This is a genomic window from Acidimicrobiia bacterium, from assembly GCA_035948415.1.
Lineage (GTDB): Bacteria > Actinomycetota > Acidimicrobiia > IMCC26256 > PALSA-555 > PALSA-555.
Genome location: DASZJD010000023.1, coordinates 1 through 56702, shown reverse-complemented (window position 1 = coordinate 56702; position 56702 = coordinate 1). Strand labels below are relative to the sequence as shown.

The 56702-nt window shown below is 69.3% G+C and carries 60 protein-coding genes and 1 pseudogene; 25 read left to right on the top strand and 36 right to left on the bottom strand.

Annotated elements, in window-relative coordinates; translation table 11 throughout:
* Positions 1-915, bottom strand: a 915-nt coding sequence (locus VG869_03410) for a helix-turn-helix transcriptional regulator (protein ID HEV3450230.1), incomplete at its 3' end; no start/stop codon positions are given.
* Between the two features lie 154 nt (positions 916-1069).
* On the opposite strand from VG869_03410, the gene VG869_03405 reads away from it, so the two are divergent.
* Positions 1070-1786, top strand: coding sequence for an SDR family oxidoreductase (locus tag VG869_03405; GenBank protein HEV3450229.1), 717 nt, complete (start codon positions 1070-1072; stop codon positions 1784-1786).
* A 17-nt stretch (positions 1787-1803) separates the two neighbouring features.
* On the opposite strand, the gene VG869_03400 is transcribed toward VG869_03405, so the two are convergent.
* Complete coding sequence (locus tag VG869_03400; protein HEV3450228.1) at positions 1804-2658, bottom strand: SDR family NAD(P)-dependent oxidoreductase; 855 nt, start codon at positions 2656-2658, stop codon at positions 1804-1806.
* A 160-nt stretch (positions 2659-2818) separates the two neighbouring features.
* On the opposite strand from VG869_03400, the gene VG869_03395 reads away from it, so the two are divergent.
* A complete protein-coding gene (locus tag VG869_03395; protein HEV3450227.1) occupies positions 2819-3277 on the top strand; it encodes a hypothetical protein in 459 nt (152 codons plus the stop codon).
* Between the two features lie 316 nt (positions 3278-3593).
* Positions 3594-4880 (top strand): hypothetical protein, encoded by a 1287-nt coding sequence (locus VG869_03390; protein ID HEV3450226.1) that lies wholly within the window; start codon positions 3594-3596, stop codon positions 4878-4880.
* 1078 nt (positions 4881-5958) lie between these two features.
* Here the strand turns inward: VG869_03390 and VG869_03385 are convergent.
* The 5 genes from VG869_03385 to nthB all read right to left on the bottom strand — a co-directional run bounded on the left by VG869_03385 (position 5959) and on the right by nthB (position 8689).
* The gene (locus VG869_03385) at positions 5959-6246 is read right to left on the bottom strand and encodes a hypothetical protein (GenBank protein HEV3450225.1); all 288 of its coding nucleotides are present in this window, start codon (positions 6244-6246) and stop codon (positions 5959-5961) included.
* A gap of 142 nt (positions 6247-6388) precedes the next feature.
* Positions 6389-6847: an Hsp20/alpha crystallin family protein gene (locus tag VG869_03380; protein ID HEV3450224.1), complete on the bottom strand. Its 459-nt coding sequence runs from the start codon at positions 6845-6847 to the stop codon at positions 6389-6391.
* A gap of 302 nt (positions 6848-7149) precedes the next feature.
* The gene (locus tag VG869_03375) at positions 7150-7461 is read right to left on the bottom strand and encodes a nitrile hydratase accessory protein (GenBank protein HEV3450223.1); all 312 of its coding nucleotides are present in this window, start codon (positions 7459-7461) and stop codon (positions 7150-7152) included.
* Positions 7458-8063: a nitrile hydratase subunit alpha gene (gene nthA / locus VG869_03370; GenBank protein HEV3450222.1), complete on the bottom strand. Its 606-nt coding sequence runs from the start codon at positions 8061-8063 to the stop codon at positions 7458-7460. Before nthA ends, VG869_03375 begins: the two co-directional genes overlap by 4 nt.
* Positions 8060-8689 carry a nitrile hydratase subunit beta gene (nthB, locus tag VG869_03365; GenBank protein ID HEV3450221.1) on the bottom strand — a complete coding sequence of 210 codons (630 nt, stop codon included), beginning with the start codon at positions 8687-8689 and terminating at the stop codon, positions 8060-8062. The genes nthA and nthB overlap by 4 nt, the downstream gene beginning before the upstream one ends.
* Before the next feature lie 216 nt (positions 8690-8905).
* On the opposite strand from nthB, the gene VG869_03360 reads away from it, so the two are divergent.
* Complete coding sequence (locus VG869_03360) at positions 8906-9712, top strand: nickel-binding protein (protein HEV3450220.1); 807 nt, start codon at positions 8906-8908, stop codon at positions 9710-9712.
* Between the two features lie 36 nt (positions 9713-9748).
* Here the strand turns inward: VG869_03360 and VG869_03355 are convergent, their stop codons facing one another.
* Complete coding sequence (locus VG869_03355) at positions 9749-10390, bottom strand: hypothetical protein (GenBank protein ID HEV3450219.1); 642 nt, start codon at positions 10388-10390, stop codon at positions 9749-9751.
* Positions 10391-10654: 264 nt separating this feature from the next.
* On the opposite strand from VG869_03355, the gene VG869_03350 reads away from it, so the two are divergent.
* The 5 genes from VG869_03350 to VG869_03330 all read left to right on the top strand — a co-directional run bounded on the left by VG869_03350 (position 10655) and on the right by VG869_03330 (position 14426).
* Complete coding sequence (locus tag VG869_03350) at positions 10655-10960, top strand: hypothetical protein (protein ID HEV3450218.1); 306 nt, start codon at positions 10655-10657, stop codon at positions 10958-10960.
* 152 nt (positions 10961-11112) lie between these two features.
* Positions 11113-11451, top strand: a complete 339-nt coding sequence (locus VG869_03345; GenBank protein HEV3450217.1) for a hypothetical protein — start codon at positions 11113-11115, stop codon at positions 11449-11451.
* A gap of 111 nt (positions 11452-11562) precedes the next feature.
* Positions 11563-12522 (top strand): hypothetical protein, encoded by a 960-nt coding sequence (locus tag VG869_03340; protein ID HEV3450216.1) that lies wholly within the window; start codon positions 11563-11565, stop codon positions 12520-12522.
* A 129-nt stretch (positions 12523-12651) separates the two neighbouring features.
* Positions 12652-13086 carry a VOC family protein gene (locus tag VG869_03335; GenBank protein ID HEV3450215.1) on the top strand — a complete coding sequence of 145 codons (435 nt, stop codon included), beginning with the start codon at positions 12652-12654 and terminating at the stop codon, positions 13084-13086.
* Positions 13087-13370: 284 nt separating this feature from the next.
* The gene (locus VG869_03330; protein HEV3450214.1) at positions 13371-14426 is read left to right on the top strand and encodes a zinc-binding dehydrogenase; all 1056 of its coding nucleotides are present in this window, start codon (positions 13371-13373) and stop codon (positions 14424-14426) included.
* 61 nt (positions 14427-14487) lie between these two features.
* Here the strand turns inward: VG869_03330 and VG869_03325 are convergent, their stop codons facing one another.
* From VG869_03325 to VG869_03315, 3 genes and pseudogenes are all read right to left on the bottom strand, one after another.
* Positions 14488-15663, bottom strand: a complete 1176-nt coding sequence (locus VG869_03325; protein HEV3450213.1) for a lipid-transfer protein — start codon at positions 15661-15663, stop codon at positions 14488-14490.
* The gene (locus VG869_03320; GenBank protein ID HEV3450212.1) at positions 15660-15920 is read right to left on the bottom strand and encodes an OB-fold domain-containing protein; all 261 of its coding nucleotides are present in this window, start codon (positions 15918-15920) and stop codon (positions 15660-15662) included. The genes VG869_03325 and VG869_03320 overlap by 4 nt, the downstream gene beginning before the upstream one ends.
* Positions 15921-15926: 6 nt before the next feature.
* A pseudogene (locus tag VG869_03315) lies at positions 15927-16100 on the bottom strand (zinc ribbon domain-containing protein).
* A 140-nt stretch (positions 16101-16240) separates the two neighbouring features.
* Here VG869_03315 and VG869_03310 point away from each other — a divergent pair.
* From VG869_03310 to VG869_03300, 3 genes are read left to right on the top strand one after another with little or no spacing between them, the layout of a single operon-like run.
* Entirely contained in the window at positions 16241-17215 is a 975-nt protein-coding gene (locus VG869_03310; GenBank protein HEV3450211.1) for an amidohydrolase family protein, read from the top strand.
* A 3-nt stretch (positions 17216-17218) separates the two neighbouring features.
* On the top strand, positions 17219-19648 hold the full coding sequence (locus VG869_03305) for a CoA transferase (protein HEV3450210.1): 2430 nt from the start codon (positions 17219-17221) through the stop codon (positions 19646-19648).
* Positions 19645-20301 (top strand): TetR/AcrR family transcriptional regulator, encoded by a 657-nt coding sequence (locus VG869_03300; GenBank protein HEV3450209.1) that lies wholly within the window; start codon positions 19645-19647, stop codon positions 20299-20301. Before VG869_03305 ends, VG869_03300 begins: the two co-directional genes overlap by 4 nt.
* 46 nt (positions 20302-20347) lie before the next feature.
* On the opposite strand, the gene VG869_03295 is transcribed toward VG869_03300, so the two are convergent.
* The 4 genes from VG869_03295 to VG869_03280 form a co-directional block, all read right to left on the bottom strand.
* Positions 20348-20923 carry a TIGR03086 family metal-binding protein gene (locus tag VG869_03295; GenBank protein HEV3450208.1) on the bottom strand — a complete coding sequence of 192 codons (576 nt, stop codon included), beginning with the start codon at positions 20921-20923 and terminating at the stop codon, positions 20348-20350.
* Positions 20924-21187: 264 nt separating this feature from the next.
* Positions 21188-23350 carry a carbohydrate-binding protein gene (locus VG869_03290; protein HEV3450207.1) on the bottom strand — a complete coding sequence of 721 codons (2163 nt, stop codon included), beginning with the start codon at positions 23348-23350 and terminating at the stop codon, positions 21188-21190.
* A gap of 26 nt (positions 23351-23376) precedes the next feature.
* On the bottom strand, positions 23377-24270 hold the full coding sequence (locus VG869_03285) for a hypothetical protein (GenBank protein HEV3450206.1): 894 nt from the start codon (positions 24268-24270) through the stop codon (positions 23377-23379).
* Positions 24271-24769: 499 nt separating this feature from the next.
* On the bottom strand, positions 24770-25012 hold the full coding sequence (locus VG869_03280; protein HEV3450205.1) for a hypothetical protein: 243 nt from the start codon (positions 25010-25012) through the stop codon (positions 24770-24772).
* 528 nt (positions 25013-25540) lie between these two features.
* On the opposite strand from VG869_03280, the gene VG869_03275 reads away from it, so the two are divergent.
* Positions 25541-26398, top strand: coding sequence for a GNAT family N-acetyltransferase (locus VG869_03275; protein HEV3450204.1), 858 nt, complete (start codon positions 25541-25543; stop codon positions 26396-26398).
* Between the two features lie 461 nt (positions 26399-26859).
* On the opposite strand, the gene VG869_03270 is transcribed toward VG869_03275, so the two are convergent.
* Both VG869_03270 and VG869_03265 read right to left on the bottom strand, forming a co-directional pair.
* Positions 26860-28155, bottom strand: coding sequence for an ATP-binding protein (locus VG869_03270; GenBank protein ID HEV3450203.1), 1296 nt, complete (start codon positions 28153-28155; stop codon positions 26860-26862).
* 43 nt (positions 28156-28198) lie between these two features.
* The gene (locus tag VG869_03265) at positions 28199-28873 is read right to left on the bottom strand and encodes a response regulator transcription factor (GenBank protein HEV3450202.1); all 675 of its coding nucleotides are present in this window, start codon (positions 28871-28873) and stop codon (positions 28199-28201) included.
* Positions 28874-29092: 219 nt separating this feature from the next.
* Here VG869_03265 and VG869_03260 point away from each other — a divergent pair, with 219 nt between their 5' ends.
* Positions 29093-29434: a hypothetical protein gene (locus VG869_03260; GenBank protein ID HEV3450201.1), complete on the top strand. Its 342-nt coding sequence runs from the start codon at positions 29093-29095 to the stop codon at positions 29432-29434.
* Between the two features lie 333 nt (positions 29435-29767).
* Here the strand turns inward: VG869_03260 and VG869_03255 are convergent, their stop codons facing one another.
* Both VG869_03255 and VG869_03250 read right to left on the bottom strand, forming a co-directional pair.
* Positions 29768-30145, bottom strand: coding sequence for an ATP-binding protein (locus VG869_03255; GenBank protein ID HEV3450200.1), 378 nt, complete (start codon positions 30143-30145; stop codon positions 29768-29770).
* Between the two features lie 112 nt (positions 30146-30257).
* Positions 30258-30596, bottom strand: coding sequence for an STAS domain-containing protein (locus tag VG869_03250; protein HEV3450199.1), 339 nt, complete (start codon positions 30594-30596; stop codon positions 30258-30260).
* A gap of 451 nt (positions 30597-31047) precedes the next feature.
* On the opposite strand from VG869_03250, the gene VG869_03245 reads away from it, so the two are divergent.
* On the top strand, positions 31048-31233 hold the full coding sequence (locus VG869_03245) for a cold-shock protein (GenBank protein ID HEV3450198.1): 186 nt from the start codon (positions 31048-31050) through the stop codon (positions 31231-31233).
* Between the two features lie 59 nt (positions 31234-31292).
* On the opposite strand, the gene VG869_03240 is transcribed toward VG869_03245, so the two are convergent.
* A complete protein-coding gene (locus VG869_03240; GenBank protein ID HEV3450197.1) occupies positions 31293-31655 on the bottom strand; it encodes a hypothetical protein in 363 nt (120 codons plus the stop codon).
* On the opposite strand from VG869_03240, the gene VG869_03235 reads away from it, so the two are divergent.
* A complete protein-coding gene (locus VG869_03235; protein ID HEV3450196.1) occupies positions 31569-32255 on the top strand; it encodes a sigma-70 family RNA polymerase sigma factor in 687 nt (228 codons plus the stop codon). The genes VG869_03240 and VG869_03235 overlap by 87 nt on opposite strands.
* A gap of 85 nt (positions 32256-32340) precedes the next feature.
* Here VG869_03235 and VG869_03230 read toward each other — a convergent pair whose 3' ends face one another.
* The 5 genes from VG869_03230 to VG869_03210 form a co-directional block, all read right to left on the bottom strand.
* Positions 32341-33729 (bottom strand): DEAD/DEAH box helicase, encoded by a 1389-nt coding sequence (locus VG869_03230; protein ID HEV3450195.1) that lies wholly within the window; start codon positions 33727-33729, stop codon positions 32341-32343.
* A 268-nt stretch (positions 33730-33997) separates the two neighbouring features.
* Positions 33998-34921 carry a class I SAM-dependent methyltransferase gene (locus VG869_03225; protein ID HEV3450194.1) on the bottom strand — a complete coding sequence of 308 codons (924 nt, stop codon included), beginning with the start codon at positions 34919-34921 and terminating at the stop codon, positions 33998-34000.
* A gap of 221 nt (positions 34922-35142) precedes the next feature.
* On the bottom strand, positions 35143-35814 hold the full coding sequence (locus VG869_03220) for a VC0807 family protein (protein HEV3450193.1): 672 nt from the start codon (positions 35812-35814) through the stop codon (positions 35143-35145).
* 167 nt (positions 35815-35981) lie between these two features.
* Entirely contained in the window at positions 35982-36851 is an 870-nt protein-coding gene (locus VG869_03215) for a HAMP domain-containing sensor histidine kinase (protein ID HEV3450192.1), read from the bottom strand.
* Positions 36852-37288: 437 nt separating this feature from the next.
* Positions 37289-37981 (bottom strand): response regulator transcription factor, encoded by a 693-nt coding sequence (locus VG869_03210; GenBank protein ID HEV3450191.1) that lies wholly within the window; start codon positions 37979-37981, stop codon positions 37289-37291.
* Between the two features lie 140 nt (positions 37982-38121).
* Here VG869_03210 and VG869_03205 point away from each other — a divergent pair, with 140 nt between their 5' ends.
* From VG869_03205 to VG869_03190, 4 genes are read left to right on the top strand one after another with little or no spacing between them, the layout of a single operon-like run.
* Positions 38122-38697, top strand: a complete 576-nt coding sequence (locus tag VG869_03205) for a hypothetical protein (GenBank protein HEV3450190.1) — start codon at positions 38122-38124, stop codon at positions 38695-38697.
* Positions 38694-39356: an ABC transporter ATP-binding protein gene (locus VG869_03200; protein ID HEV3450189.1), complete on the top strand. Its 663-nt coding sequence runs from the start codon at positions 38694-38696 to the stop codon at positions 39354-39356. Before VG869_03205 ends, VG869_03200 begins: the two co-directional genes overlap by 4 nt.
* A gap of 14 nt (positions 39357-39370) precedes the next feature.
* Positions 39371-40060, top strand: coding sequence for an ATP-binding cassette domain-containing protein (locus VG869_03195; GenBank protein HEV3450188.1), 690 nt, complete (start codon positions 39371-39373; stop codon positions 40058-40060).
* Positions 40048-42711, top strand: coding sequence for an FtsX-like permease family protein (locus VG869_03190; GenBank protein ID HEV3450187.1), 2664 nt, complete (start codon positions 40048-40050; stop codon positions 42709-42711). The genes VG869_03195 and VG869_03190 overlap by 13 nt, the downstream gene beginning before the upstream one ends.
* Positions 42712-42774: 63 nt before the next feature.
* Here VG869_03190 and VG869_03185 read toward each other — a convergent pair whose 3' ends face one another.
* From VG869_03185 to VG869_03155, 7 genes are all read right to left on the bottom strand, one after another.
* The gene (locus VG869_03185) at positions 42775-44241 is read right to left on the bottom strand and encodes an amidohydrolase family protein (protein HEV3450186.1); all 1467 of its coding nucleotides are present in this window, start codon (positions 44239-44241) and stop codon (positions 42775-42777) included.
* A gap of 56 nt (positions 44242-44297) precedes the next feature.
* Entirely contained in the window at positions 44298-45107 is an 810-nt protein-coding gene (locus VG869_03180) for an ABC transporter permease (protein HEV3450185.1), read from the bottom strand.
* Complete coding sequence (locus VG869_03175; protein ID HEV3450184.1) at positions 45104-46072, bottom strand: ATP-binding cassette domain-containing protein; 969 nt, start codon at positions 46070-46072, stop codon at positions 45104-45106. Before VG869_03175 ends, VG869_03180 begins: the two co-directional genes overlap by 4 nt.
* A gap of 8 nt (positions 46073-46080) precedes the next feature.
* Positions 46081-46866, bottom strand: a complete 786-nt coding sequence (locus tag VG869_03170) for an alpha/beta fold hydrolase (GenBank protein HEV3450183.1) — start codon at positions 46864-46866, stop codon at positions 46081-46083.
* Between the two features lie 204 nt (positions 46867-47070).
* Positions 47071-47538: a hypothetical protein gene (locus tag VG869_03165; protein ID HEV3450182.1), complete on the bottom strand. Its 468-nt coding sequence runs from the start codon at positions 47536-47538 to the stop codon at positions 47071-47073.
* Positions 47539-47928: 390 nt separating this feature from the next.
* Entirely contained in the window at positions 47929-48372 is a 444-nt protein-coding gene (locus VG869_03160) for a nitroreductase/quinone reductase family protein (protein ID HEV3450181.1), read from the bottom strand.
* Between the two features lie 267 nt (positions 48373-48639).
* A complete protein-coding gene (locus VG869_03155) occupies positions 48640-49011 on the bottom strand; it encodes a DUF1003 domain-containing protein (GenBank protein ID HEV3450180.1) in 372 nt (123 codons plus the stop codon).
* Positions 49012-49610: 599 nt separating this feature from the next.
* On the opposite strand from VG869_03155, the gene VG869_03150 reads away from it, so the two are divergent.
* Positions 49611-49868, top strand: coding sequence for a hypothetical protein (locus VG869_03150; protein ID HEV3450179.1), 258 nt, complete (start codon positions 49611-49613; stop codon positions 49866-49868).
* Between the two features lie 114 nt (positions 49869-49982).
* Here the strand turns inward: VG869_03150 and VG869_03145 are convergent, their stop codons facing one another.
* Entirely contained in the window at positions 49983-50237 is a 255-nt protein-coding gene (locus VG869_03145; GenBank protein HEV3450178.1) for a DUF2061 domain-containing protein, read from the bottom strand.
* A 196-nt stretch (positions 50238-50433) separates the two neighbouring features.
* Here VG869_03145 and VG869_03140 point away from each other — a divergent pair, with 196 nt between their 5' ends.
* The 3 genes from VG869_03140 (at position 50434) to VG869_03130 (ending at position 53589) form a co-directional block, all read left to right on the top strand.
* Positions 50434-51102: an SDR family NAD(P)-dependent oxidoreductase gene (locus VG869_03140; protein HEV3450177.1), complete on the top strand. Its 669-nt coding sequence runs from the start codon at positions 50434-50436 to the stop codon at positions 51100-51102.
* A 224-nt stretch (positions 51103-51326) separates the two neighbouring features.
* Positions 51327-52031: a crotonase/enoyl-CoA hydratase family protein gene (locus tag VG869_03135; protein ID HEV3450176.1), complete on the top strand. Its 705-nt coding sequence runs from the start codon at positions 51327-51329 to the stop codon at positions 52029-52031.
* A 199-nt stretch (positions 52032-52230) separates the two neighbouring features.
* Positions 52231-53589 carry an FAD-dependent oxidoreductase gene (locus tag VG869_03130; protein HEV3450175.1) on the top strand — a complete coding sequence of 453 codons (1359 nt, stop codon included), beginning with the start codon at positions 52231-52233 and terminating at the stop codon, positions 53587-53589.
* A 166-nt stretch (positions 53590-53755) separates the two neighbouring features.
* On the opposite strand, the gene VG869_03125 is transcribed toward VG869_03130, so the two are convergent.
* Positions 53756-54202, bottom strand: coding sequence for a hypothetical protein (locus VG869_03125; GenBank protein ID HEV3450174.1), 447 nt, complete (start codon positions 54200-54202; stop codon positions 53756-53758).
* Positions 54203-54526: 324 nt separating this feature from the next.
* Positions 54527-54787 carry a hypothetical protein gene (locus VG869_03120; protein HEV3450173.1) on the bottom strand — a complete coding sequence of 87 codons (261 nt, stop codon included), beginning with the start codon at positions 54785-54787 and terminating at the stop codon, positions 54527-54529.
* A gap of 168 nt (positions 54788-54955) precedes the next feature.
* Here VG869_03120 and VG869_03115 point away from each other — a divergent pair, with 168 nt between their 5' ends.
* Positions 54956-55459, top strand: coding sequence for a histidine phosphatase family protein (locus VG869_03115; protein ID HEV3450172.1), 504 nt, complete (start codon positions 54956-54958; stop codon positions 55457-55459).
* A 185-nt stretch (positions 55460-55644) separates the two neighbouring features.
* Here VG869_03115 and VG869_03110 read toward each other — a convergent pair whose 3' ends face one another.
* Positions 55645-56619 carry a DUF3089 domain-containing protein gene (locus VG869_03110; protein ID HEV3450171.1) on the bottom strand — a complete coding sequence of 325 codons (975 nt, stop codon included), beginning with the start codon at positions 56617-56619 and terminating at the stop codon, positions 55645-55647.
* Between the last annotated feature and the right edge of the window lie 83 nt (positions 56620-56702).

Genomic DNA, 56702 nt, shown 5'->3' with positions numbered 1-56702 from the left:
GTCGTTGTCGTGCGGGCTGGCCTGGCTGTCGTGCGCGGGGCTGGTGGCCCAGCTGGCGAGCAGGCTCAGTGCGTCGTGCGAGGGGGAACCGGGCTCGGTGGTGTAGGTGAGCAGGCTCTGGCTCGGTTCGGCGGGGATCGGGAAGGACTCGAACGGGAGATCGAGGTCCCCGACGACCGGGTGGCGGATGAGCTTGACGCCGGTGGTGTGGATCCGGACGTTGTGGGCGGCCCACCGGACCCGGAACTGGTCGCTGCGGGTGGACAGCTCCCCGATCAGGTCCGACAGCCCGCGGTCGTAGGGATCGCGGCCGGCCTCGGCACGCAGCATGGCGACGGTGTCGCTGGCGACCTTGTCCCAGTCGCGGAAGAACTCGGTGGCGTGCGGGTCGAGGAAGAGGAACCGGGCGTTGTTGGCCGGCCGGACCGGGTCGGCGTAGACCGGTGAGTAGAGCGCGTACCCCAGGGCGTTGGCGGTCAGGATGTCCAGCCGGCCGTTAAGCACGAGCGCGGGCGTGCCGGTCATCGAGTCGATGACCCGCTGGACCGCGGGCCGGACGTGTTGCGGGGCAGGCCTTCGGCGCGGCCGGCTGGTACGGCCGGCGGTCCGGATCAGGTCGAGCAGGTGCGTCCGCTCAGCGTCATCGAGCTGCAGCGCGTGCGCGATGCCGTCGATGACGCTCTCAGAGACGCCGGTGGCGTTGCCGCGCTCGAACCGGGTGTAGTACTCGGTTGAGATCCCGGCGAGGACGGCGACCTCCTCGCGGCGCAGGCCCGATACCCGTCGGTGCTCGCCGCGATAGACGGGCAGCCCGGCCTGCCCGGGGCTGATCCTGGCCCGGCGCGTGCTCAGGAACGCCCGGATCTGGCCGCGGACGTCGCCGCGGATGTCGCCCGCGTCGCTCTTGCCTGCCATGTCTGCCACTGTACGAGAGGTCCCGCATCGCTGGGGGTCCCTGCTAGTGACCCTCTCATCAGGGTCTGCCACCTCACCGCGCCGGCTGGTTCCGTAGACAATGCCTGCGAAAGACGCGGCGTGCGGCACATCAACCAGAAGGACCTGCACTGACATGACTGACAAGAAGGTTTGGCTCATCACCGGCGCCGGCCGCGGCATGGGCGCCGACATCGCCAAGGCCGCACTCACGGCCGGTCACGCTGTGGTCGCCACCGGGCGCAACACCGGCACCGTCACAGCGGCCCTGGGCCAGGACGACGACCTCCTGGCCGTCAAGCTCGACGTCACCGACCCCGCCGACGCCGAGGCGGCCGTCCAGGCGGCGCTCCGACGGTTCGGCCGCATCGACGTGCTGGTCAACAACGCCGGCATCGCTCCGGTTCCACCCTCGTTGCGCGAGGTGACGGCCGAGCTCTTCGACAAGACCGTCGCCGTCAACCTGAAGGGCCCGCTCCGACTCACCGCCCTCGCCGCTGAGCACATGACCGAGGGTGGGACCGTCATCAACATCAGCTCGACCGCCTCGCTGCATGCCGTGCCGTCGACCGTCGTCTACGCGGCGGCGAAGGCGGGGCTGAACGCCCTCACGAAGGCGGCCGCCGCCGAGTACGGGCCGCGAGGAATCCGGGTGAACGCGATCGTCTGCGGCACCTTCCATACCGACAGCTTCCACCACGGGAAATCGCTCGAGGTGCAGGAAGACCTGGCCGCCAACGTCGGTCTCCGTCGGATCGCATCAGCCGACGAGATCGTCGGCACCGCGCTCTTTCTCGCCAGCGAAGCATCGGCCTACCTCTCGGGGGAGCTGGTCGTGCTCGACGGCGGCTGAGCCGCCACCCGGGGCGCTCAGGCGCGGTCGAGTCGGTCGAGCCGGTCGAAGGCGGCGTCGATGGCGTCGCGCCGCTTCTGGTACTCGGGCCGGTACGAGCCGTGGGTCAGCACGTAGGGCTGGTTGGCCAGGAGCTCGTCGAGCAGGTGGCGGACGGCGTGGTCCGCGGTGACGAGATCGCGGTCGCTCATCGGGAGGCTCGCCATCATCGCCTCGATGTCGTCGGGCAGCGTCACCGACTCGCCGAGGTCGGCGGGGCGGGCGCGCGCGCTGCTCTCGAGATGTCGGGTCGTCATCGCGGCGGGGAAGAGCAGGGTCACGCCGATCCCTTCGTCGGCCAGCTCCAGGCGGAGGGTCTCGCCGAAGCCCATGACCGCGAACTTCGTGGCCTGGTAGGCGCCCAGCCGCACGCTCGGCACGAGGGCACCGGCGGACGAGGTCAGGACGATGTGGCGCCAGCCGGCACGCTGGCGGAGGAGGGGGAGAAACGCTCGGACCGTGCGGACCGTCCCCATGACGTTGACGTTGAGGACCCAGGTCCAGTCGTCCTCGGTCAGGCGATCGATGGCACCGAACTGCTGGACGCCCACGTTGGCGCAGACCAGGTTGCACCCGCCGAGGGTCGACGCGACGTGCTCGGCGGCGACGGCCACGGACCTGGCGTCGCCGACGTCGGTGCGCACCGACGTGGTCGCCACTCCCAGCTCGTGGGCCAGCGCAGTGGCGGTGGCCTCGGCCCGGGCCTCGTCGATGTCGAGGGCGGCGACGGCCATCGCGGCCCCCGCGAACTTCCTGGCCATGGCGGCTCCGAGGCCCGAGCCCGCGCCGGTCACCACCGCCACACCGCCAGCCAGGTCTCCGACGTGCGGCACAGCCGGGAATGTAGAGGGCTCGCCCCCGTGACGCTCGCGGGGACTTCTCGCTGGGGGAGGCTGGCTGCCCCATCGATACGCCGCTCGCGGCCGTTCCACGGCTGTAGCTCTGGACGTCAGGTCGGCCAGACTGGCGAAGGATCACCCCGAGGAGGCAGTCGTGACCGATCGGTCGGCGTTTACGGACGACGAATGGGCGGCGCTCACCGAGGCGCCGCTCCGCATCACTCTGGCCTTGGTGGCGGTCGGTGAGCACGGTCCAATCTCGGTCCTGAAGGAGACGGCGGCGAGTGCCCGGGCCACCGCCCGCCCGACCGAGCGTGGGCCGGCCGACGACCTGATCGCCCAGATCGCCCGAGCGGCCGAGAGTCGAGAGGCGCGTCACGACGTCAAGGCGCACTTGGGGCGACAGCCGCAGGAGGTCGTCACGTCGGCCCTCGCCGACCTCGAGCCTGCCGCTTCCGCTCTCGGGAAGCTCTCGGCCGAGGAGTCGGCGGAGGTCCGAGCGTGGTTCCTGGACATCGCGCAGGCCGTCGCGGCGGCGGCGAAGTCCGTCACGCCGCAGGAGCAAGACGTGCTCACGAAGCTCCAGGCGCTGTTCGGCGCTCCCCCGGCCTGAGCTGACGACCGGCGCCCGTCGGCACGACTCGCGGTCGGCGGGATCGCGAGTCCGCGCCACGGTGCCGGTGGGCTCAGGTCGCGCCGCGGTCGATGACGGTTTGGGCCTGAGAGGATGTGGGAAGCACCGCACGATCGCCCGTCTCGTGGGCCGCCACCCGGTGTGGTGACAGCGGCCCGAACCCTCCGTTCGGATCGTGAGGTCTCAGCGATCGACTCCGAGAGGCACGTCCCCCCTTCGGCCGAGACCGGAGCCGATCGCGACGCTCGGGTCCGCGCCGACGGGGCGCGGGCCGAGCTGGCGGAGTGACCGGTCCGTGATCGGCGACCGCGACCGACGCCGCGTCCGATCCCGTGTCGCCCTGATCCTGATGGTCGCGCTGCTCGCGGCCGCCGCCCTCGGAGCGGCGCCGCCGAGCGCTCCGAAGGCAACCAGCTCATGCGCGTCCACGGTCCCGAGCTCCCCGGCGGCGTACGCCGCCGCCTTCGACCAGCTTCGACACACCACTTCGTGGCTCTCAGCCGACACCGCGGTCGCGGTGCCGCTGCCCGACGGGCGAACGGTCTGGCTGTTCGGGGACACGTATGTCGGGACGCTGCGAGGCGACGGGACCATCGACCCCAACAGCCGGCTCCTCGACAACAGCTTCGTCGTGCAGAGCGGCGCCTGCCTCACTCCCCTCGAGGGCGCTCAGCCCTCAGCGCCGGGGAGCCTGATCCCCGGGGCCCCGGGGGAGGCGTACTGGCCGGCGTCGGGCGTCGTCGAGGACGGTGTCCTTCGGGTGTTTTGCACCCACGTGCGGCGCACCGGTCGCGGGCCGCTGGACTACGTGCTCCTCGACGTGCAGGTGGCGACGTTCTCCCTGCCGGGCCTCGTCCTCGAAGGCGTGCAACCCCTCCCCTTCCCGACCGGGCCGTCGGCGCTGTACGGCTCGACTTCCTTCGTCGACACCGACGGCACCGTCTACCTCTACGAAGAGAACCGGGGCGACGTCTTCGTGGCCCGCGCCCCCGTGGGCCAGATCCTGGTTCCCGGCGCCTGGCAGTTCTGGGGCGACCCCGGCACCGGGGCGACCTGGGTCCCCAACCAGGCCGAGTCCGTACCGATGCGGTGGACGAACATGCCACACCTGATTCCCGCGCCCGGGGAAGGACCGCGGGCCCAGCCGTGGGTACGCCGGTCCGGGACCGGCTACCTCGCCACCGCGAAGCTCGCCAACGCCGTGACCGACGACGTCAGCGTGTTCACCGCGCCGGCCCCCGAAGGGCCCTGGACCTATTACAGCCAGGTCGCCACGACGACGGCGACGGGGCTCATCGCCTACAACGCCTACACCCAGACCGTCCCCGGCACCGCGACACCGACCGTCGTGTACAGCACCAACCTGTCGCCCTTCACGACGCCACCGCCGTTGAGCGGCCAGACCTACGGCCCTCACTTCGTGACGCCGTTCCCCAACTCGCTCCCACCGACTCCCTCAGTGATCGAGCGTTCGGCCCGACCTCACCCTGCAGCGCCGCGTCGCGCACACCTGTCTCGCCGCCGAGCGAAGAGCCAGCCACTCGAGCGCGTCCTTCTAGATCTGCATCCATCACTGTGGTGACGCACGATGGTCATAACCGCAAGCGGTCGTGAGAGGACGGTCGAGCCGCGACGGTTGCACGAGGTTGGTCATGGAGCGCGTGCTCTTCCGACCAGCAGCCTGCGCGAGTAGAAGGTCCATCTGATGCCGTGGGGGGCAGACGATCGGGACACGCGAGCTGAGCCGCCGGTCGCGGTTCGCCCTCAGGCATCCGGGAATGGGCAGTACCGGCGATCCCGCCGGCCGGCATTCCCAACGGCGGATCCTCGAACGGCTGATCACGGCGCGCCACTCCTGGCCGGGCAGCGCTGAAGGACTCGAGGGCCGGCGCCGCTCCCGGCTATCCGTGCTTCGCCCAGGGTGCGGCCTGACCAGCGCCCTCGACTCGCGGGTCTCCACGATCGCCCGTCGCCTCGCTGCGATGCCTGGACTTCGGTCCTTGTCCCCGGTCCTGAGCCGTTTGGGCCGCACCGGCCTCCTCCGATCGCCGGGGCTATGTTGCATTCTGTGGCCGGCTTGCTACTCTGAGTGGTGGGTGGCCCAGAGGGATCCGCGGTTTCGGGCGTAAACGGCGCGACTCTCCGGCGGGGTCTGATCTGGGGGAGGACCTTGAACGCAGGGCCACGCAGAGCCCGCCCGGGCATCCGGCGGGATGCGTCGGACGTCCATTCGCCCGAATTCGGTCCAGCCCGGCACGTGACCAGGTACCCCTGGTGGCTGCGTCGGCTGGTCAATCATCGGGGGTGGAACCGCGCGCTGGACGACTGGTGGATGCTCCACTGCCCCTGGTGTGACGGGTACGGCGGCCAGGCCTGCGACTGGCATTTCCGGAAGGACACCACACCGCCCGTCGAGGCCCCCAGTGCCGCCCCGAGCCGAGTCGGAGCCCAGCCGCCACGCCCTCAGCTGAAGCCCGGTCGGCGCGAACAGTCGGACCTCGGGCTGCCAAAGACGCGCGAGGTCTCCTAGGACGCGACTTCGTCGGGCCGACGCCTCGAGGCCACGCCCCAGCTGAGTGGCGGAACGGTTGTGGTCGTCAGCGTGTTTGTCGGTGATGTCACCGCGACGGGTTGGCATCGATGAGCGCGGCCGTGTCCCGTCAGTACTCCTTCACTTCGATGGTCTCGACAATCCGCGCTTGGGGACCTGCTACGAGGCCCGCCGGTTCAACCACGCGCCAGACGTCGCGCATGGCGGCCAGGAGACCCTCCGCCTCGCTCGCGCTGTCGAACTCGAGATCGATCATGACGTAGTTCGGCTCGTCGATTGCTCGCGAGATCCAGTAGCGACGGACGCCGGACTGCTCCCTGCCGGCGGGGTCACGATCGAACGCCTCCTTCCAGCCGTCGAAGTCAGCGACTCGGTGCTCGATCCGCAGGGTGGGCATCCCGCCTCCGTGTTCTCCTGTCAACCAGCCTTGAAACGGGCGGGGGCCGATCCGATCTTCGGCGCGTGGTGAACGCGGAACCCGCGGCGCCCGGTTGGGAACGCCGCGGGTCCCGGCTCGGAGCGGTCAGCCTCCGGTCAACTCATGTGCGCTGGACGGGGACCTTGCGAGACTCGGCCTTCCCTCGATCGATCGGGATGCGGATCTCGAGGATCCCGTCACGGTAGGTCGCCTTGATGTCTTGGTCAGTGGCTCCAGGCGGGAGCGGGACGGAGCGGGCGAAGCTCCCATAGCGGAACTCGCTGCGGTAGCGGCCCTTGTCCTCGACCCTCGACTCCTGGTGTCGCTCCGCGTGGATGCGCAGCGTCTGATCGGCGACGCTGATCTCCACATCCTTGTCCGGATCCAGGCCGGCCATCTCGGCTCGAACGACGAGCGTGTTGCCGTCCTGGAACTCCTCGACTCGTATCGGGTCGGCGCCTTCCATGAGCCGATTGCGCCAGAGCTCGGGGAACCAGCGCGGGGATTGCCATTCGTCGAACCAGCGGCTCAGCCAGTCTCGCGGCGCCGGAGCCATGTCACGCTTCTCGCTCTCGGCCATGAGACCTCCTCTCGTTGACGCCCGACGTCGTCGCCGTCGGACGTTCTCGCGTCCACCCATCGTCCTCCCCGGCCGACGGTCGAGTCGAAGGCAGCAGAGAACTTTCCCCGGAATAGTGCGAAGCGACGGCCGCGGTCGCGTGCCCCGTTTCCACCTCGAGGGACCGATTCGACCGGTTGGAGCGAAATCGACGCCGTTCGCCGACGCCCGGGACACCGGTGTCGCTCGTGGCCCTGAGTCGTTCTCCTTGCAACGATCTCGGGGTCAGCAACCGCCGCCCACGCCGAATCTGGCGAGCTGCCCTACCAGGGCGGGCGCTCGGTCGGCGTCGCCGCCACGAGCGTGGCCTCGTCGGCGAGGCCGCGTTCGAGGACGAACCGCTCCAGCGCCAGCGCCCAGCTCTCGTAGTACGGACGGTCCGGATCGTCGGCGATCGCTGCGATCAGGTGCTGGCGGAAGGCCTCCCAGTCGACGCCGAGCCGCTCCACCAGCGTGACGGAGAGCGCGACGGCCCGGCCCTGCCACAGCGCGTCGAAGAGCAGCTCACCATTCGATCGGGGCAGGGCCGCACTCCCTCGCATCGAGGCGACCCGATCCTTGAACAGGTCGCTCACAGCCGCTGCACGCCGATCATCGAATCCCTGGTCACGAGGGCGGCGAGCGCGGCCTCGTCGAGCGCCTCGCTCCCAGCCGGTCGTTCAGGAAGGACGAGGTATCGCACCTCCGCACTCGAGTCCCAGACCCGGATCTCCACGTCGTCCGGGACCTCGGTCCCCATCTCGGCCAGCAGGGCACGCGGCTCGCGCACCGCCCTCGACCGATAGGCGGGGGCCTTGTACCAGGTCGGCGGCAGTCCGAGCGTCGGCCACGGGTAGCAGGAGCAGAGCGTGCACACGACGAGGTTGTGAACCGCGGGCGTGTTCTCGACGACGACCATGTGATCGCCTTCCGGTCCGCCGAAGCCCAGCTCGGCGACGGCGGCGGTGCCGTTCTCGAGCAGGCGCTGCTTGTACTCGGGATCGACCCAGGCCCGCGCGACGACTGTCGCTCCGTTGAGCGGGCTGAGGTCCTCCTCGAAGTAGCGAATCACGGCGTCGAGCGCAGCGGCGTCGACGAGGCCGCGCTCCTCGAGCACGGCCTCGATCGCCGCGACGCGCGCCTCGATCGGCGCCAGCGGCTCCGGGTGATGGTCGTGGGCGTCGTGGCTGAGGCTCACTCGCCGGCGTCCAGGTAGCTCTCCCACAAGTCGACGTGGACAACGTCGCCCGTGCCTCCGCCCTCACCCCAGAGCTCTCGCGCCGTGAACCGGACCGAGTAGGTCGGCTCCGTCCGCGTCGCGTCGCTGTGGGCTTCGACGTCGGGCACCGAGAAGGCGCCGTCGTGTCGCACCACCACGCCGAGCTTTCCCTGGGCGTACCTGGGCGCGCGCGTGTGCCCGGACGGGTGCCACTCGCGCACCCGGACGTGTGCTCCCACCGGGTAGCGCGGCTCGGCGCGATCGAGCCCCGCCTCGGGCGCGACGCCCCGGTTCGGCCGCGAGCGAGGGAACCGGCCCCCGGCTCGTCGGTCGAGCTCCGCGGCGTCGACGACGCCACCCTCCACGAGCAGGGTGGCGAGGCCGGTCAGCCAGTGCTCGTAGTAGGGGGAAGCGAGATAGTGCGCCGGTTCCATGCGCTCGATGCTGTGGCGGAACGTCCCGCCGTTGGCGAGTCCAGCCATCACGACCGCGGCGTTGGCCCGGAACACGCGTCGCTCCCAGTCCTCGTGGAACACCGGCTCGTCGCGCTCCGGCTCGACGGGCCCGAAGCCGTCGAGTCCGCCCACGTCATGGACGCCGTCCACTCCGGCACCGTACCGCGCCCCCCGGCCGTGCACTGGAGCTGGTCGTCGTCCGCAGCGCGCGGGTCGCCCGCGACCGCGCGATCCGAGCTGATGCGCGGTCACCACGTCCGGTGGCGTCCGACGGCAGGACTCCGAGGCGTGCCGCGCCGCCGGGGCGTCGCGCCGTGGCGATCGGGTGCTGCCGGACTCGCCCACCTCTATGCTCTCGCTGTGCCGATGTTCATGGACCGCCACGCTCCCATCGACATCTCCCCCGAGGAGCTGGCGGCGGCGCACCAGCTCGACCTCGAGGCCCAGGACAAGTACGGCGTCCACTACCACACCTACTGGTTCGACCCCGATCGCCGGTCGGTGTTCTGCCTCGCCGAGGGACCCAGCAAGGACGCCGTCGAGGCCGTCCACCGGGAGTCGCACGGCGTCATGGCCGACTTCATCGTGGAGGTCGACCCCAACGTTCCGCTGAACGCGATGTTCGGATCGCTACCCGCCCACCCTCCCGGCGAGGCCTACACCGCACAAGCGATGCGGACGATCGTCTTCACCGACGTCTGTGGATCGGTGGCGCAGACGCACGACCTCGGCGACGAGGGCCACGTCGCCCTGTTGCACGAGCACGACGAGATCGTCCGTGCCGAGCTGGCGCGGCACAACGGCCGAGAGGTCAAGCACACCGGCGACGGACTCATGGCCTCGTTCGCTTCGGTGAGTGCCGCCGTCGCATGTGCCATCGCGGTCCAGGCCGCGCTGCGAGAGCGAAACGAGCACGCGCCGACGCCACTGCACGTGAGCATCGGCATCAGTGCCGGGGAGCCGGTCACCGACGACAACGACGACCTGTTCGGTGCCGCGGTTCAGCTGGCGGCGCGGCTGTGCGACGCCGCGCCGGCCGGGGACATCGTCGTGTCGATCGCCGTCCGCGAGCTCTGCATGGGCAAGCAGTTCCGATTCGAGGATCGGGGCACGATCCCGATCAAGGGCTTGCCAGAGTTGACCCAGGCCTACGCGGTGACGTGGCGCGACTGACCTGTCGCTCCAGCCTCGCGAATGCTTAGCGAATGCTTACGATCCGCCCTGCGGCTTCTCGTCCGCCACCGCCTGATCCCAGTCGATGACCACGGCGTTCGGGTCGCTCCCGATCTTGACCGGGACGTGCGAGCCGGGAAAGAGGAACGGCAAGGCCGCGGGTGGCGTGGGGTTGCCGACCTGGATCTGGTAGGGGTCCTTCCCCTCTGGCATGACGGTGAGGGCGTACGCGTAGAGGTCGACGCCGGCGGGGTTCTTCTTGCCCAGCGGCTGCCACTGGACGATGACCGCACGTGCCGGTGCGCCGGTGGCGAGCAGCTCCGCGGCCGAGTGGCTGCCCTGACCGGCCGGCGTCGTCACCGTCGGGGGCTCGGCGCTGAAGTCGATGGCGACCTGGGTGAGGTCGTCCGGGTTGGCCCGGACGGCGACGGTCGAGGCTCCGGGCTGGATCTGGGCGATCTCGATCTCGGGGATCCGTTGCTTGCAGGTCGCCGTGTACGGGTCCTTGCCGTCGAGCGACACCTCCATGGTGAAGATGCACGTCCGCTGGACCAGCCCGTTCCCGGTCTGGAGGGTGGTCCCCGTCAGCTTGACGTCGGTGATGATGCCCCGGCCGGGGAGTCCGGTCTGGAGCAGCTTCTTGTCGGCGCCGCCGGTGATCTTGCTCAAGAGTCCCATAACCGAACGGTAGAGAGAGCCCGGGCGAGGCGCCTGAGTAGTCGCTACTCAACTCGTCGCCGGACAACGGAGGCGACGCCCATCCGCCCCGGCCCACCACCGCTCGTCGCCGCCCGAACGTCCAGAGCGTCGGACCGGCCCTCGGGCCGCGGCCGCCCAAGCGGGGCGGGCCATCCCGCTCGATGACGCGCCCGCGGGCGGCGTCGCGGGACGATGGCGTCTCGCCCTCGATTGACCAGCAGCGCCGCGGCGTAGCCTGGGCGTGTGACGACCACGAGCGAGCGGCTGGGTGCGGTGCGGCTCAAGATCGACGGTGCGCTCGACGTGGTCCGAGGCGACGACGGTGCCTCCCCGGTGCTCGTCGCCGTGGTGAAGGAGTTCGCGGAGAAGGCCGAGAAGGCGACCGCGGACACGGACGAGCAGCGGGCCGTCGTCGAGCTGGAGCAGGCCGGCGACAGCGCCAAGGTGGCGGCCGAGGCCGACGCCGGCGCCTCAGCGGCCACCCGCCAGGCGGTCCTCGACGCCCATCTTGCGATCTGCATCGCCAAGGCCAAGCTCTCGCCGGCTTAGCCCGGCAACGTCACCGGCGACACCCGGACATCCGTACATCGAAGGGAAGGGTTGCGGTCCTGCGTGACGTCGACCCGCGGTCCATCAAACCGCGAGTCAGAAGACGAACACCGGCTTTGGCTCCCTCGGATGGCGTACTCGCGGAGGAAGCGATGGACGACGACGAGGCACGAGAGCTGCTCCGGACGGAACGAGCTCGGGTGCAACAGCTCCTGGACGCGACGGTCGCGGCAGGACAGGACGACCGAACGGCGGCCAACGAGGACGGAGATATCACGGACCCGGCGGAGCCGCTGATCACCGAGCAGACCGACGACGCGGTCGCGGCCTCTCTCTCGGAGCGCCTCGAAGCAATCCGCAGGGCAGAAGCGCGGCTCGTCGAGGGAACGTTTGGCCGGTCCGTCCGCAGCGGGCTGCCGATCCCCGACGACCGTCTCCGGGCCGATCCGGCCGCAGAGCTCACGATCGAGGAGGCTCGGCGAGGGCCCTAGTCGCGCCCTCGCTGGTCACTTCGGTTGGCGAGGAGTCCTCCTCGGTGCACCCCACGCGCCATCGCCGGAGGACCGCGCCATCTTTTGGACCGGGCGGTAGCGTCCGGCTCAATGCCTGATCCGACGTCTGGCCGACTGCGACGACTCGCGGAGGACCTCGACGAGAGCGGCCTGCGCCTGGATCGAGACGAGGGCCTCCGCGAGATACTGCTCGTAGAGGTCGATCATGCGATCCGCCCCGGAGTCCACGAGCGGCGCGTTGCAAGCACCGGCACGATCCTTGAGCCCAAGTCGGATCCCACCACATGGGCGTCCGGCGTGCAGCTCGACATCACTCGGGGGCCCGTGGGTCAGCAACCGTTGTCGGACGCTCGACGCTTCGCCGATGGGCTCTCGAGTTGGCTCCTGCGCCGCACGGACGGCACGAACGAGTGGATGGTGTTCGACCGGCCCGCCGGCTCGGAGCGTGATCTCGTCGTCCTGGCCGACGTGCTCGAGGCCATGATCGTGCAGCGCCACCCGACCGGGTCCGTCCGGGTCGTCGGGAGGTTCGGCGTCCTTCGCTGGCAGGGCCTCACCTGGCACCACGAACCACCGGTGTCCAGCTGGATCGACGCTGTCACCGCCAGCTCGGAACACGGCGATCCCGAGGTCCTCGAGGCGATGCTGGAGTTCGCCGTCCACGACCTCGGATCGAGAGGGATCGGGTCGCTACTCATCTATCGGCCCGATCCCGAGCCCGGTCCCCCGGTCGAGGAACGCCTCCCGACGCCGCCACCCTTGCGCATCCGCCGGGCTCCTCACCTCGCCCCGCTCCGACATGCCCTCGCCCAGATCGACGGCGCAGCCGTGTTCGACGCCGAGGGGGTGCTGCGGCAACTCGGCGTGCGGCTGGTGCCGAGCAACGCGGCCGAAGCGACCGTCGAGGCGCTCGGAGGTACCCGCCACACGTCCGGCCGCCGCTACAGCTACGACGATCCTCTCGCCACCGTGATCGCGGTGAGCGACGACGGTCCGGTCTCGGTCCTCCGCAACGGCGCCGTGCTCGGCCGCTCCCACGGCGGAGGGTGAGGCGAGGAGTAGACGCGAGACCTCGAAGCACCCGGGCGCGACGACACTGAGGTTGACCCCGGCTCGCCAACCTCACTTGCCGAACCCTGGTCGGCCCACGAGACTTCCAGCCCGGAGGGGAGGTAGCTGATGAAGATCAGGGCGCTCGGCCACGTGGTGCTGCAGGTCCGTGATCGTGAGCGATCGGAGGGCTTTTACAACGGTTTGCTCGGGCTACCCATCGCGGCCAGCTATGAGTCGCTCATGACCTTCTTCACACTGGGCAACCATCACGACTTTGCCGTGGTGGAGGTTGGCAAGGATGCTCCCAACGCACAGCCCACGAGCCCGGGCCTGGCGCACGTCGCGTTCAAAGTCGGAGATTCGATGGACGAACTCCGCGCTGTCAAGCAAGAGCTTGAAGCGGCAGGCGCGACCATCGACAGCGTCATGGATCACACCGTGTCGCAAAGCCTCTACCTTCGGGACCCCGATGGAAACACGGTCGAGCTCTATATCGACACGTCTGACGTGTGGAAGACGGATCCCCAAGCGGTCGCGGCGATCAAGCCCCTGACGCTCTGACCTCGACGCTCCTCGAACCACACGCGAGTCGCGGTTTCCACGCTCGCGAGTCGGGGACGTCCCAGCCGCGATAGCCCGAAGGATCAAGCTCGTCGGGCCGCACCACGGAGTCCCGGCGATGTTCAGCTGCAAGCGGCGACGCCCGCGGGAGCGGTCACGCCCAGCCTCGCGATCACGCCCAGGTTCACGGGCTGACATCGGGCGCTCCGCGGCCTGCAGCAGCAGCCGCGGCCTACGGGCCGCCGCCCACGCTGAGGAGCAGCAGCCACCGGTAGGTTCGCGGCGTGCGAGCGTGGCGCGTGCACCGGTTCGGTCGTCCGTCGGAAGCGCTCGCGCTGGACGACGTGGACGACCCCATCCCGAGGACTGGCGAGGTGCTGATCCGCAACACCGCCAGCGCACTGAACTACAACGAGGTCGACGGCTGCTACGGGCGCTACCGCACCGTCAACCCGCCGTTGCCGTACACGCTCGGTATGGAGCTGACCGGGGTCGTCGAGGCGGCCGGGCCGGGCCAGGAGTCGTGGCAGGGGCGACGCGTCGTGGCCACCGCCGCGGGTGCAGTCGGGGCCCACGCCGAGCTCGTCGCCTGCACCGCCGACATGACCTTCGACGCCCCGGCTGCGCTGCCGGGCACCGACGCCGCCGCCTTCTTCTTTCCCTTCCACCTGGCCTGGCTGGGGCTTCACGAACGGGGCCGGGTGCAGGCCGGCGAGACCGTGCTCGTCCAGGCGGCGGCTGGCGGGATCGGATCGGCAGCCGTCCAGCTGGCGACGGTGGCCGGCGCACGCGTGATCGCGGTGGCCGGCGGCGAACAGAAGACCGCCCTGTGCAAGGAACTCGGCGCCGACGTCACCGTGGACCACACCGCGGCCGACGTGCTCCAAGCCGTGAACGAGGCGACCCACGGGCGGGGCGTCGACGTCGTCTTCGATGGCGTGGGCGGCGACACCTTCCCGGTCTCGATCCGTTGCCTGGCCCGGAACGGGCGGCACCTGATGATCGGCTTCTCGGCCGGCATCGAGACGGAAGACCAGGGCGTGATCGTCCCCCGGCCGCTCATGTTCGGCAACGTGTCAGTGCTCGGCGTGCTCCTCGCCTACTCGAGCGACCCCGCGGCTGCACGAGCGGCTTCGGGCTACAACCTCGTCCCCCGCGCCGTGGGTGAGAAGGTCCAGGCGGCCCTCACCGACCTCCTCGAGCGCGGCGAGATCCGCCCCGTCATCGGTCACCGTGCGCCGTTCGAGGAGCTGCCCACCGCCCTCGACGCCATGGCCCGACGGGCCACGATCGGCCGCACCATCGTCGAGATCGGTCCCACGCCGTCCGCGGCCGCGTGACCTCGGCTTCGGCAGCGGAACGTCGGACTGGCTTCACGCGCCCGAGCGCCGAACCTGGGGCTCACCGGGTGAGGACCGCGCCCGTGCGGCTCGAAGTCACGAGCACGGTGCGCGCGCTGGTCACCTGGTTGACTGCCGTGCCCCGCAGCTGGCGGGTCGCCTCGAGCACCAGGTTCAGGCCGTGGATGTAACCCTCACCGATGAGGCCGCCGTTGGTGTTGCACGGCAGCGCACCGTCGAGGGCGAGGTTGCCGTCGGCCACGAAGTCCTTGGCGAGGCCGCGATCGCAGAAGCCGAGCGCCTCGATCTGCATCAGCAGGATCGGCGAGAAGGCGTCGTAGATCATGGCGGCGTCAATGTCCTCGCGGCGGAAGCCGGCCTCTCCGTCGAAGAGGCGACGGGCGAGCGCGACGGATCCGGCCATCACCGAGAGGTCCGAGAGGTAGTGATCGGATGCGATCTCCTGCTCGAAGAGCCCCGCGCCGGTCGCGGCGCCGATCACGACCGGGACCTTCGCGAGATCGGCGGCGTGCTCGCGGCGGGTGATCACGAGGGCCGCCGACCCGTCGGTCTCCTGGCAGCAGTCGAAGAGCCGGATGCACGGCTCGGCGATCCAACGCGAGCCCTGGTGGGCATCGAGCGTGATCGGTCGTCCGAAGCCCCAAGCCGCAGGATTCGTTGCCGCGTACTCACGGAGCTGGACCACGGCCCGTCCAAAGTCGACGCTCCGCACGCCGTACTCGTGCATGTATCGGGTGGCGTTCAGCGCCATCCAGGACGCCGGCGTGATCACGCCGAAGGGCATGCACCACTGCATCGCCGTCGTGCCCGAGTGGCCGGCGGTGGGGCCCGGGGCGATCTTGGGAGCGCCGAAGCGGCTGGCGCCGGAGCGGGCCCGGATGGCGCGATAGGCGACGACCACGTCGGCCGCGCCGCTGATCACCGCGGAGGCCGCGTGGAGCAGGACACCCATCGAACCGCCGCCGCCGTAGGGCACCCGGCTCGACCAGGCGATCTCCTGGAACCCGACTGAGCGCACGAGCTCCGTCTCCTCGACGGGATCGATGGTGTAGCTCACGAGTCCGTCGACGTCCGCCGGCTCGAGACCGGCGTCTCCGAGGGCGGCTCGGATGGCCTCACAGGCGAGCTGCAGCTCGCTCCGCCCGGCGTCGCGCGAGAACTCCGTGCTGCCGATTCCAGCAATCGCGGCCGCGCGCGGGAGCAGTGCGGCGCTCACTCGAGCCCGGCCCCCCTCGCCGGCCGAAAGACCGGCACCCGGCCTTCGTCGATCGTCGGCTCGAACTCGACCTCCAAGGACATCCCGATGTGGACGTCCTCCGGAGCCACCCGGGTGAGGTTCGACACGATCCGCACGCCCTCTTCGAGGTCGACGAGCGCGGCGATCACCGGGTAGTCGAAGGCCGGATGCTGCGGGTGGTGGAGGATGGCGTAGCTGTAGAGCGTCCCGCGTCCCGAGAGGGCGATGACCTCCACCGCGAGCGAGTGGCAAGACGGACACATCGGTCGCGGCGGGTGCCGCAGCCGCTGGCAGCCACCACACCGCTGAGCCACGAGACGACCGTCGGCCGCCCCCTCCCAGAAGAACTGACTGTCGGCCGTCGCGATTGGGGGCGGTCGTCGCGGCGGGGGCGCCTCCCGATCTGCTTGCGGCACGGCAACATAGTACTTAGTATGTAGGCCGTACGCCAAGGTGTTGACTCTCGGGAGGCGACATGGCCGGTACGCGACTCATCTCCGCTGATTCACACGTCGCGGTGAGCCTCGATTCCATTCGTCAGCGCCTCCCGAGGTCCATGCACGAGCCCTTCGACGAGGCCATCGCCGAGCAGGCACGTATCGACGAGGAGCATCGCGGGGGTCGCACGCTGTCGCTCGAAGACTGGGACATGGAGGCCATGCGCGACCCGGGGTACCGGGATCCGGTCGCGCGCCTCGCAGCGATGGACCGCGACGGCGTCGATGCTGAGGTCCTGTACTCGGAGGTGAGCGCGTTCCGGGCGTACGGGCTCGTTCGCGGAGACTGGCGCCCGATCAGCCGGGCGTTCACCGATCACCTCACCGAATTCGCGTCGCACGACCCGGACCGACTCGCGGTGTCGTACCAGGTACCGATCATCGACATCCCGTATGCGGTCTCGGAGGTTCAGCGTCTCGCCGGGCTTGGCGCCCGCTCGGTCCACCTGCCCAACTTCCCGAGCGAGCTGGGGCTGCCCGACTACCACGACGAGAGTTACGACCCGCTTTGGGGTGTGCTCCAGGACACGGGCATCTCCATCAGCCACCACCTCGGGACTCGGCCCTCGTTGTGGGAAGTGTTCCGACGTGACCCGACGCCGCAGGCAGCGATCTTCACGTCGTTGCCGGCGATGGGGCTCTCCGAGGTCGTGGCGTGGTGGATCCTGACCGGCACCCTCGAGCGCTTCCCTGGTCTCCAGATCGTGTTCGTCGAGCCCAGCCTGTTTTGGATTCCCGGCTACATCGCCCAGCTCGACCGCATGAGCGAACGCTACGACCTGCCTGGCCTCCGGTTGCGGCCGAGCGAGTACTTCCATCGCAACATTGCGTGCACGTTCATGGACGACGAGGTCGGCCTGACGTTGCGACACCTCGTCGGCATTGAGAACATCCTGTGGTCGACCGACTTCCCCCACCCGGCCACGACATGGCCGAATTCGCAGGAGGTCGTCGCCCGACAGTTCGCCGACGTCCCAGTCTCGGAACGTGACCTGATCTGCTCCGGGAACTCCGCCCGCATCTACAAGCTCTGAGCGATGGCCGCCGTCTTCGACGGGATCCGAGTGCTCGACCTGTCGCGCGGCGTCGCCGGGCCGATGACCACGATGCTGCTGGCCGATAACGGAGCGCTCGTGACCCGGCTGGTGGCGCCCGAGGACCCGGGGTCGGCGGAGTCCGGCGAGCGGGTCTGGAGCCGGGGAAAGCGCAGTGCCTTCGTGGACGTCCGCACGCGCGAGGGACGAGCGGCGTTCCACGCCCTTGCGGCGAGAGCCGACGTCGTCGTCGAGAGCTACGCCCCCGGGGCAACGGCCAAACTGGGCATCGACCACGCGACGCTCGCGACCGACAACCCAGGGCTGATCACCTGCTCGATCACGGGGTACGGGAGGCATCCAGCCCACCGCGATCGTCCGGCGTTCGACGCCCTCGTCGCGGCCCGTACTGGACTGCTCTACGACCAGAAAGGCCGCCGGGGCACCGCCATGGAGTACATCGCGGGACGGCCCGGTCCCCACCCCGAGTTCGACGCGCCCGCGGGCCTCGTCCGTGGCGCGGACCGCTCCGGCCCGATCTTCCCTCGCACGCCGTGGCCGAGCGTCGGCGCCGCCTACTTCGCCATGCTGGGCATCTGCGCGGCGCTGCGGGCCCGAGAGATCACCGGCGAAGGGCAGCGAGTCGAGACCTCTCTCCTCCAGGGTGTACTCGCGGCGGTGTGTCTGAACTGGCAGCGGGTCGAGAACCCCGACGCCCCCCTCTACTGGATGTGGCCCGTCGACGGGCGATCGATCGAGGGCCTCTACGAGTGCGCCGACGGGCGCTGGGTGCATCACTGGACGGTTCGGCCGAGCTGGGTCTTGGCTGCGGCGGAGAGCGACGACCCCAGCACGGTCGCGCTCGACACTGCGTATCGCGACGACCCCGATCGCATCCCGATGGAACCCGAAGGTCTGCTCACCGGCCTCTTCTTGCACGACGCGCTGGCCGAGGCCTTCCGGAGGTTCCCGTCGGAAGCATGGGTGCACGCGGCCGAGGAGGCCGGCACCGGCGTGGCACCGGTCCGCTCGCCCGGCGACGCGCTCGCCGACAAGTCGTTCCTCGCCGACGGATGCGTCGTCGAGGTCGACGATCCGGAGGTCGGGCCGATCTTCCACGTGGGATCCGTGCTGGAGTTCTCGGACACCCCGGGCGGCGTGACCGGGCCGACGGCCCGCCCCGGGACGCACACGGCGGAGGTCCTCGAGGAGGCGCAGGCCTCGGCGGCGACCGGACTGCCAGCACGAACGGTGCACGGCACCCTCGCTCATCCCCTGCAGGGCGTGCGCGTGCTCGATCTCGGTCTCGGTGTCGCTGGGCCCTTTACGGGCCGCGCCCTCGCCGACCTTGGCGCCGATGTGATCAAGGTGCACGCCCTCCACGACACCTTCTGGGCGGGCACCCACATGGGTCTCGGCACGAACCGCGGCAAGCGCAGCATCGCGCTGAACCTCAAAGACGAACGAGCGCGGGCCGCCCTCGACAGGCTCATCGAGCGAGCCGACGTGCTGACGACCAACTGGCGGCCCGGCGCTGCCGCGCGCCTCGGCCTCGACTACGAGACCCTTCACCAACGCTTCCCCCGCCTCGTCTACTGCAACACCCGCGGCTACGAGAAGGGCCGGCGCTCCGATCTGCCGGGCACCGACCAGACCGCCGCCGCGCTCGCCGGGGTCGAGTGGGAAGACGGCGCTTGCGACGCGGGCAACCCGCCGCTCTGGAGCCGTTCGGGCATGGGCGACACCGGCAACGCGCTGCTCGCTGCGATCGCGATCACGGCGGCTCTCTACCACCGTGAACGGACCGGGCGGGGCCAGGCGGTCAGCACGTCCATCGTCAACGCCCAGCTGCTCCACACGTCGTACGCGTGGATCCACGCCGACGGGTCTCCGGGCGACTGGCAGCACGTCGACGGCGGGCAGTACGGACTCTCCCCCTTCCACCGCCTCTTCCGGTGCGGCGACGACCGCTGGCTGTTCATCGCCGCCGACCGCCCGGACCACCGCGCGCAGCTGGTCGCCGCACTCGGTCAGAACATCGAGGCCCTGGACGACGCGCCGGCCATGTCGGCCACGCTCGAGCGCGTTCTGCGCGAGCGCCCCGCGGGCGAGTGGTACGAGGTGCTCGACGCCGCCGGCGTCCCCGTAGAGATTGTCGACGAGGGCTTCTGTCGAGCCTTGTTCGACGATCCGGAGGCCCGCTCCGGCCAGCTCGTCGTCGAGACGCGGGCAGGCGGCGTCGGCCGCTTCGAAGACCCGGGGATCTTGGTCAACCTGTCGGGGACGCCCGGAGTCGTCCCGCGCGGGCCCTGCCTCTGCGGTGAGCACACCCGAGAGATCTTGGTGGAATGCGGCTACGACCCGGCCCAGATCGACGAGCTCGTCTCGGCGAACGTGATCCTTGATGCCCCGGTCCCGAGGATGACCAGGTGAGCGATACGCCATCGGCCACGCGCAAGAGGCCGCGGCGTCGCCGCGGGAACGGCGGTGCTGAAGCTGACGGCCGCGCCCAGATCATCGAGGCCGGGATCGCGTCGATCCTTGAAGTCGGGTTCTACCGGTCGAGCACGAACGAGATCGCGAGGCGCGCCAATGTCAGCTGGGGCGCCCTTCAATACCACTTCGGGACTCGCGAGGCGCTCTTGCTGGCGATCGTGCGCGATCTCGATCGAAGCTTTCTCGAGGACATCAACGCGGCTCACGTCGAGGGAGAGACCCGCGAAGAGCGCATCGCCTCGCTCTACGAGATCCTCGGCCGGTTCTACGACACCCCCACCTTCCTGGTCCGGGTCCAGATCATCCTGAACCTGCGGCACGATCCAGAGACGTCAGCCGAGGTCAGCGCGGAGGTAACTCAGCACGCGGCGCGAGCGGAGGCGAGCACCCGCCGACTACTCGCCGAAGCGATCGGACCCGATGCCAGCCAGTCCGAGTACGACGCGTTGTTCCATGCGCTGCGAGGATTCGCGCTCAGTCGGCAGCTCTCGCTCGCCGTGCCCGTGAAGCGATCGGGTGCCGCGAGCAGGGACGCGCTCCAGGTGTTCCTCCGCCAGCTCGCCAGCGACGGCACTCGGTTCGAGCCCTGAGGGCCCAGGCCGAGCGGGTCGGGACTGCCCGAACGATGTTGGCGACTCAGGCCGGAGGCTCCCAGCCGGGGTCACGGCCGGCCAGACCGACGATCCGATCGAGGAGGGCAGCGTCGTCCGCGACCGGGACGGGCGGGCCGAACAGCCCCTCGATCCCGCTCGACCTGAACTGCTGCACCATGCCGTAGACGGCCTCGAGCTCCGGGCCGTCGTACTCGGCCGGCTGGTCGGTGGCCCGCGCCAGGTCCCAGCCGTGGATCACGAGCTCGTCGAGCGCCACCACGCCCGCCACCTCGCCGGGCAGGTCGACGCCGCCCGCCGCCGTCATGCCCGTCCACGCCTCGCTGCTCCCCCACGCCGCCGCCAGTGCTGTGAGGTCGCTCGGGATCCGGGTCCGCCAGTCGTCACCCAGGCTGGCGGCGTCGCCCGACGCGCCGCCCGCGAGCGGTCGCTTCGTGGCCGCGCCGGTGAAAGCAAGCGCGGCGCCACCAATGTGATCGAGGAGGTCACCCACGGTGTAGCGCTCGCACGGCGTCGGCCGCCCCAAGCGATCGTCAGGCACGGCCCGCACCAGACGGGCCATGCGCTGGGCTGCGGGTTCGAGGTCGGGATGCGTAGTCATCACCAGTCAGACGAGCCAGATCATGCCAACTCATCGGTCCTTCCCTGATGAGGGCGCGCTCGAAACGTGGCCCATCGGAAGCTGGAGACGACGGCTGACCGCCTTGACAGGCGGTCAGCCGTGACCCGCGGTCCAATCAATCGCGAGCCACTGGCGGGGCGACGCCGGTCTTGGGTCCACGTGTCAGGGGCGACGCAACCAGGTTCCGTCGCTCGCCTCGCTGATGGCGACCCCAGGACCACGACCCGGCGTGCAAGCTCTCGGTCACACGTCGTGAGCCAGGTCCACGGTCGTGTGTGTGGCCCCCGAGGGAAGCGCCACGGTCCCGGTGCGATCGTCCACGTTCCCGGGCCCGGCGTGCCGCAGGTTGTGGACAAAGGCTGGAAGCTGGAACAGCACCGGGCCGACCGGCCGGTCGCCGGTCAGGGTCAGCGTCACGGTCCGATCGTGGACTGACACGGTCACGCCGAGTCGATGGCCGTCGATACTGGGGAAGTTCGCGACCGAGATCGTCTTGCCGGTGCGCACCCAGGTGTTGGGAACTCCTCGGCCGATGATGAGCGTGCCGTCCGATCGCTGCGCGACCAGGGCGTCGAGGAGCACCTTGTTCGCGTTGGCAATGCCCCAGGCGTGTGGAGCGGACCCCTGGCCGCTGCGAGGGTGGCTGCCGATCCACGGTGATGATGGGTTCGGGCTGCTGGCGCTCTCCCACCAGGAGAAGGGGCCGCTCTGGGAGTGACGGATCATGAACTCGTAGCTCAGGATCCCTTGCTCGCGGTGCTCCCGGCTGGCCAGTCCCCAGCCGCCGTATCCGGCGTTGTACGCCGTGGAGAAGTAGAAGTGGTCGGGGTAGCCGCCGAAGGTATCGGGCGGCAGCTTGCCGCTCAGCCGATGGAATCCGTACGCGTACGTGGCGTCGATCAGGTCCACGCCGGCACCGCTGACCTCGGCGCCCAAGAGGGAGCCATCCCAGGCCCAGCGGCCAAACAGGAACGGCGCCGCCCAGTTCGCGTCTTCGGCGTTCGCACAGCGGTTGAAGGTGTTGGGCTCGAAGACTGAGCAAGGCAGGTAACGAAGGTGGTACCGGCGAATCGTCGCCCCCAGGGTGCGGTTCGTCGCGGCCAACAGGCTGTCGTACTCCGTGGTTGCCCACTCGGCCTCGCCGGCGTCTCCGGCACGCTGCGCGAGATACCGGTAGGCCGTGAGTCCCATCAGGGCTTCGTAGTCATCGATGGTCCAGTAGCCGATCGTGTCGATGTCGTAGGTCCGTCCGATGATCCCGCCGGGGCCGGTGCGGCTCGCCGCGATGAGGTGGGCCGTGTCTTTGATGCTCGGCGTGGCGGACCCGTTCGATCCCTCGGTCGAGAAGTTGGCCTTGACGAAGCCGACGTCGCCCGTCTTGAGCAGGTAGATCGCCCATGGCCACGGGTAGGTCCACCGCCCGTCCAAGTACTGGCCCTGCGCCCCAACCGCGTCGCGAGCCGTGAGGAGGAGAGCCTGGGCGTTGGAGAAGTCTCCTTGGGTGAACAGGTTGGCAAGAATGCCGATGACGTCGTGGCTGAACTCGCTTTCGTAGCCGTTGACACCGGTGTTGAGGTGATCGCCGCTCCGGGCGATCTGGGTATAGATGAACCCGCTCCGGTATGCGGCTCCGAGCTGGGCGTCCGGAAGGTCGATCTGGGCGATCGACGCGAGTCGGGCGTTCCAGAAGTCCCGCATGTGTGCGAAGTGGGCGTCGAAGCCACCGGCAGCGCCCAGAGCCTGCTCGGAGGGCCACGGGTACTGGTGGCCGAAGCGATCAGCGGCGATGACGTAGTCGTGGTCGACCGTCGCCCCAGCCCCGACGTCGAGGGGCGCGGACGCGAGGGGAATGAGGCCCGCGGACGGCTGTGGATCAGCGTGAACGACGCCGCGGGTCTGATTGTGGATCGCGACTCGGCTGTACACAGCGACGTACGTGTTGCCGCCTAGAGCGAGCTCGTCGGCGAAGTTCGTGATCGAGATGTCGGCGCCAAAGCGGTGGAAGGCTGAGTTCAGTGCTGGCAGGTAGCCATCGACATTGGTCCAATTCGTGCTGCTGTTGTCGTAGATCCCGTAGCCGTAGCTCGTGTTCAAGCCGTCCTGAACGTAGAAGCTGCCGCCGAGGCAGGCCACCACACCCTGCGCGTTTCCTTGCCAACCGATCGCGCTGGCGTCGCCGAAGATTCCGGAGATGCTTCCACCGGCAGACGGAGCGCACGCATATGGCTTGCCTGGACCTCCGACGGCGGCAACCGGGCCCGTGGACCGTCCGTGCCGTCCCGGCGGAGCCGCAGCGGCACCCCCCAAGACAAGAGCCCCTGCGAGCACCGTGACGCTGACGGTCAGCGAACCGCGGCGTCGCACTCCACGTAGGGGGCGGATGGCACCGATCAGATCGGCGCCCACGCGCTGTCGTGTTGGGTGCAGTCGGATCAGCCGGTGAAGCGGGGAGTGACGACGAGCACCGGCGGGCAGCTGTCCGTGGTCGGGTCGTAGCTGATCGTCACCTGGCCGCCGCCAGCGCGAGCGCTGGGTGTTACAGACACGCCGGTCGCGCTCGCAGCTTCGAATGAGGAGCCGCCACCACCGCCACTGAAGCCGCCCGCCCCGCCACCGGCGCCGTAGCCGCCGCCACCACCGCCGCCGCCCACGATGGAGCCGCCACCGCCGCCCGCGAAGCCGATGCCGCCGCCACCGCCGCCCCCGTCTTGGGCGCCCATGGTCGTGCCGCCGGCGCCGCCGTTCCCGCCTGTCCCGTCGCCGGCACCGCCGCCTGCACCGGCTGCGACACCACCGGTGCCGGTACCACCGGTGCCGCCGGAGCCCCCGTGGCCGGTGCCCGCGCCCGCGCCGCCCCCGCCGCCCCCGACGGTCGTGTTGCCGCCGCCGCCAGCGCCTGCGTTCCCGCCGCCCGCCGCTCCACCAGCACCGACCGCGACACCGCCGCCACCGCCGCCTTGATCAGCAGTCAGCGCGCCGCCGCCTCCGCCGCCCCCGGCGCTGGTGCCGCCTCCGCCGCCGGTCCCACCGGCGCCGTTCACGCCCGCGGTGCCGCTTGCTCCGCCGTTACCACCGGCGCCGGCACCCCCGCCGTTCACGCTTCCGCCGCCGCCGCCGCCGCCCGCGACGGTGAGGGGCACGCCCGTCGAGGTGGAGACCGCGGAGGCGCCGCCGCCACCGCCACCGGAGAGAGCGACGTTGGTCCCGCCGCCGCCACCGCCTCCAATCCCGCCCGGGGCGACGACTAAGCCGTTGGCGGTGCCGCCTCCTCCACCGACCAGCACGCCGAGCGTGCTGCCCGGTGTGACCGCGACTCGGGCCAGCACCGCCGCGCCAGTGCCGCCGGCCGCTTGGGGCGCACCGCCGGTTTGGGAGCCTGATCCACCATGGCCGCCGTCCGCGGAGATCGTCACGAAGCAGATGCCCGTGGGCACGGGGAACGACGCCGCCCCTGGCGTCGTGAAGGGCGTCGAGACGGGTGCCGCGCCAGCCGAAGTGCCGAGCCCGGCTACCAGGCCTGCGCCGAGGGCGGCCGCAGCCAACGCTCCGCCGAGCCGGAGTCCCGTCCTTGACATCCTCGGTTTCAACCCTGGCACCTCGTCGCGGGTCGATCGGAGCGCTCGACCGGCCCGAGCGTCGCCGGACGATAACGCGTGGCTCGCTCGAGGACTCGAATTCCCCGAGGATCCGTTCAGGGGTCAGCACTGAGGCTGGACCGGGCAATCCGAGCGCCCCACCAGCTGAGGTTCGTGGAGAGCCGCGCGAGCCCTCGAGCTCCTCGAACGGGCTTGAGGGCGAGTCCCGGGGCCGCGAGCCGGCCTCTGACTATCGCCGAACGAGGCGACGTCGCAGGTGGCCCCGCTGGACGGTATCGATCGCCACGCTTTGCGCGAAGGTGCGCACGGCGTCGGCTGAGCCGGTGACCTCCAGCATCACGCTGTGCGTGGGATCGACGCCGTGGCGTTCATTGACAACGACGGTGGCAAGTCGGCGGTCCCCCGTCACATCGCGGGGACCAGTCGTCCGCGCCCGCCAGCGCGTGAACTCGGTGGGCGCAAGCACGAACACGAACGTGAGCGTGGTCGACCGGAACGCCGGATCACCCGCTCCGGAATCCGCGTCGACGATCGGCCGTCTGGCCGGCGGCCGCTCGGGTGCTATCGGGCGTCGCGGGGAGCGATTCCGCCTCTGAACAGTCAGGCTGGCCTCCCGAGGCCTGCCTGCCCCCACGGAGGACCCTATCTCACGCTCCGTGAGCACACAACACCCAGCGTAAAGGGCGCTCTGGGCCTCCCGGAGCGGCGCTTGCCCAGCCCTGGGCTTGCCGGTCGACTCGACGTGGGCGCGGCCGCGACTTGGCATCGAATCGCTGACTCGCGATCCACCGAACCGCGAGTCGGTCGCGGCTCGAGTCGGCGCGCCGTGCTCACCGTCGCCATCCTCACTGGGCCGAGGTCCGGCACATCGCAGCCCCGCTGCCGACCTCCTCGTTCGCGGCGGCGACCGCCCGAGTCTGAAACGGCCGAGGCGCTCGCCCCGAGGCCTTCGCCGCGACCCATGACCGTGCGAGGATTGGGCCGTGGAGGAACCCTCGGCATGACCCTGAAGCTTCGCCCCGGCGCGCCGGACGACGCCGGCGCCACCGGCCGGATCTGTTACGACGCCTTTGCGTCGATCGCCGCCGCCCACAGCTTTCCTTGTGACTTCCCGTCGGCCGAGGTGGCGCAGCTCCTGCTCGGGGTGCTCTTGGCCAACCCGGGCATCTACTCCGTGGTCGCCGAGGTCGACGGTCGAGTCGCTGGCAGCAACTTCCTCGATGAACGGTGCCCGATCGCCGGCGTGGGCCCGATCACCGTGGACCCGTCGGTCCAGGACCACAGCATCGGGAAGCACCTGATGGAAGACGTGATGCGCCGCGCCGAAGCCCAGCGTTTCCCCGGCGTGCGCCTCGTCCAGGCCGGATATCACAATCGCTCGTTCGCGCTCTACACGAAGCTCGGCTTCGACGTCAGGGAGCAGCTCGCGTGTCTTCAGGGCCCGCCGATTCGGGCGACGGTGCCGGGATACGCCGTACGCCAAGCGACGACCGGAGACCTCGAGCCCTGCAACACGCTGTGTGAAGCGGTGCACGGACATCACCGCGGCGGAGAACTCGCCGACTGCATCGCCCAGGGCACGGCGCGGGTCGTGGAACATGACGGGCGAATCAGCGGCTACGCGAGCGACCTGGCCTTCTTCGCCCACGCGGTCGGCGAGTCGAATGAGGACGTGACGGCCCTGATCGGAGCGGCCGACGCGTACGCGGGTTCCGGGATACTGGTGCCAACTCGCAATGGTGCACTGCTGCGCTGGTGCATGGAGAACGGGCTGCGGGTCGTCCAGCTGATGACACTGATGACGACCGGGCTCTACAGCGAACCGGCCGGTTCGTGGCTTCCGTCGATCCTGTTCTGAGGCCTCCCCCTGACCCGACACTCGTGAGCTCGCCAGCCGGTACTCGTCGAGGAGGCGGCCCCACACGGTCGATATCCAGCGGCCGTGCGTGTCGCGCCGGCTTCGTCCCTCTGAAGCCTGGGTGACGCGCCCTCCGAGCGGCTGACCGTGCGGAGGGTCCCGGGCGTGATGCCAGCCCCGGACGCGACTCGGATCGGGCGAGGGACTCACGGCAGAGACCGGACCACTCGAGCACCGACCACGAGCCTCAGCGTGGACGCGGTGCGTTGCGGCCGTGTGTCGGTGTCGTAAAGCGGGCGACGCGAGAGGCTGAACCGTCTATGCCGCTCCGACGTCGAGCTCGCCGTCGACGTCAGCCCGCGTCGCCTCGAGGGTGTCCGCGAGTGATCGGACCACGGGCTGGAGGCTCGGGCAGACGACGCGGCAGCGCGGTCGGCAATGTCCCAGCGTGGTGCGATGCATCAACTCGATGGCGAGGCCGCAGGCACGCGCATGACGAAGCGTGCACCGGGCCGGTTGTCCGCTACCGTCAGCGTGCCGCCATGCTGCCTGACGATCTCGCTCGCGATTGCGAGGCCGAGGCCGGAGCCCGAGGTGTGCGGTGTACGCGCGTCATCGAGTCGAGCGAAGCGCTCAAAGATCCGCTGCCGATCCTCGGGAGCGATGCCGGCACCGTCGTCAGCGACCGTGATCTCGACCGCGGCTTCGTGCTCTTGGACCGCCAGCGTGATCGTGGATACCGCATGCCGTTCGGCGTTCTCGACCAGGTTGCGGATGGCTCGCGCCAGCTGTCCCGGATCGCCCTCAACTTGGCCGGCTGACACACCCCGGAGGTCAACGTGGACGAGCTCCCGCTCCGCAACTGCCTGCGCCTCGCGCAGCACGAGGTCGTCGAGATCAACGGGTTCTCGCCGTCGCAGTTGGCTACCCGGGGGCATCCGAGCGAGTGTGAGGAGGTCCTGCACGAGAGATTGGAGCGAGGTCACGTCTTCGAGGGCCTCGCGTCGAGTGGCGACCCAACTCGTTCGGTCGACCTGTGCGAGGTCGACCTCGAGGTTTGTTCGGAGGGCGGCGATGGGGCTCTGGAGCTCGTGGGAAGCGTCGGAGACGAAGCGGCTCTGCCGCTCGTAGGCGTCGTCCAGGCGGGCGAGCATCGCGTTCATGGTGCGGGCCAAGCGGCTGATCTCATCGCCGGTCGGAGGCTCGGGGACTCGCCGGTGCAGCTCGCGTTCGGAGATCGCCGCGACCTCGGCCCGGATCGCCTCGACCGGCTTCAGCGCCCGCCCCGTCACCATCCAAGCGGTTCCGGCAACGACGACGAGCAGCGCCGGGACTCCGATCGAGAGCATCGTGATGAGCTGGTTCGTGGCCTCGTTGACCGGCGAGAGCGCCTGACCGACGTAGACGGTGGCGTTGCCCGGAGTCGAGGCTCGGAGCGCCGCGACGCGGAATTGGGCCTCGAGCGTCGTCACACGTACCGTTCGGACGGATCGGCTGCCGTTCCGGGCGATGACGGGCGCTTCGCCGGAGATGTTGTCGCTGGCAGCGACGACCTGGCCGTGGCGGTCCACGATCTGGGCGAAGGAGTCTTCCTGCTGGCCGGCGCTGATCGAAGGCGGCAGCGCTCCGCTGTGCAGGAGCGCGGCCAGGTTGGCGGCGTGCGTGCGCGCGGTCTGATCGACGCCGGCGATCATCGAACTGCGCTGAAGAAGCACCACGGTCGCTGCACCGACGAGGAGGGCGACGGCGACGACCACGGTCGCGAGTGCGGTCGTTCGAACGCGGACGCTCCCAAGACGACTACGCATCGGTGCTCAGTCGGTAGCCCGCTCCCCGCACCGTGTGGATGAGCGGAGCGCCACGGGGCTCGTCGATCTTGCGGCGGAGACGGCGGACGTAGACCTCGATGATGTTGGGATCACCCTCGAAGTCGAAGTCCCACACGTGTTCGAGCAGCTCGCGCTTGCTGACCACGTCACCCGCGCGTCGGACGAGGTATTCCAGGACGGCAAACTCCCGGGCGGTCAAGGAGACCGGTTGACCAGCGCGCCAGCAGTGACGCGCCGCGGGATCGACCCGCAGGTCTCCGACCTCAAGCTGGATCGGACGTTCGGGTCGCCCGCGCCGAAGGAGGGCTCGCAGGCGCGCCAACAGCACCACGAACGAGAACGGTTTGGAGAGGAAGTCGTCGGCACCGGTGTCGAGTGCCTCGGCCTCGTCGTACTCGCCGTTCTTGGCCGTGAGCATCAGGATCGGCGTCCAGTTGCCCGCGTCCCGCAGCTCACCACAGAGCCGGTAGCCGTTGAGGCCCGGCAGCAGAATGTCCAGGACGATCACGTCGTAGCCCTGCTCCGTTGCGAGCCACTTCCCCTGGACGCCGTCCAGCGCGACGTCGACGGCGTAGCCTTCGGCTTCGAGGCCCCGCTTGACCGCCCCGGCGAGATGCTTGTCGTCTTCGACGACCAGAACCCTCAATCGTCTCTCCAGTCCTCGCGTCGTCGACGCTGCTCCACGGTACGGAACCAACCTGAACCGCTGCTGAATGACTCCTGACGCCTGGCCGCCTGAGAGCGCGTTCAGGCGTTCAGCGAGGCGACAGGCCCGGACCCCGAGTGTGCTCCTCGACCGGGGAGACACCTCGGCACGAAGGAAAGGACCAGGACTGTGTCTCACGAACCCACGCGGCTGACCCGCGTGCTGAGTGCCATCGCCATCGCCGCCGGCCTGGGTCTCGGCGCCACCGGCATCGCGGCCGCCACGTCGAGCGGGAATGGCTCCTCGGTGCGTCACCAGCAGCAGGCCCCGCCCCCCCAACCGTCGACCTCGCCGACGGGAGGTCAGGACCAGACCGACTCGAAGTCCACGCCCGCGGGCGAGAAGACCGAGAAGCCCGACCCAGGCGAGCCCCAGCATGGGAGCGAGAGCGAGCCGGCCAACGACCCCGAGCCGAACCACCAGGACCCGAACGGAGCCAACGTCGACCACACCCCTGCGGGTGAGCAACCGGAGGCAGGGACCTCGGGCAGCCACGAGTGACGTTGAGCCCCGGCGGAAGTTGGACTCTTCCGCCGGGGCCGACACCGATGCCGCTGCCTCGCGTCTCTCGCCACCGTGTGTGGGGCCTTATCGCATCGTGTCGACGGGCGTCCCCTCGAAGGTCGAAACGATCGCGGCGAGCGAGGAGCGACGAAGAGGACGGCTCAGCCAGCGTGCGCGGGCGATGAGCCCAGCCCCCGATCGGATGACTCGCAGTCGGAGGTCGCGATCGAGTCGCCGACTCGCCGATCCAGGTGGGCAACCACCCCCAGACCCGCCGGCTTGCGCTTCAGCGCCCGCGCCAGGGCCACGCCCGAGATGCTCGCTGAGCGTCTAGGGCGAGTCGATCTCGAACCAGACGGTCTTGACGTTCCCGGGACCCATCTCGTAGCCCCATCGGTCGGCGAGAGCGTCGACGAGCGAGAGGCCCAAGCCGCCTGGATCGTGGTTGTGACGTCGGAGCGTGCGGGGCGGACTCGAGCTCTGGTCCGTCACCTCGACGTGCAGCGCCGATCCTTTGACGCAGGCCCTGATCTCCACCGGCGGCCGCGCGTGTACGACAGCGTTGGTCACCAGCTCGCTGACCACCACGGCTGCTCGGCTCGCTGAGGTCTCTTGGTCGGACTCGACGAGCAGGTCCGTCAGCAGGGCACGTGCTCTCCGCGGGGCCTCGCGGTTGGGGTCGACGGTGACGCGAACATCGCCGGGCACGCCCTCCGTTGTTCCCAGGGGCGGGCTCGCCAAATCCCAGGTGCGCTGCTCCCCCTCGGTGCCCGGGATACAAGGCCCGTCGCCCCGGAAGGGGGCATCGGCCGAGGACGGCTCACTCCGCTGGTCGCGTCGAGCCGCTGGGACCCGGGCGCGGGGATCCACCGAAGTCGAGCACCCGATCAAGCCCAGCAATCTGAAAGACCCGCTGGCACGAGGGAGGAACCGACTCGATCGTGAGATGGTCGCCGCGCGCTGCCAGTCGCTTGTGAACCCTGGCTAAGACGTTCAAGCCCGTCGAGTCGATGAACTGCAGCTCTGAGCAGTCAATGACGACATCACCATTCAGCTCCAGGAGCGCCTCCTGAAGCTCCGGCGCGTTGGACATGTCGATCTCGCCCTGGAGCGCGACACGGTGGTCATGAGCACCGGTAAAAACGGAGAACGGTCGCATGGTTGGTCTTCCTTCGAAGCTCCCCTTGGCTGGCGCCATTCATGCGCATGCACGCCCGGAGGTTGGTCTGGCGGAGGCCAATCGGTCGGCTCAGCAGTACCTCGTCGGCTCATCACCAGCCGTGGATCGCGAAAATATCAGGTCGCTCGTTCACCACGACAGGCCTCCCGTCGTGCATCAGCCGATGTGACGGATCGTGGTCGCCTCGAGGGCGGGAGCGGCGGCCACGCCGCGGGTTGGACCGGGGTCAGTGCAGACCGCCGGCGGGACGAGTCCCGACGGTTGCGTCGGCCACCCTCGATTTTCGGACCTCCGCTCCAGAACCAGGACCATGCTTGCGCTCCTTGCCTCAAAGGCCGCCGTTCTGGCGTAGACTGGGTGAGGCCGAGGTCGTGTCAATCGGACCGTCCCGGTGAAGAGAAGGACGTGGATTCCGTTGGCAACAGGCACTGTGAAGTTCTTTAACGATCAGAAGGGCTACGGCTTTATCTCGCGCGAGCAGGGGGACGACGTGTTCGTCCACTTCTCTGCGATCCAGGGCTCGGGCTTCAAGACCCTGCAGGAGGGGCAACGCGTCGAGTTCGACGTCGGCCCCGGGAAGAAGGGCGAGGAAGCTCAGAACGTTCGCCCGATCTAGTCCGAGCAGTGTGGTCGAGCCACGCTCGGCCACACGCTCGGATCCGGCAGCGTTTGCTGTCACAAGCGAAAGGTCTCATGTCGAGCCGCGAGCGGTCGCGTGTCAGTGACACCGACGACCTCGTCCACCTCTACCTCCATCAGGCCGGTCAGTTCGTCCTGCTCTCCAAGAGCGATGAACAGGCCTTGGCGCGGCGGATCGAGGACGGAGTAGCCGCACAGGAGCAGCTCGAGGCTCGCCAGTCGTCGCTGACGCAGGCTGAGCGACGAGCCCTTCGCCGCGCGGTCCGGAGTGGCCATGAGGCTCACCGCGCCTTCGTCGAGGCCAACCTCCGACTGGTCGTCTCGATCGCGAAGCGCTACCAGCGGTCCGGACTGCCGCTTCTCGATCTCATTCAGGAGGGCAACCTCGGCCTCATCCACGCCGTGGACAAGTTCGACTGGCGCAAGGGCTTCAAGTTCTCGACCTACGCGACCTGGTGGATTCGGCAGTCGATCTCACGGGGAGTCGCCAACACCTGCCGGACCGTTCGCTTGCCGATCCACGTTGCGGACCGGCTGGCTCGTCTCCAGCAAGTTCGAACGGAGTTCGAGGCTCGACTCGGCCGACGGGCGAGTATCGCTGAACTCGCTAACGAGCTGGAGCTGGCGCCGACGAACGTGGCCGAGACGCTCCAGATCGCAGCCGAGCCGCTATCTCTGTCGCAGCCGGTCGGCGAGGACGGAGAGACGGAATTCGGGGATCTCGTCGCCGACCGCTCGGCGCCGTCCCCATCCGACGCCGCCGCCGCCGTGATGCTCCCGAAGGAGACCGAAAGGATCCTGTTCAAGCTCAGCGAGCGAGAGCGCCTCGTCATCAGCTTGCGGTTCGGACTCGGCCACGGAGAGCCTCGCACCCTCGAGGAAGTGGGCAAGCACTTCCAGCTCACCCGCGAGCGAATACGCCAGATCGAGGCCAAGGCGATGGCGAAGCTGCGTCACCCGGCCTTCAACGTCGACGTCCGCGACCTGATCGGGGTCTAGTCGGCTCGAATGTCGTGTGGTGCGGCTGGCGGCGTGCGGGCCGCGGCATCGCATGGCGATGCCGCGAGTCAGCACTGCTCAGGCGTCAGGCTCCCCGCTGCTCCCGGCGCCCCCGAGCGCCTCGCTGCCCGGTCCGATGCTGTCCGGCTCGGCGGCGGTCGGAGGGCCTGCCGACGCGGGACCGTCGATTGGCTCCTCGCCGGCGCGCCGTGCCCGTCGTCGCTCGCGTTTCTCGGCCTGCTTGGCCTGGCGAGCGCGTTCTCGTTGAAGCTTGCCGAATGTCGTGCGTTGGTTCTTGGCCATTTTGGTCCCCTCCTGAGCGAGACCGGACGCCCGCCTGGCGGCGAGCCCTGTCGAAGACGCTGGTGTCGGGCTTCGTGAGACGCGACCCGAGACCGAGCTCCTTTTGAAGCGGCGCGACAACGCCGTGCTGTTCGGGCGATACGAGGGAGACCACCACGCCGGCGGCGCCGGCGCGCGCGGTCCGGCCCGAGCGATGCGTGTAATCCGTGGCGTCCGCCGGTGGGTCCCAGTGCACGACGCACGCGACGTCGTCGACGTGCAGGCCACGAGCAGCAACGTCCGTCGCGACCAGCGCCTCCACCTGACCGCCAGCGAACGCGCGTAAGGCTCGGTCGCGCTGGACTTGCGAGCGGTTGCCGTGGATCGCGGCGGTCCGCACCCCAAGCGCCCCGAGCTTCCGCGCCAGGTGGTCGGTGCCACGTTTGGTACGGCAGAACACGATCGTCGATCCGGCCGCCGAGACCACGTCGGCGCACAGCCGGAGTCGGTGCGAGCGGGGCGCGTCCCAGAACACGTGGGTGGCCCGAGACCGCTGGTCGGGTTGCGCTCCGACCGAGTACCGCATCGGGTCACGCTGGTAGCGGCGCCACAGTGCCTTGACCGGGCCGTCAAGCGTCGCCGAGAACAGCATCGTCTGCCGCGTGGTGGGCGTGCGATCCAGCAGCCGGCGTACGACGGGCAGGAAGCCCATGTCTGCCATGCGGTCTGCTTCGTCGATCACGACGATCTCGACCTCGCCGAGATCCACATCGCCCTGCTGGACCAGATCCGTCAGCCGACCCGGGCAGGCGACCACGACGTCGACGCCACGGCGCAGCGCGGCGCGCTGGGGTCCGAAGCCGACACCGCCGTAGAGGGTGGACACGCGCAGCTGGCGCGGGGCGCCGAGCCATTCGAGCTCGTGCCGCACCTGGGCGGCGAGCTCTCGGGTCGGCACGAGCACGAGACCGGTGGGCTTGGAGGGGGCAGCGGCGGTGAGCCGGGCGACGAGCGGGACACCGAATGCGATTGTCTTGCCGGAGCCCGTGGGCGCCTGGGCCGCCAGGTCGCGCCCGGCACAGCCAGCGGTCATGGTCAGACGCTGCACCGGGAACGGGGTTCGGATGCCGCGCTGATCCAGAGCCCTGACGAGATCGTCAGGTGCCCCGAGATCGGCGAACGTTTCAGTCATTCAGGTTGTCTCCGTTGCGCCAGCCCGTGAGCCGCCGCGGATCAGTTCTCGCCGGGCGACAGTCTTTCCTTGACGCGCCCGACTCGGACTGGCGACGGAAGGCCGGTGCGGCGTGCGAGCAGTAACCCTGCGCGCTGCGGTGCTCACGGGCCTCGCGTACAGGCAAGGCCCCGGTGAACAACACCAGTGTAGCAGATTGACCACACACCGCTCGTCGGGTCATGGTCCTGTGGCGTGCGTTCGAGCGGGCCGCGCGGTCAGGCCGTCACTACACGCCGGTCGATGCCGGCGTACCCCGCTTTTCGAACACCAATCGGTAGTGATCGAGCAGCTTTCGTTCGAAGCACACGGTGTTCGAACTGACACCCGACGTGAATGCCAGTCGAAAGTCACGGCTGGTGAGCCAGCGTGGGAGAAGCTGGAGCTTCAGCAACGACTTTCTCAAGCTCGGCGCCGCGAACCGCGCTCGCCACTGCCGAATCGTCTCGATGTAGTCGAGTCGGCCATTGGAACTCGACACCAGGCCGAAGGCAGGCTCCGCGCTCCTGATGATCTGCTCTGGTCCGAGTGGAAGCCACGAGCCGGGGAACTGTCGCCCCAGGAGCGCGAGGTACCACGCGTCCGATTCCCGCGGAGCTCCGATGTCGACGCCGTCAACCGGGATCATGTTTGGCCCGAACACCATCGACTGGAGGTAGAGGCGCCCACCTGCTGGGAGCACGCTCGCGACACGGGCGAAGATGTCGCGGTAGGTCTCTTCCTGGCGGCCAGCGATGAAGTCATCCGGGGAACAGAAATGCTCGAACGCCCCGAGGCTGACCACGGCATCGAAGGTGCCGAAGCTGTCGCGCTCCAGGTGCCGTACGTCGAAGAGGTGGGCCTCGAGGCCATGGCGCCGGCAGGCGGCGACCTGCGCGGACGACAGCGAGACGCCGACCCCGATTCCGCCACGGCTCCGGACCACGTCCAGCAGTGGACCCCACCCGCACCCGAGGTCCAGGACACGCCGGCCCGGTCCAATCCCGACCTGCTCGGCGACGTAGTCGTGCTTGCGGCGTTGCGCAGCTTCCAGGGTGAGCGCGAAGTCACCGTCGTACTTGGCGCCGCTGAAGTCAGCCAGCTCTCCCAGGCTCAGTCGAAAGATGCGATCAATCAGCGAGTAGGTGAACTCCAGATCCGTACGATTCGCCATTGATCCGACCCGGATTGATCTCCGTCGACGACACACTCTCTCACGTTGGACCGCTGCGGGCGCCGGTTCGAAAGCGTCGAACTCACGTCACCCGGGCTGGGCCTCCGGCCCGAGCGCCAGTGCGCGGACTCGAGAGCCCTCGGCGGCCTCTGTCCCGCGCGGCAGCATCGGGCGCATCATGGGATGTTCCCGCCGCCGGTAGTCCGTCGAGGGCGCCAGCCTCAGATGCCCACGGTGATGGGGCGATGACGGCAGATCGAGCTGCGGAACCACAAGATCGATGCCCCCACGGCAAGGACCGTGACGAGGATCGACAACATCGTCTGAGTAACAGCGAATGTGGCCGTCGCCAACGTGATGAGCAAGCAGTACGCAGCGGCGGCGTTGAAGAGACCGACGACCGCCCACATCATCGAGTTATGAACGAAGAACCGATGCACGTACGGAGCGCGGAGAAGATCGCTGGGCAGCGTCAAGAAGTCCCCGGCGAACCGACGCGCGAGCGGTCTTCCTGCCGGCACGGAGCACAGGAACGCCAGCCCCACGACGGCAGTCCCGATGGTCGGCTGGAGGAAGTAGAGGAAGGCACTGCCGGTCGTCAACGCGAGCGTGGACCGAACGAGAAGCATCGCGGTCCCGAGGATCACCATCGAGGGAACTCGTCGACTCCTCGCCACCCGGCGCATGATCGCGAAGCCGGACCAGCTGAGACCGGCCGCCATCGCCATGCCGAGGCCGACGAATGCATCCATCAGCAGGAACAGTGCGAGAGGAAGGAGAGCCCCGTCGACGACCTGTGGCACCGCCCGGCGCGCAACTTGAGCCAGGGATGGCAGCGCGACCGGTTCGACGGCTTGGACCTCGGACTCAGGCTGGCGTGGGTTGATCTGCACGGCTCCCCCGAAGTGCTGGATTCGCACACCGCCGAGGTCTGGAGCAGTGCAGCGGCGCCCGTGCGCCACGATCGAAGCGAAGACGTCAGGCTAGCCGCTGGTGGCCGCAGTCAACGACTCGCAGCATTCGGGACGCGACTCGCCGGCCCTGGACGACCGAGGAATTGTCAGGAGGTCACGGGATCGGCGGAGACGGTGGCCTGCGGAAGGAACAGCGAGAAGACCGGGCCCGGTCCGGTGCGCGAGACCTGCAGTTTCCCGCCTTCAGCCTCGGCGAGGGACCGGGCCAGTGCAAGGCCGATGCCGTGGTCCCGCGCCCCCCGGCCACGCCGCTGGAACACGTGCTCGGCATCACCAGCGATTCCGGCCCCCTCATCCTCCACGTTGATGACCAGGCCCCGCGCAACAGCGTGGCTCTCCACGGTGATCGTGCCGGCGCCGTGACGAACGGCGTTGTCGAGCAGGACGTCGAGGACCTGGCGGACCGCACCGGCCGCGACCCCGGCGGCGGGGAGGTCGGGTTCGGTGACGACGCGGAGGGGACGGCCTTGCGAGGCGAGCCGTCCGGTCCAGTTCGATGCCAGCTCGTCGATCACGGGTTCGAGGTCGATCGGCTCTCGTTGAGCAGGAGCACCACGGGCAAGGGCGAGGAGCTCGTCGAGCGTCTCCTCGAGACGTTCGATCTGGGCTTCCGTTTCGCGCAACACGGTCGCGCGATCAAGCGTCGGATCGAGCCGCGCCGCTTCGAGGATCAGCCGCAGCCCGGCCAAGGACGTTCGGAGCTGATGAGACGCATCTTCGCTGAACGCACGCTCTCGGGAGAGCATCTGGTCGAGCCGCTCGGCGGTGCTGTTGAGCGCCTCGGACACCGCGTCCACCTCGGCGACGCCCGCGGGCTCGCTGCGGACGGTGAAGTCGCCGTGGCCCAATGCCGTGGCGGTACGCCCGAGGGCACCGACCGGTCGGGCGAGGCGGCGAGCCTGCCACGCCGCGATCGCGGCGCTGATGGCGACGACCGCGGCGCCGATGGCAGCCATGAGCAAGACGGCTCGGCGCGTCCGATCGTCGACGATGCTGACGGGAGAGGCGGCGCGGATGACCCCGACGACTTGTTCGCCCCGCGTCAGCGGCACCGCGGCCACCAAAGTCCCGGACGTGGTGGCATCGTGGACGCCGCCTCGTAACGCTTCTCGTACCGACCGGTCCGCCGTACCCGGGCCGGTTCCTGCGACCCGGCGACCCGTCCGGTCGTAGAACGCCACCACACGGGGGGCCTGAAGGGTCGGCAGCTCGACGGCGTCCGCGCTGGTCGGAAATTCAACAGGAACGTGTCCGGCCGCGGCTGCGGCCTCGCGTTCGAGGCGGACGATCTCCTCGTTGTGGTAGAGGTTTGCGACCGCGAACGCGAGCGGAACTGCGAAGAGGACGACCGCGATCGCGGTCACCACCACGATGGCGACGAGGATCCGCCGTCTCACGGGAGCTCGAGGCGGTATCCGACTCCCCGCAGCGTGGTGATGCGCGCAACTGGCGCGCTCGCACCGTCGGCGGCGCGCAACTTGCGTCGCAGCGCGGACACGTGCATATCCAGAGTCTTCGTCGGTCCGTACCAGTTCTCGTCCCAGACACCGCGCATGATCTGGTCGCGCGTAACAACGCGGCCCGCCTCAGTGGCGAGGAGCGCGAGGAGGTCGTACTCCTTCGTCCGCAGTTGGACCTCCTCGCCGCACACCCAGACGCGGCGGGCGTCGAGATCAATCTCGAGCCCGGCGACGGCCAGCCGCCGCGGGTCGTCGGCACTCGGACGACGAAGATGGGCTCGAACGCGCGCCAGGAGCTCGGCGAGGCCAAACGGCTTCGTGACGTAGTCGTCGGCGCCAGCGTCGAGGCCGACCACGACGTCGATCTCCTCGCGCCGGGCCGTGATCATCATGATCGTGGCGCCGACGCCCGCCGCCCGCAGCCGGCGGCACAGCTCGACTCCGTCGAGGTCAGGAAGGCCGAGATCGAGGAGTATCAGCTGCGGCGGCCAGGTCTCGGCGACCGCCACTGCGCCGGCACCCGCGGTGAGCCACTCGACGGCGTAGCCGTTGCTCTCCAGGGCGCGTGAGACCGTTCGGCCGATCGATTCGTCATCTTCGACAACGAGAATCCGCTCGTCGCCCACGGCAACAGGGTACGACGGGTGCCGTTCGAGGACGCCGCGTCTGACGGTTTTACGTTCCATTGACCTTCGGGCGGGTGTCCGATGACGGAGCGGCCCGTACGGTCGCATCGCCGTACTCGACGACGTCCCGGAGGCCCGTGATGAATCATCGTGCCGCCCTGCTTGGGCTCAGCACGTCCTTGATCGCGGCGGTCCTGCTCGGGGCGTGTAGCGGAGGGGGGTCGTCGAGCAACAGCCAGCAGGACGTGAAGCCAGCGGGCGACATCCCGGACACGCAGGCGTACATCGTCTATTCGTCTCCGAGCGGCTACACGCTCAAGGTGCCGGAAGGGTGGTCCCAGACGGCGACACCTGGGGGCGTGGTCTTTGCCGACAACCTCAACGCCTTGCGCGTCGAGGCGATGCCGACACCGAGCGCAGCCGACGCCGCGTCGGTACGCAGCAGCGAGCTGGCGTCACTCGGCGCCTCGGTTCCGGGCTTCCAGCTCGAGGCGATCCAGACCGTGACGCGCTCGGCCGGACCAGCGGTACTGCTGCGCTACCGGGCCGACGGACCGCCGAACCCGGTGACGGCGAAGCGGCCTCGTCTCGAGGTCCAGCGCTACGAGTTCTGGCGGAACGGTCTGCGGGTCGCAATGACGCTCTCGTCGCCGGTCACGGCCGACAACGTCGACCCATGGCGCATCATCACGAACTCCTTCGCGTGGCGGGCGTGAGCGCAGCGCTGGTCGCCACCGACCTCTACCGCTTCTATCACGCGGGCGATGACGAGACGCTGGCACTGCGTGGCGTCTCACTCTCGGTCGAGGACGGCGAACTGGTGGCGGTGGTCGGTCCGTCTGGTTCCGGGAAGTCGACGCTCCTAGCCTGCCTTGCCGGTCTCGACGAGCCTGACGGTGGCAGCGTGTACGTCGAGGACGTTCGACTCTCCCGCCGACCCGAGGCGGAGCGGACCAAGCTCCGGGCACGGCGCATCGGGATGCTGTTCCAGTCCGCGAACCTGATCGAGCACCTCAACATCTCGGCCAATATCTCGCTGGCCCAGCGGGTGGCCGGCCGCGTCGACCACGCGCGGCGCCGCGAACTGCTCGATCGTCTCGGCATCGCGTCACGGGCGACGGCCTACCCGTCCGAGCTGTCGGGCGGAGAGACCGCCCGCGCCGGGCTCGCCGTCGCGCTCGCCAACGACCCGGCCGTCGTGCTCGCCGACGAGCCGACCGGAGAGCTCGACTCCGCGAGCGCGGAACGCGTCGCGTGGCTGCTACGCGAGGCGACGCAGCACGGAGCAGCCGTGGTGGTCGTCACGCACAACCCCCAGGTGGGCGCGCTCGCTGACCGCGCCCTGATGCTCGACGACGGCCGGGCGGTCGCGTGATCGACGCTCCCCTGGTGCGCTGCGTCGGCCTGGGCCGGAGCTACGGCGCCGGCCGGTCCGCGGTCGTCGCGCTGCACGGCGCCACCTGCGAGATATCGGCCGGCGATCGGATCGCTTTGGTCGGACCGTCGGGCTCCGGCAAGTCGACGCTGCTGCACCTGATGGCGGCGCTGGAGCCACCCACGACGGGCGAGATCACGTGGCCGGCGCTGGGAGCGCGGACGTCGATCCGGCCCGGGCCGGTCGGCATCATCTTTCAGGGCCCGAGCTTGATCCCACCGCTCAACGTGGTTGAGAACGTGGCCCTGCCCGTCCTGCTCGAGGGCGGCGACGACGCCACCGCCACCGCTCGCGCCGTTGATGCGCTGGCACGGCTCGGGCTGGCAGAGCTGGCGGCCAAGCTGCCCGAGGAGCTCTCCGGAGGCCAGGCTCAGCGCGTCGCGGTTGCGCGCGTCCTCGCCGCGACGCCGCGTCTCATCCTCGCCGATGAGCCGACTGGTCAGTTGGATCACGCAACCGCGAGCGACGTCGTGGACGTGCTCCTGGACGCCGCCACAGAGGCGGGCGCCGCGCTGCTCGTCAGCACCCACGACCCGCGGATCGCCGTGCGGCTCCCACACCGGTGGGACATCACGAACGGCCGGCTCCAGGTGGTCACGAAGCCGGCGCCGCCGAGTCCGGGCCGGTCGCCGTGCTCGCGTTGATCTGGCTTCGCGGGCTCGTTGCCCGAAGGCCGGCCCGGATCGCGGCCACCGCCGTCGGTGTCGCCGTCGCCGTCGGTCTCCTCGCCTCGATCGGGACGTTCCTGTCGGCATCGAAGGCCACGATGACCCAGCGAGCCGCGGCACGGGTCAGCGTCGACTGGCAGGTCGAGACCCAGCCCGGCGCCGACCCCACGAGCGTGCTGGCAGCTACTCGCGCCACCCATCAGGTCCGCGAGGCGTTGCCCGTCGGCTACGCCTCGACGACTGGCCTCCAGTCGATCACGAGCGGGTCGACCCAGAGCACCGGCCCGGGCGTCGTGCTCGGTCTTCCGAGTGGATACCGGGCGACGTTCCCCGGCGAACTGCGCGACCTCGCCGGGCGCGGTACCGGCGTGCTGCTGGCCCAGCAGACGGCCGCGAATCTCCACGCGGCACCTGGCGACAGCGTCACGATCGGCCGGACGGGCCTCGCGCCGTTCACCGTTCGCGTCGACGGCGTGGTCGACCTGCCCCAGGCCGACTCCCTGTTCCAGAAGGTCGGCGCACCGACGAGCGCCCAGCTTGCGGCGCCTCCCGACAATGTGGTGCTCCTCCCGGAGGCCATGTGGCATGAGGCCTTCGGTGTCCTCGCCACGAGTCGACCGGATCTGGTTCGGATTCAGGTTCACGGCCGGCTCTCGCACCGCCTGCCTAACGACCCGGCGGCGGCGTACACGGTCGTGACGGGCGCGGCTCACAATCTGGAAGCGCGCCTCGCCGGCGCTGGCCTCGTCGGCGACAACCTCGGGTCGACCCTCTCGGCGGCGCGCTCGGACGCCTCGTACGCCCAAGTGTTGTTCCTCTTCCTCGGTGTTCCCGGTGCGGTGCTCGCTGGTCTCCTGACCGCCGCCGTCGCCGGTGCGGGCGCCGTGCGTCGTCGTCACGACCAGGCGCTGCTGCGCACGCGCGGCGCGACGTCGCGTGAGCTGCTCGGCCTGGCGATGCTGGAGGCGGCGGTCGTGGGCGTCGTCGGCGCCGGGTTGGGTGTCGGCGGAGCTCTGATCATCGGTGCGGCCGAGTTCGGGACGGCGAGCTTCGGGGCGACGACGACAGCGACGGTGGCCTGGTGCGCCGCCGCCGGCGCGGTCGGCGTCGTGATCGCGCTGCTCGCCGTCGTCCTGCCGGCTTGGCGTGACGCCCGCAAGGCGACGGTCTCCGAGGCCCGCCGGATCGTCGGACGACCCATGGCTCCCTGGTGGGCGCGGTACGGGCTCGACTTCGTGCTCCTCGCCGCGTCTGGCGCCGTCTTCTGGCTCACCAGCCAGAACGGGTACCAGCTGGTGCTGGCCCCCGAAGGCACGCCGTCGATCTCGGTCAGCTACTGGGCGCTGGCAGGCCCGGCGCTGCTCTGGGTCGGCGCCGGCCTGCTCGCCTACCGGGTTGCTGACTTGGTGCTCGCGCGCGGCCGGCGATCGCTCCGCAGGTTCGCGCGTCCCCTCGCGGGCCGGCTCGACGGCACCGTCGCGGCGTCGATGAGCCGGCAGCGACGCCTGCTCGCCGGCGCCCTCGCCCTCGTCGCCCTGACGGTCGCCTTCGCGGGCTCGACGGCGATGTTCAACGCCACGTACCGACAGCAAGCCACCGTCGACGCCCGACTCACGAACGGTGCCGACGTCACGGTCACCGAACCGCCCGGCACCCACGTGGGGCCCGCTGGGGGTGGGCCGCTGGCCCGGATCTCGGGCGTGCGGAGCGTCGAGCCCGTCCAGCATCGCTTCGCGTACGTCGGGGCCGACCTGCAAGACCTGTTCGGGGTGCGGCCGACCACCGTCGTCGACGCCACGAAGATCCAAGACGCCTACTTCCAGGGCGGCTCTGCCCGTCAGTTCATGGGCGACCTCGCGGCGCACCCCGACAACCTCCTCGTCAGCGCCGAGACCGCAAGCACGTTCCAGCTGCACCCACACGACCGTGTCACCCTGCGGCTCCAGGACCAGCGGACGAGCCAGTATGTCGACGTCCCGTTCCATTACGCCGGCATCGTCAAGGAGTTCCCGACCGCGCCCCGCGACAGCTTCCTGGTCGCCAACGCCCGGTACGTCGCTCAGCGGACCGGGAGCGATGCGGTCGGGTCCTTCTTGCTCGACACGGGCGGCTCCTCACCAAAGGCCGTGGCGGCGCGCGTGCGCGCCCGGGTTGGGACCCGCGCCACCGTCACCGACATCCAGACGTCACGCGCCGTGGTGGGCTCCAGCCTCACTGCGGTCGACCTGTCGGGGCTGACCCGGGTTGAGCTCGCGTTCGCCCTCGTCCTGGCCGCGGCGTCAACCGGGTTGGTCCTGGCCTTGGGCCTCAACGAGCGGCGCCGCACCTTCGCGATCGTCAGCGCGCTCGGCGCCTCGCCGCGTCAGCTCGGCGGCTTCGTCTGGAGCGAGGCCACGTTCGTCACCGCAGGCGGCCTCGCGCTCGGGGCCCTCGGGGCGTGGGCCCTCGCCGCCATGCTCGTGAAGGTCCTCACCGGCGTGTTCGACCCGCCTCCGGCCGCACTCGCGGTGCCGTGGGGGTACCTCGTCGCCGTTGCCGCGGTCGCGGTCGGCGCAGTCGCGCTAAGTGCCGCCGCGGCGATTCGCGTGGCCAGTCGCCCGGCGGTCTCCGTTCTGCGTGAACTGTGACGAGCAGACCTCATCCCCAAGGGCGGATCGCAACGGGAGGCGCTGTACGTGGAGGCCCGACGGTCAGACCGGTCCATGAGCTTGAATCAGCGTCCGAAGCTCGGCTGCGTTCGCAGGGCCGTGGGTACGGTTCGATGCCGGGAGCGCCTCTCGCGCCCGCTGGATGTCGCTTGGCGTGAACGTGCAGCTGGGCTTGACGGGCTTCACGCCGTAGATCTGCGCCGCGTTGAGCCCGAGGATCTTGCGCTTGACGGTGGTTGTGAGAGCCGGATAGCCGAATAGCTCTTGATACTCGGGCGTGATCTCGAAGGCGCGGAACGCCTGGATCTGATCCTGCGGCGCGCCGTACCAGATCGAGTCCGTTCCCCAGACCACGTTGTCCGACCCGAGCTCCTTGAGAAGCTTGCCGAGTACGTGGGCAGCCTGCGTCGGGTCGCGCATCACGTTGCGCCAGGTCGAGCCGAGCTCGGCATAGACGTTGCCGCCGGGCCCGATGCCGGAGCCGCGCAGGGAGGTGATGAGCCGGTTCACGCCCTGGTTCGCGGTCGCGTCGGTGTACGGACCCTCGGTCTGCTCCGGCTCGTAGCCCGAGTGGTAGACGACGAATGTGACGCTCGGGTGGGCTCTCGCAGCCGGACCGACATCGACAGGTGATGCGTATTCGACCGCGCTCGCTCCGAAGAGGTTGCCGAAACCCTTGTGGACGCAGCAGATCTTCGATCGGCTGTTGGCGACCGCGTCGAGGAAGGCGTTCCCAACTTGGGGTACGCCGGCCTCGTGGTCGTCAAGCCACCACCGACCCGGAATGTGCGTGTAGACCTTCCAAGCCCCGATTCGGTGCGCTGCCTCGAGCGCGTGCATGCCCTCCAGGGTCGCGTCCAGACTTCCAAGCTGCGGGAAGGCTCCACCGTGCAGGAGGAGCCGCTCGTCGTGACACACGGCCTCGAAGGTTCGTCGTGCCTTCTCCATCTGATCGATCGACAACGGGCTCGCCTCACCCGGGATCGGCACCGCCGAGATCACAGCCATCGCCGTGTCGCTGAAGAGGAAGAGCTCTTCGAGGTACTGCTCGATGGAGAAGCACGCCAGCGGGTCGGCGGCACCGCACCGAGCTTGTGGGAACGCCTGGGCGAAGGATCCACCGGCTTGATGAGTGGCGTCGTACTCGAGGAAGTGGGTCTGCACGTCAAGGATGAACTCGTTGCCGCCCAACGTCCCGTTGGCGGCGCCGGGCTCCGTCGGTGCCTCCTTCGGGAGTCGAAAGTGGCCTCCCGCCGACCTCCCCTTCGCGGCGCGCGACTCGCCATGACACGCGCTGAGGGTGGCCAGCATGAGGGCGGCACCTCCCATCGATCGGAGGAAGTCGCGGCGGTCGACGTTCAGCCGCCGCGCGTGCGTCGCCGCCGCATCCCGGGTTCGGCGGATCGCCTCGTGCCCCACGGCGCCCAGGGGCTGAGGGAGGTACTCGCCGTTCGAGCACGGATTGAGCTTGATCGGGAGCTCGGAATCGGGGTCGTGCCGCGTGGCCACGCGCTGCTCAGTGTGGCACTCAGCCGATCGGCGTCGCGAGCCGGTCGCTCGGAGTACTAGCTGGGTCGGAGGCGTCCCCGCAGCGCGAGGAGGGCCAGCGTGATGCTCACCAGCCCAACGCCCGCGATCGCCGCGAAGCCCTCCGCCAGCGCTCCGCCGTCCCACCCAGTCAAAACGAGCGATCGCATGCCTTCGAGCAGGTACGTCACCGGGTTGTAGTTGGCGATCGTTGCGAGCCAGCCCGAGAGCGCTGCCTTCGGGAGGAAGGCGGTGGTCAGAAATGCGAACGGAAAGAAGAGGATGAAGCTCGTGTTGACGGCGGCGGGGTTCCCGGTCTTCAGCGCGATCGCGTACGGGAACCCCGTGAACGCCAGGCCCCAGAGGCCGCCCATGAGCACGAACACGAGGACGCCGCCGACCCCGGTCGGGAAGCGCACGCCGACGATGAACCCCAGGATCAGGACCGGGATGGTGAGCCCGCACACCACGAGGAAGTCGGCCGCCATCAAGCCCAGGAGCAGGGGCAGCCGGCGGACCGGGGTCATCAGCAGCCGGTCGAAGTATCCGTCTTGGATGTCGGTGACGAGTGCGGAAGCCCGAGACACGCCGGTGACGGCAAAGATGATCGCGACCGGGAGCTGGAAGGCCTTGAAGTTCGTGACCCGACCTCCGTGCTCGGCGAGCTTCGCGAGCGCTCCGATGTTGATGAAGAAGAAAAACATCGGGATGAACAATGCCGGTACGAGGACTTCGGGCTCCCGAGGCACGGCCCGGACCGCTCGGCTCGCGATCGCCAGGCAGTCGGAGAGGAAGCCGGCGGGGCGAGCCCGGACCGGGGACGAGGCGTCGACGGCAATCGTGGTCACTGGCTCTCCCTCTCATCAGTGTCACTGCTGTCCGAACCGAGATGGCCGCCGGTGATCCTCAGGTACACGTCGTCAAGCGTCGGTCGCCGCATCGTGAGGCTGCGGACCTTGACACCGCACTCGTCGAGGGCGACGGCGATCGGGCTGAGGAGCGCGGGGGCGTCCGGCGTCAGGATCGTGAGCTCTTCGCCGTGCTGTTCAACTCGGGTGACGCCCGGGAGGTGCTCGAGTTGTGCGCAAGCCCGGGCCGCGTCCGGGCCGACCTCGGCCACGACGACGTCCGAACCCAGCGATCGCTTGAGCTCGTCCGGGGTGCCTTCGGCGATCAGGCGGCCCCGGTCGATGATCCCGACCCGATGGGCCAGGCTGTCGGCCTCCTCCAGGTACTGCGTCGTCAGGAAGATGGTCTTGCCAGCATCGTTCAGCCGCCGTACCTCCTCCCAGACGCGCGCTCTGCTGACCGGATCGAGCCCGGTCGTCGGCTCGTCGAGGAACAGGACGACCGGGTTGTGGATCAGCGCGATCGCGAGGTCGAGCCGTCGCTTCATTCCGCCCGAGTAGGTCTTGACTCGTCGCTCGAGCGCATCGCCGATGTCGACGAGCGCGGCCAGCTCGTGAAGCTGGCGCTCGATCTGGTCACGGCCCAGACCGTAGAGGCGGCCCTGCAGCCGCAGCAGCTCTACGCCAGACTGATTCGGGTCGAGTGACGCGTCTTGCAGTGCCACGCCGATGCGGAGCCGGACATCCTGCGACTGGTTCACCACGTCGTAGCCGGCCACGTGGGCCGAGCCCGCTGAGGGAACGAGCAGCGTGCACAGCATGCGGACCATCGTGGACTTTCCGGCCCCGTTCGGCCCGAGGAATCCATAGATCTCCCCGTCCGGGACGGCGAGGTCAACGCCTGCGACCGCTCGAGTCTCGTTGAACGAGCGTTCGAGGCCTTCGGTCACAATCGCCTGGCCCATGGCGCTGGTCATTCTCCGTCGCCCGCGGTGGCGCCCCGCGAGCCAGTGGAGCGCTCGTGCGGACGGCACAGCGCCTGGAGATGGAGCGCTTCGAGATGGCGCGCGAACAACGCGGGATCGTCGAACATCCAGTCGTGATCAATGGGCCCATACCCAGCGGGTCGGTTGGCGACAGTGAAGCTGGCGTTGATGCGCCTCGCGAACTCGATGCCGTCACGACGGGCGAGGATCGTGTCTCGTTCGGCCCAGAGGACGTGACACGGAAGCTCGGCGGTGGCGACGACCTCGATCTCGTCCTCGCGATTACTCGAGAATGCCCAGAGCGCAGCGGACGCGAGCTGGATTGGGTGGGTGAACCATGACCGGAAGAACGCTGAGACCGCGGGCCTCGTGACGAGGCCGAGATCTCCGATCGGGTGAGACAGAGCCTCTCTGGCCAGGCCGAGGTCGCTCTGTACACCGAGGGTGTCGCTGAACACGCACTCCACGACCCGATCCGGGACGCGAGCGGCAAGGCCGAGCTCGAGACCGCCGCCGAAGGAGTGCCCGAGCAGGCTGATCCGATCGACCCCCAGATCGTCGAGCGTGGCCTCCAGGCAATCGATGGCGTGCTCGAACGTCCAGCGTTCTGGAAGCTCCAGAATGGCCGGAATGACGACGCGGACGCGGTCGGCGAGCAGGCGAGCCATTGGGACGTAGGTGCTCGGTCGCATGCCGTAGCCGTGGAGGAGCATGATCGTCGCGCCGGCGCCGATCGAGATCGAGCGCAGCGGTCGCGCTCGGGACCCGTTCACGAGGCCCGGTGCGGAGATTCAAGATGACAGGTGCTCCGTTCCACCGAGCGGGAAGTCTGGCGCAGTTGTGAGTCCGTGGCGACGACCATCAGTCCGGGAGGCGTGTTCGACTGCCTCCGCGCGGGGCCGGTCGATGGACTGCCAGCCCGGGCGCGGATAGCAGGGAATGGCAACTTTGTGCCGGGAGTTCGACATCGTCCGGCCTCAAGGTCGGGGATCCTGACGGTCGAGGTACCAATGGCGGACGACCGTGCAGATCCACTCATGCTCTTTCGCCGGGTTCTGGTTCACGATGAATCGGCTGATCGTCCGCTGGCCGCCCTCCTGATCGCCGTACAGCAGGTCGATGGTCACGGGTTGACCGGCGGCGACGTTGGCCAATGTCCTCGCCCGGTCGGGGTGCTCGGGGTCCCGTATGGCCGCCAGCCACCAGCCGTCGTCGCCTGGTGGGACATAGAGGTCCACCGTCTGCGGACGAAACTCGGCGCCATCAGGCGGGGTCATGACCTGAGCCGAGAAGGCCATCATGGCGTTCATGGTCGCAAGGTCGGCGTTGTGGTCGATCGTTGGGGCATCGGGCCCGATCTGCCAGCCGCGTAGGACCGCGATGCCGGATCCCACGTTGCGCAACGACATGGCGAGGTAGATGACGTCGTTGGTGTCCTGGAGCACGGCTCCGGCGCCTGGGAGTTTGGCCCAGTGGTCGTCGCCCCATCTGAGGATCTGCGTCGGGGCTTGAGGCCGGGAGGGGAAGAGGACCGGGCGGAGACCGATCTGGAGGGCTCGCTCCGTGGTTCGTGCCGATCGGTTCGCGCTTCGGACCGAAGAGAACGTCGCCACCGCGAGAACGAGCGTCCCGCCCGCGGTGGCCAGGGACGAGACGGTGGACCAGTCGGTCACGGAGCAACGCTACCGGCCTGTTGAGCGATCGTGCTCTTGGCTTCGGTCACGTCGGTGCGATCGTGAGCTCGGGGTGCTCGGCTGCGCACGCGTCGAGTAACGGGCGCTCGCGGATCGTGGTGTAGCAGATCTCGGGATGGCGCCTGTCCGAGCTGACGGGGCCTAGCCCTGAGCGCGGTCTACGGACTCGAGGATCACGAGCGGGATCTCACGGTCGGTCTTGGTCTGATAGCCGGCGTACCCCTGGTACCTGCTGGTTACCCGGGGCCAGAGCGTCGACCGTTCCTGTGGCGTCGCCACCCGCGCGTGCATTGATTGGGTCGGCGCTCCGGCGAACGCCACCTTGACCTCGGGATGGTCGCGCAGGTTGAGGAACCAGGCGGGATGGTGGTCATCGCCACCGCGTGACGCAACGATCACGATGGCGTCGCCGTCTTGCACTGGCGATGTCAGCATCACCGTGTGGGGCTGCCCGCTCTTCCGCCCCGTCGTCGTGAGTTCGAGCACGGGCATGCCACCGACCTTCGATCCGAGCCGTCCAGCGCTGAGCTTGAGCATGGCCCGGTGGATCAAGTTCATCGTCCTGAGCTGCAGGTCGGTTGGCACACCCCGGACAATACGGGCGCGCGCTTCAAGTCGCCAAGGGGACAGACACTCGTCGATGGGCTCGGAACGGCGTCGTGTGCTCCGGCGGGCCAGGACCACGAGCGGCCGGACCTCGCCGCAGCCCACCGGACACGGCCGAGCGCAGGTTACGCCGCCACTCGTGACGCCGCGCACCGACGGTCACGACAGCTCCTCCAGTTGCCGGCCCGCTCGCGTGGCCGTCAAGGGGCAGGTTCGAGCTCCGACCCGAGAATCGGGCCGCTGCCGCTAGGACTTCTTCGCAAGTTCCTCGAGAATGGCGCGGTTCTGTTCGAGGAGCTCGTGGTTGTTCTGTGCGAGTTCCTCGAGTCGAGTGTGGACGGCCTCGATTCGGGCGAAAGCCTGCTGATCAGTCGCGTAGTCGTGCTCGGCGAGTTGACTCGCGATCTGGTCTGAGCGCTTCGCAGCGATCAACAGGATGGCCCCCTGGAGACCAGCGACCATCGAGAGGAACAGGTTCAGCAGGATGTAGGGGTAAGGATCGAAGCCGTGCTTCCCGTTCGTTCCGCCCAGCCAGAAAATGCTGTTCACGATCGCCCACAACACCATCACCGCGATGAAGATGCCGACGAACGCCCACGAGCCCATCGTGTTGCGCATCGTGTCGGCGGAGCGTTCCCCCAGCGTGAGCTGGTCGCCGCTGGAGACGGCAGGGTGCCGGTCCCAGTAGGTCAGGAAGCCACGACGCGGATGGCGGGTGGGGATCTCTGGTGCCTGAACCGCCGTCTTGTTCGTCAACGTCACGCTCCTCTTGGCAACCGGTGTCCTCGTCCTCACGTGCAAGCAGACGGTAGGTCACCGCGGGCACCGTGAACGATCCGCGCCCCCAGACCCGCATCCGCCACCAGGCATCGAGGACACTTCAGTTGGCCCCGCCGGCAGAGCGGCTCTGTTCACGCCCGCGCGCGCCGGCGGGGTCGATTCGCGGTGAGGAAACCCCCAGTCCGGCGGACAGGCTCAAGGATCAGGACCCCGGCTGCCGATAACGAAACGGTCGGCTGGGTCGCGGTCGCCGACGCGATGGGAATGGAGCGTGTATGCGGCGAAGCCGCACGGTGGGGATCGGTATGGGCCTGGCCGCGGCCGCCGTTGCGCTGGTCAGTGCAGCGTGCATCGGGGCCGCCCCTCCGTCCTCGGCGAGCCTCGCGATGAGTCCCTCGCCGGCGATCTTTCCTTCTGTTCCTCCCCCCTACTCGCCGATGCCCATCGTGCCGGTCACGGTGACGAACACCGGGGGACATGCGGCGAGGGGAATCGCCGTCAATGGGGTCGGTGTCTACAGCGTCCCCTCGAGCTCCTGCTCGACGCTCGCCCCCGGCCAGAGCTGTGTCGCCGACATCCAGTTCTGCCCCACCTCGCCTGGGAACTACACGAATTCGCTCCTCGTCACGGGCCAAGACGCCGTCACCGGGTCACCGCTGCAGGCGAGGGCGATGCTCGAGGGAGTGGCGACGTAGCCAGCCGGGCTGGAGGCGTCGACCATCGCTACCGTTGATCTCGAGCGTCAACGAGCGACCATGACTGCACCGTCGCCGTGACTGGAGCGTGGGGCGAGGAACGACGGATGCGATCTAGCCGGCCTGCCGGCCCGCGACAGCGTCCCGGTCCCGGTGTCGTTCCCACCATCGCTCGTGGACGTAGAAGGCGGGGATCTGGATCGCGTTGTAGATCAAGGCGATCGAGGTGGTCTGCACGGCTGACCCAGTGATGATCCAGCCGAGAACTCCGAGGACTACGAGAGCCCAGATGCGCCACGACACCGCCTTCGCCCACGCCCTGGTCCGAGGCCGCTGGGCGAGCCGGGCCCTTCGCTCGCTGCCGTTCATGCCCTGCGAACTATACGTTCACGCCCGAACCCTCGACGAAGCCGACGCCCGCGAGTCGACGGACGCTGGAGGGCGCGCGTGACCGATGAGTCGCTCTCAACGTGGACGTCAGCCTCAAGCAGCGCGAGTCCTGACAGGTCGATTAGCAGGCATCACAGCGCTTGTCGTCCCTAGCCCCGGGCCACATACTCGAACCGTGGACATTGCCGGAAGGGTCGCGGTGGTCACTGGGGCCGGCGCAGGCATCGGCGAGGGCGTCGCGCGCCGGCTTGGTGAATGCGGCGCCGCACTCATCGCCGCCGACGTCGACGATCAGACCGGAGCCGCCACTGCCGACGCAGTCCGTGCTGCCGGTGGGCGCGCGGAGTTCGTGCACGCTGACGTATCGCAAGAAGCCGACGCCCGATCAATGGTCGACGCTGCGACCGACGCGTTTGGTGGTCTCGACATCCTGGTGAACAACGCCGGCATCGCGACGACGCCGGCGTTTCCCGAGGCGGACGCCGAAGACTGGATGCGGGTGGTGGATATCAACCTGCGGGGCGTGATGCTGGGCACGTTCTACGCGATAGCCGCCATGCGCGACCGGGCTGGGGGTGCCATCGTCAACATCGCCTCGCTCGCGGGTCTGGGACGGGGGCCCCACGCATCACCTGACTACGCCGCGACAAAGGCAGCCGTCGTCAGACTGAGCACCGCGCTCGCGCCCCTTGCGACGAGCCGGGCCATCCGGGTCAATTGTGTCTGCCCGGACTGGGTCGACACCCCGATGAGTCGGCGGACACGTGCTCGCATGTCCGTCGAAGACCGAGCAATCGCGGTCCCTCGGCAATGCTCTCGCCCAGCGACATCGCGGATGCTGTGATCGAGCTGATCACGGACGACTCACTCGTTGGTCGCGTCATGTGCTGCTGGTGCGGGCGCCCACGCTCCCTTCTCCCCGTCGATGGCCGGGAATGACCGTCTGACTGGACGCCGATTGACGACTGCCGGTCTGGCCCCCGGAGGCGGGTGATCCGCGAGCGCAGGTTCGCAGCGCCGCGCGGTGCGACACTCTCCTGACGTGATATCTGGGGCTGGAAGGTCCACATGAGCGAGCTCGCCGCGTATCAGTTCGATCCTCCCGTTGGAGTGATCAGGATGGACGACGGAAAGGCAAACGCGCTCTCGCCGGAGATGCTCCGGGACATCAACGCGGCCCTGGACCGCGCAATGATTGACCAGGCGGTGGTGGTGCTCAGCGGCCGGGACGGGAGGTTCTCGGCCGGCTTCGACCTGAACGTGCTGGGGGCTGGTGGTCCAGCCGCGATCAATCTGCTCCGAGCGGGCTTCGAGACCGCCGAGCGACTCCTCTCGTTTCCGACGCCCGTCGTCATGGCGTGCACGGGCCACACGATCGCGATGGGTCTCTTCCTGCTGCTTTCGGGCGACTACCGAGTCGGCGGCTCGGGCGACTACAAGCTGACCGCCAATGAGGTCGCGATCGGTCTCACGATGCCACAGTCGGCGATCGAGATCTGTCGTCAACGCCTCACTCCGGCGGCCCTCACCCGGGTCGTGAACCTCGCCGAAGTCTTCGCGCCGGATCAAGCCGTCGCCGCGGGCATCTTGGACCGGGTCGTCGAGTCGTCAGATCTCGAGGAGGTCACACGTGATACGGCCGTGCGACTTGCCGCGCTGGACATGCGTGCTCACGCGGCGACCAAGCTGCGAGCGAGAGCCCCGGCCCTGACGGCCCTACGAGCCGCGATCGCGGCGGACGACGCCGCGCTCCGTGGGCAGTCCCAGCCCTAAGAGCGCGGCTCTCACACCCTCCGAGGATCGGCTTGACCGTCCGCTCCTCGCCTCGGCGCCCGGCGCAGCGGCGCCGTCATGACCCCGCGCGCCCGCCGCGCGTATCCCGTCTGCCCAAGCGACCGCGCCTGAGCGACGACGTCGCGTCGCCGCTTCGACCACTGCTCCGCGAGACGCAGGCGGCTACGGTGCGGCCCGCATGGCCACGCGGATCGACGTGGACGTTTGCGTGGTCGGCGCGGGCTACGCCGGTCTCACCGCGGCGCGGCGGCTGAGCCAGGCGGGACGATCCGTCGTCGTCCTCGAGGCGCGCGATCGTGTCGGCGGCCGGATCTGGACCTACCACCTCCCGGATGGCTCGCCGGTCGACCGCGGCGGCGCCTGGCTCGGTCCGCGACATGACGCGATCTTCGGCCTGGCCCGAGAGCTCGGGGTGTCCACCTACAAGACCTGGGTGAAGGGTGCGCATCTCCTCATCGGTGCGGGGCGCACACGCCGGTACACCGGGCTGATACCGAGAATCAGTCCGCTGGCCGTCGCCACCCTCGTCTTGGCCCAGGCCAGGGTCGATCGCATGGCCAGACGAGTTCCGCTTGACGCGCCGTGGACAGCGCGGCGGGCTACCGAGTGGGACTCGCGCTCGGTGGCCTGGTACATCGAGCGATCGGGGATCCGGACCCAGATCGCCCGTGACCTCTTCGAGATGGCCGTGCGCGGCCTGTTCACCACCGACCTCAACCAGGTGTCGCTTCTCCATCTCCTGCTTCTCGTCCACGGGCACGGAAGCATCAACACTCTCTTTTCGATCAAAGGGGGCGCTCAGGAGAACATGGTCAACGGCGGTGCTGGACTGATCGCGACACGAATGGCGGACGCTCTCGGTGACGCAGTACACCTCAGCGCTCCCGTCCGGTCGATCACGCAGCGGGACGATCACGTCGTTGTCGACACCGATCAGATCGGAGTGTCGGCCCGGCACGCGGTCGTGACGGTTCCACCGACGCTCGCCCTGGAGATCGCGTTCGATCCTCCGCTTCCCGATGATCGGCTGACCCTCTACCGCAAAGCGAGCGCTGGTTGGGAGACGAAGACCTTGGTGGTCTATGACGAGCCGTTCTGGCGGGCCGAGGGCTTCAGCGGACAGACGGCCGAACCAAGGTCCGCTGCCGAGGTAACTCTTGACGCAGGTCCGGCGTCTGGGCGGCCGGGCGTCATCGCGTCCTTTACCTTCGGTCCGGTCGCTGAGCGCGTCCATGCCTTGAGCGTCGAGGAACGGCGACGTGCCGTGCTGGATGCGCTCGCAGCCAGGCTTGGGCCCCGCGCTGGTACTCCGGCGGACTACATCGAGACTGCTTGGTGGACCGAAGATTGGACTCGAGGTTGCACGATGGCGCACCTCGGTCCGGGAGTTCTCACCCAATATGGGCGTCTCCTTCGAGAGCCGCTCGGGCGCGTGCACTGGGCGGGAACGGAGACGTCGACGACCTCACACGGCGCGATCGACGGTGCGGTTCGCTCGGGCGAGCGGGCTGCGGTCGAGATACTCGACCGGATGTGACACGGACCGGTGCGCCCGGGGGCCAAGCGGCGACGAGCTCGACCGTCACGTGAACGACGAAGCCGCCGCTCTCCCGGATTCGCAGGTACGCGGTTTCCCAGTCGTCGCGGCGCCCCGTTCGTCACGGCATCGGCTTGCCCATGATCGTGACGGCTCGGGGAACCTCTCACTTCGCCCCGCTATGGCGCTCCCAACCGTTCAAGCGCATATCGGCTCGGATGAACGCCTCCGCGCTCTTGTGGCCGCGAAGGTCGGCGAAGTAGAGATCTCCGTGGTACCGCTGGATCACACGAGGCCAGAGCTCTTCTGCGAGCGGCCGGTCGGGACCCACCTGTCCGTTTGCCTCTGATCTGCGGGCGAGCTCCTCGACGCTCGCGAACGTGGGAACGTGGCGCATCGTGTGCAGCGCGGCCTCGTCATCGGTGTTCCCTGCCCGCTTCCGCGCGACGTAGACAATCAAGGCGCGATACTTCCAACTGCGCCGGATCTCCTGACGCGTCCGGTCTGAGAGAGCCCACCACCCGCGCAAGTCGTCGTCGGTCACACCGTCCGCTCGCCGCGCTGCGAGCATGGCCTGTGCGTCGGGGTCTCCGGCCGTGGCCTCGCGGAGCATCAACTCTCCTGCGTTCGGCCTCCCGCGCAAATGCATGGTCCCCACCGTGCCGTTCTTGCGAGGAGTGCATGATGCCTTTGACAGGCCGTGGGCAGCAACACGCCGCCGGCAATCCCGCGAGCTCGTCCGCGATGGTTCGTCCGGATGTCACCAGCGCGACGTGTCGTGCGCCCTCTAGTGGCCAAATAACCGCGCTGAGTGACAGCTGCCGGAGCCGAATCCTCACTGGCACTTGGAGATGCCGCGTGGGTGTCCGGATGGGCACGGTCGGCCGCACGGCACCGGAACACCGTCGGTGTCAGGACCAACGTCCGCAGGTGGCAATCAGGGCCGTTGCGGGCCGCCTCCAGATCGCGCGCGGAGCGTGGCGCCGAAGCGCTGCCAACGCACGATCATCACGGCTCGCACGACCGCCATGAGGCCGATGATCACGCCGATCAGCACCGCGCCGCTCGCAACCAGCACGATCGCCAGCACCGCCGACAGGCTGACGAGGAGCCAGCGGAGGCGCCACCAGGACTTCGTCGATCGACTCAGCCCGCCCAGCAGGCCCGTTTCGCTCATCGCGTTCTCCGGTCTCGTCATCTCGACCCATCCTCTCCCGCTCTGCCCGATCCTGGCTCGGAACGGGCGACATCGGGTCAGGAGCCGGTTAGGACCTTGCGGCACGCTTGACCCCTGACCGGGCTCGGGGCGAGGCCCGGCGAGGCGCGCCGTCTGGTTGCCGAGGCCGCTCGAGGCGCAGAATGCCTCGTGCTCGCGCTGATCGTCCTCCGCCACGCCAAGTCCGACTGGGACTCGGGGTTCGCAGATGACCGCCATCGTCCGCTCGCCCGCCGCGGGAAGAGGGCCGCCCAGCGCATCGGGCGATTCTTGGCCGCCGCCGGCCAGATCCCCGATGCGGCCATCACCTCGCCCGCCGAGCGAGCCCAGGCGACGTTGAGCTTGGTGATGGCCGCAGCCGGATGGCATTGCCCCGCGCGCTCCGCCGAGGGCCTCTACGGCGGAGGAGTGACCGGTCTGCTGGCCGAGGTCCGCGCCGAGCGGAACCGGACGCAGCTGCTGCTGGTCGTCGGCCACGAGCCCACGTGCTCGGAGGCGGTCGCCCTCCTCATCGGCGGCGGGCACATCCGGCTCCCCACTGCGGCCGTGGCGCGCGTCGACCTGGAGACGGAACGCTGGGAGGAGGTGGGGCCGGGAACGGGAGTCCTCGCCTGGAGCGTTGTCCCGCGGCTTCTGGGCGGGCGAGTCGATTGAGATGACCGTCACGCCTTCGCTCGCTCGGGCTGATTCGGTCGCGCGCGCTTCCGAGCGGAGCGGCCGGACTCGGCTCGACTCGAAGCCGAGGGGCTCGGGCCGAACCGCACCGTTGGAGCCCGTCGACGGCACCGAGCGTGGCGACGCGCGGGCCGACGCACGCTGACCCACGCGCCTGTCCCCGCTCAGGAACTCGACGAGCGCCCCTTGCCGCCGGCGTACGCGGTCGCTTCCGTTTGCAGGAGCGCCGTCAGGTTGCCCAACGCGATGTTCGCGTCGACGAGGTGCAGGCCCCAGGTGGGATCCGGGCTCGGGCGGATAGTCGGCGCGCCGTCTACGGGCGAGATCTCGAGGACGTTCGACCCGCCAGCCGAGGAGCAGCGCGCCGCGTAGCTGCCGCGAGCCTCGATCCACGGCGTGGTGGCCGTCGGAAGGGTCAGGTCGAGGAGCCGGGTCGCCGCTGCGATGGTCGATCCCGGAGCGAACGGCTCGGTCGGGAAGACCGGGTCGAGGGTGCCGGCGCCACCCTGGAGCGCTGCCGGGTTCGCGCACAGCACCTCGAGCCCAGGGGTGCTCGTGTGCCCAAACTTGGTGTTGGGCGGAGGAGGCTCGTCAAAGGTCGAGAACGCGACCACACAGCCGACCTGCGTGCGGGCACGGCACGCCGGAACGTGCTGGAAGTCCCCGCCGACATCCTGTCCTTGTTTGACGGTGACGTTCCCGCCCAGGAGGAACGCCGAGACCAGCCGCTTTCGGACGCTCGGCTTGGGATCGACCTCAGACGCGATCAGCTGGCGCAGCATGAACGAACCCTGGGAGTGCCCGATGAGCACTACGCCGCGACCGTGGTTGAAGTCCCTCAGGTAGGTCAGCCATGCGTCGCGGACGCTGCCATATGCGACCGCAGCGTCGGCTCCCCTGATCTGGCCGCCGATGGCCGCGAGCGTCAGCTGCCGGTACATCGGGGCGAACACTCGGCAGTACTGCGAGTACCGGGCGGCCTGGTAGAGCGCGATCGACCGCTCCTCAGGATCGATCTGCAGGTTGGCCAATGGTGTCTTCTGGTCGCTGACGGTCGGGTACACGTAGAAGCAGTCGACCTTCGGGCTCGACTCCGCCCGAGGATGGTCGACACCCAGTGGTTGCCCCGACGGTGTCACCAGAGTCGTCGTGAGGCTCGGTGCGCACGGATCCGGACGAAGGCCTGGCCGACAGAGCCAAACGGTCTGGGTCGACGCCGCGC

Excerpts from the sequence above, each read along its gene's own strand:
- VG869_03405 (HEV3450229.1), top strand. The coding sequence starts at position 1,070 with ATGACTGACAAGAAGGTTTGGCTCATCACCGGCGCCGGCCGCGGCATG.
- VG869_03385 (HEV3450225.1), bottom strand. The coding sequence starts at position 6,246 with ATGCCCACCCTGCGGATCGAGCACCGAGTCGCTGACTTCGACGGCTGG.
- VG869_03380 (HEV3450224.1), bottom strand. The coding sequence starts at position 6,847 with ATGGCCGAGAGCGAGAAGCGTGACATGGCTCCGGCGCCGCGAGACTGG.
- VG869_03360 (HEV3450220.1), top strand. The coding sequence starts at position 8,906 with ATGTTCATGGACCGCCACGCTCCCATCGACATCTCCCCCGAGGAGCTG.
- VG869_03355 (HEV3450219.1), bottom strand. The coding sequence starts at position 10,390 with ATGGGACTCTTGAGCAAGATCACCGGCGGCGCCGACAAGAAGCTGCTC.
- VG869_03345 (HEV3450217.1), top strand. The coding sequence starts at position 11,113 with ATGGACGACGACGAGGCACGAGAGCTGCTCCGGACGGAACGAGCTCGG.
- VG869_03340 (HEV3450216.1), top strand. The coding sequence starts at position 11,563 with ATGCCTGATCCGACGTCTGGCCGACTGCGACGACTCGCGGAGGACCTC.
- VG869_03335 (HEV3450215.1), top strand. The coding sequence starts at position 12,652 with ATGAAGATCAGGGCGCTCGGCCACGTGGTGCTGCAGGTCCGTGATCGT.
- VG869_03310 (HEV3450211.1), top strand. The coding sequence starts at position 16,241 with ATGCACGAGCCCTTCGACGAGGCCATCGCCGAGCAGGCACGTATCGAC.
- VG869_03305 (HEV3450210.1), top strand. The coding sequence starts at position 17,219 with ATGGCCGCCGTCTTCGACGGGATCCGAGTGCTCGACCTGTCGCGCGGC.
- VG869_03295 (HEV3450208.1), bottom strand. The coding sequence starts at position 20,923 with ATGACTACGCATCCCGACCTCGAACCCGCAGCCCAGCGCATGGCCCGT.
- VG869_03275 (HEV3450204.1), top strand. The coding sequence starts at position 25,541 with ATGACCCTGAAGCTTCGCCCCGGCGCGCCGGACGACGCCGGCGCCACC.
- VG869_03250 (HEV3450199.1), bottom strand. The coding sequence starts at position 30,596 with ATGCGACCGTTCTCCGTTTTTACCGGTGCTCATGACCACCGTGTCGCG.
- VG869_03230 (HEV3450195.1), bottom strand. The coding sequence starts at position 33,729 with ATGACTGAAACGTTCGCCGATCTCGGGGCACCTGACGATCTCGTCAGG.
- VG869_03225 (HEV3450194.1), bottom strand. The coding sequence starts at position 34,921 with ATGGCGAATCGTACGGATCTGGAGTTCACCTACTCGCTGATTGATCGC.
- VG869_03215 (HEV3450192.1), bottom strand. The coding sequence starts at position 36,851 with ATGGCTGCCATCGGCGCCGCGGTCGTCGCCATCAGCGCCGCGATCGCG.
- VG869_03205 (HEV3450190.1), top strand. The coding sequence starts at position 38,122 with ATGAATCATCGTGCCGCCCTGCTTGGGCTCAGCACGTCCTTGATCGCG.
- VG869_03175 (HEV3450184.1), bottom strand. The coding sequence starts at position 46,072 with ATGGGCCAGGCGATTGTGACCGAAGGCCTCGAACGCTCGTTCAACGAG.
- VG869_03155 (HEV3450180.1), bottom strand. The coding sequence starts at position 49,011 with ATGCGCAACACGATGGGCTCGTGGGCGTTCGTCGGCATCTTCATCGCG.
- VG869_03150 (HEV3450179.1), top strand. The coding sequence starts at position 49,611 with ATGCCCATCGTGCCGGTCACGGTGACGAACACCGGGGGACATGCGGCG.
- VG869_03145 (HEV3450178.1), bottom strand. The coding sequence starts at position 50,237 with ATGAACGGCAGCGAGCGAAGGGCCCGGCTCGCCCAGCGGCCTCGGACC.
- VG869_03135 (HEV3450176.1), top strand. The coding sequence starts at position 51,327 with ATGAGCGAGCTCGCCGCGTATCAGTTCGATCCTCCCGTTGGAGTGATC.
- VG869_03130 (HEV3450175.1), top strand. The coding sequence starts at position 52,231 with ATGGCCACGCGGATCGACGTGGACGTTTGCGTGGTCGGCGCGGGCTAC.
- VG869_03125 (HEV3450174.1), bottom strand. The coding sequence starts at position 54,202 with ATGCTCCGCGAGGCCACGGCCGGAGACCCCGACGCACAGGCCATGCTC.
- VG869_03120 (HEV3450173.1), bottom strand. The coding sequence starts at position 54,787 with ATGACGAGACCGGAGAACGCGATGAGCGAAACGGGCCTGCTGGGCGGG.